Genomic DNA, 57,671 nt, shown 5'->3' on the forward strand with positions numbered 1-57,671 from the left:
CCGAGGGATACACCAGGGCGACCCCGATCCACCGCGGTGCGGCGGTCCACCAGGTCGCACCCGCGGCCGGCGGTGTGCGGCAGACCCATCCCCTCCGACCGCGGACCGCCGGCCCACAGCCGGCGCAGCCCGGCAGCCGCACCCGCGCCAGCCCGGCAGCGCACCCGCGCCAGCCCGGTGCGGCACGGCCCACCCAGCCCACCGGCTGACGCCAGGCAGACCTCACCGCGCCAGCTGCCGGACGGCCGATCCAGGAGCGGTGCACCGCGGCGGCCGGAGGTTCGGCCCCGGCCGGGGTGCCGGCGGTGCCCCGGCCCATTCGTTGGTCACGGGCCCCGCCGGTCGGCGGGCGGGCGGGGTCAGAGGAGCTCGCGGAGGGCCTCCACCAGCAGCCAGGCGCCGAACAGGACGAACAGGGTGGCCGCGCCGTACTTGATGGCGCGTTCCGGGAGGCGCTTGCCGAGCAGGCGGCCGAGCAGGATGGCGAGGGCGTCGGCGGCGACCATGCCGATGGTGGAGCCCAGCCAGGTGCCGAACCAGCCGTGCTGGGTGGCGAGGGTGATGGTGGCGAGCATGGTCTTGTCGCCCAGCTCGGCGAGGAAGAAGGCGACGCCGACGGCGACGATGGCGGAGCGGGTGGTGGGCTGGGCGGCCTTGTCGCGTTCGGCGTCGGTGAGGGTGTCGCCGCGCAGGGTCCAGGCGCCGAAGGCGAAGAACGCCAGGGCGGCGACGAGGGAGATCCAGCCGGTGGGGAGGGCGGCGCCGAGGCCGTAGCCGACGGCGACGGACACGAGGTGCACGACGGCGGTGGCGACGGTGATGCCGATGAGGACCGGCATGGTCTTGAACCTGGTCGCGAACGTCAAAGCCATCAGCTGGGACTTGTCGCCGAGCTCGGCGACGAAGATGACGCCGAAGCTGATGGCGAGGGCAGCGAGGAAACCGCTCATGTGGTGCAGACAACCTTCCCGGGACGGTGCCGGGAGGAGGGCACGGACGACCTCGACCCGGCTTGTTCAGCCTGAGTCGAAGGTCTCGTCCGCCCCATGAACGCCGACCTGGGCGGTCGGTGCCATCCGGCCGTGAGGGGCCGGGACGGGGCCGCGTGGCCGGGGACGCGAGCGCCCCAGTATGTCGACCACGCAGTTGAGGGACTACTCCCCTTCGCGCACCCTCACCCTACCCGATCGCCCCCGGGATCACCTGGCGCAACGGCCGCAGGTGCCGAAGATCTCAAGGGTGTGGCTCACGTCGGTGAAGCCGTGCTCCTCGCCGATGCGGTCGGCCCAGCGCTCCACGGCGGGGCCGAGGACCTCGACGGTGCGGCCGCAGCCGCGGCACACCAGGTGATGGTGGTGGCGGTCGCTGCAGCGGCGGTACCGGGTGTCGCTGCCGGGCACCTGCATGACGTCGATCTCGTTGGTCTCGGCGAGCAGCTGCAGTGTGCGGTACACGGTGGTGAGGCCGACGTTGGCGCCGCGTTCGCGGAGCATGACGTGCAACTCCTGCGCGCTGTGGAACCCGTCGACGTTGCTGAGCAGCGTCATCACGGCGTCGCGCTGGCGGGTGTTGCGCCTGGCGGGGTGCTGCTCCACGTCGTTCACGAGTCGAAGCCTAGGTCGTCCACCCGAAAAAGCTTAGCGTGGCCTCACCGGATCGGTGGCGGCGCGCACGGTACCGTGCCGTCGTGGACATCAGGCTCGAGGTCGACGACGAGGACTCCCTCCGGATGCTGTACCGGTGGCTGCGCGACGACGAGATCCGCCGCGCGGTGCCGGTGACCCTGACCCCGACGCCGCCGCGGCCGGGCGAGATGGGTGCCGCGTTCGAGGTCATCAACGCCGTGGTGAGCAACGGTATCGCGCTCGGCGGCCTGCTCGTCGCGGTGGCGGCGTGGCGCTCGTCGCTGCCACGGGCGCCGCGGGTGCGGATCCGGCACGGGGACACGGTGGTGGAGCTGGACGGCACCCCCGACGAGATCCGCCGCGTCGTCGACGCCCTCGACCCGCCCGCCGACCCGCAACCGCAACCGCAGCCGACCAGCCAGACCGACCCGCAGCCGCAGCCGCAGCCGCAGCCGACCAGCCAGACCGACCCGCAGCCGCAACCGCAGCCGCGCACCGACCCGCAGCCGCAGCCGCAGCCGACCAGCCAGACCGACCCGCAGCCGCGCACCGACCGGGAGTAGGACGGCAGGCGGTGCGCGCGTCCCGGCTCATCTCGCTGGTGCTGCTGCTGCAGGCCGGCGGCACCGTCACCGCCGCCGAGCTGGCCGAGGCCCTCGAGGTGTCGGAGCGCACCATCTACCGCGACATCCTCGCCCTGTCCGCCGCCGGTGTGCCCGTGTACGCCGAGCAGGGCCGCGCCGGCGGGTACCGGCTGCTGGACGGGTACCGGACGAAGCTCAACGGCCTCAGCCGGGCCGAGGCGGAGGCGCTGTTCCTGTCGGGGCTGCCGGGGCCGGTCCGGGACATGGGCCTCGGCGACGTGCTCGCCGTCGCCGAGCTGAAGGTCGCCGCGGCGCTGCCGGCCCCGATCCGCGACGCCGCCGGCCGGGCCCGGCAGCGGTTCCACCTCGACGTGCCCGGCTGGTTCGAGGATCCGGCGCAGCCGCCGCCGTGGCTGGCGGACCTGGCCCGCGCCGTCTGGGACGACCGGGTGGTGCGGCTGCGGTACGAGCGCCGCGAGGTCGTCACCCGCACCGTCGAGCCGTACGGCCTGGTGCTCAAGAACGGCGCCTGGTATCTCGTCGGGCGGGTCGGCGGTGACCTGCGCGTGTACCGGGTCGACCGGATCGTGGAGCTGACCGCGGACGGGACGGCGTTCACCCGGGACCCGGGGTTCGACCTGGCCGCGTTCTGGGCGGTCCGCGCCGACGAGTTCGTCCGGCGGGTCCTGGCGGAGCGGGTCACGATCCGGGTCACCCCGGCGGGGCTGCGGCTGCTGCGGTACGCGGTGGAGGCCCTGGCGGTGCGCGACGCCCTCGCCGGCTGGGAGGAGCGGCACCGCCCGGCCGACGAGCAGGGCCGGGTGGTGCTGGAGCTGCCGGTGGAGTCCGTCGGCGTCGCCTACACGCAGCTGCTGCGGCTCGGCCCGGAGGTCGAGGTGCTCGCCCCGCAGGAGCTGCGCGACCTGATGCGCGCCGCCGCCGACCGGATGACCGCGCTCTACCGGTAGCCGGTCGCGTCGGCGGGCCTGCCCGCCTCGTGCACCTCGCGGAAGTACCGGAACCAGTCGGGCCGGCTGCCGTCGAGGTCGGTGAACCCGTACACGCCGGACAGCTGCCCGCTGGACAGCGACTGGCCGTTCCACCGGGCGACGTCCGGGTCGGCGGCGAGCGCGGCGACGGCCCGCCCCACGTACGCCGGCGACTCCGAGATCACGAAGTGCGGCTCCTTCGCGGTCGCGTCGAGCCAGTTCGCCTCGGTGACGCCGTAGTGTTCGAGCATCATCTCCGAGCGCAGCCAGCCGGGTGTGATCGCGACCGCGGTCGCGCCGTGCGCCTTGAGCTCGTGCGCCTGCGCGAACGCCAGCCGCAGCACCGACGTCTTGGCCAGGTCGTAGAAGAACGACACCCGGTAGGTGTCGGCGTTGTACTCGGTGGTGCCGTCGGTGACCTCGACGACGAGCCCGCCGGGGCGGCGGATGAGCAGCGGCAGCGCGGCGTGGCTGGTGATGATGTGGGTGTCGACGGCGAGGCGCAGGATGTGCAGGCCGGTCTCCAGGGAGTCCTCCCACAGCGGCTTGTCCCAGGTGAACAGCCCCTCGGCGCCCCAGATGTCGTTGACGAGCACGTCGAGGCGGCCCTGCTCGGCGTCGATGCGGGCGACGAGGTCGCGCACCTGCTGCGGCACGAGGTGGTCGACCTGCACGGCGATGCCGACGCCGCCGGCCGCGGTGACCAGCTCCGCGGTCTCCTCGATCGTCTCCGGCCGGTTCATCTCCGACGGCTGCCGCCGGGTGGTGCGCCCGGTCGCATACACGGTGGCGCCGGCGGCGCCCAGCTGCACCGCGATCTGCCGGCCGGCGCCCCGGGTGGCCCCGGCGACCAGCGCGACCTTGCCTTTCAGTGGTGTGTTCATACCGGTGACGGTGCCAGGAAAACCTGACAACCGATGTCCGACTTTCTCAAAAGCTCAGCGGAGCTTGCCGTCGACGCGGGGCCGGCGTACCCCTTCCACGGCGACGCACAGGCCGTACACCTTCGCGTGGCCGGTCCAGCCGTTGACCCGGCCCCGGTTGTTGGAGATCTGCACCCGCGCCCCGGCGGTGTCGACGGCCGAGACCAGGTGCAGGTAGACCGTGCCGGCGACCCTGGCCAGGACGATGTCGCCGGCCTCGACCTTCGCCGGGTCGACCGGGCCGACCGTCACCAGCTGCCGGCTGCGGATCAGCGGCACCATCGACGAGCCGGTCGGCCGGAACTGGACCGTCGCGCCGCCGGCGACCCGCGCGGCGACCATGTCAAGCGCACCCATCGTGACGCAGAGCATGCACCCGGCGCGGCGGGGTGTCGAGCGAGAATGCACGGATGAGCGTCGAGATCCACGGTCCCGCCGTCCCCGGGTCCCTGGCGGCACCCCTGGCGGTCGCCGGCTGCGCGACCGCGGCGGTGGCCAGGTGCCTGGACGCCGCCGCCGACCTCGCCGAGGCCCGCACCGGCCGGCGGCCCGCGGTCGCCCTGGACACCGGGCACGTCGCCGCCGCGGTGCGGGCCGAGGCGCTGCTGCGCGACCCGGCCGGTGCGGGTGTCGGCGGGTTCGCCCCGCTGTCGCGGCTGTGGCCGGCCGCCGACGGCTGGGTCCGCACCCACGCCAACTACCCGTGGCACCGCGCCGCGCTCCTGGCCGCCCTCGGCACGGACGAGGCCGGTGTGGCCGCCGCGATCGAGGCCCGGCCCGCCGAGGAGGTCGAGCGGCTCGTGTACGGCGCGGGCGGCCTCGCCGTCGCCGCCCGCGAGCCGGGCCGCTGGCCCGACCCGGAGCCCGACGCGCCGCTGGTGTGCATGACGCCCCTGCCGGGCACCGCCCGCCCGCTGGCCGCGGCCGGGCCGCTGCCGGCGTCCGGGATCCGGGTGCTCGACCTGACCAGGGTCATCGCCGGCCCGGCCGGCACCCGGATGCTCGGCGCGCTCGGCGCCGACGTGCTGCGCGTGGACGACCCGGCCCGCCCGGAGCTGCCGATGCACGCCGTCGACGGGGTCGTCGGCAAGGCCAGCACCGTCCTGGACGCCGGCACCCCGGCCGGCCTGGACACCCTGCACCGGCTGCTCGCCGGCGCCGACGTGCTCGTCACCGGGTACCGCCCGGGCGCGCTGCGCCGGTTCGGACTCGACCCGGACCAGGTCGCCGACCGGCACCCCGGCACGGTCGTGGTGACGCTGTCGGCGTGGGGGACGACCGGTCCGTGGGGCGCCCGGCGCGGCTTCGACAGCCTGGTCCAGGTCGCGACCGGCATCGCCCGGCGCATGCGGGACGGCACCGGCCGGCCCGGCGCGCTGCCGTGCCAGCTGCTGGACCACGCGACCGGGTACCTCGCCGCCGCCGGGGCGCTCGCCGCGCTCGCCGGGCGGGCCCGCACCGGCGCCGCCGCCCACGTCGAGGTGTCGCTCGCCCGGACCGCCCGCTGGCTGCTGGACACCCCCGCCGACCCGGCGGCGCCGGACGACACGCCGGTCGCGCCGTACCTGGCGCCGCTCGGCAACGGCTGGACCGGTGTGCGCCCGCCGGGCACGCTCGACGGCGCGCCCCTCACCTGGCCGCACCTGCCGCCGTCCTACGGCACGGCGGCCGCCGCCTGGGGCTGAGCGGCCGACACCGCGATGTCCCGCATGGCGTGCAGCACCGCCGCCCCGTCGGCCGGCGACACGTGCGCGGCGTCGAGGTAGACGGTGAGCCGTACCGCGGCCGCGCCGTCGCAGGTGGCGTCGTCGACGTGCACGAACAGCGGCTCGAACGTCGGCGCGTCCTGCCGCCCCACCCACCGGAACCCGTCCGGCGCGTCGGCCGTGCCCGCGCCGCGCCGGTCGTTGAAGTAGCAGCCGAGCTCGATCGGGGCGCCCCGCTCCCGGCCGACCCGCTCGACGAGGTCCGCCATCTGCGCCTGGTGGAAGTAGGCGTACTTGTACGCCGTCAGCGCCGCCCGGCCGGCCCGGCCCAGCAGCTCGTCGAACGGCCCGTCGCCCACGTCGAGGCGGAACAGGCCGGCCTGCGCCAGGGTGCACACCACGTCGGCGAGGCCGGGCCGGAACCGGTTGCTGGTGACCGGCCGGATCACCACCGGGTCCACGCCGACGACCCGGCGCAGCGCCGCCGCGTACAGGGTCAGCAGCACGGTCGCGGACTCCACGCCGGCGCGGGCGCTGATCGCCTCCACCGCCGCCGGCAGCGCCGCCGAGGTGAGCTCGCCGTGCCAGTACCGCGGCGACATCCGCACCGGCGGCGGGGGGAACCTGACCGGTTCGACCTGCCGCACGATGCGCTCCCAGTGCCGCTGCGCGTGCTCGTTGTGCCGACGGCCGGCCGGTGAGCACTGCCACTCGGCCTGGGCGAGCGGCTGCAACCCGGTGACCGGCGCCGTCGCGCGGGCGGCGACCTCGGTCATCATCGTGACCGCCCCGGCGGCGTCGGTGACGAAGTGGCTGACCAGCAGCACCACGTGCGTGAGGACCGGCCCGCGGCGCACCACGGCGTAGCGCACCGGCCACTGCGTGGTGAAGTCCATCGGCGTGTCGCGCAGCTGCTCGTGTACGGCGGCGGCGACCGCGTCCGGGTCGTCCTGCCCGGCGTCGTGGACGTCGACGACGAGCTCGCCGGTCGCGTGCACGACCTGCTCCGGCCGGCCGTGCGGGCCGGACCTGAGCCGGGTGCGCATCGGCTGGTACCGCCCCATCAGGTACCGCACCTCGTCGGCGACGTCGTCGAGCGTGGTGCCGGCCGGCAGCGGCCGGACCCCGCCGAGCGGCAGCCAGGTGCCCTGCTTGACGATCGCCGACCAGTTCTCCAGCTGGCCCCACGACAGCTCGCCGCTGCCGGACCCGTCGCCCGCGAACCCCACGACCATCCGTTCCGGCGCAACAACCATCGCCGGTCCTCCTCGGTTTTGTACTTTCGGCGGCAAAGTTTTCACATCGTGCCGCAAGAAGTCCGCATCCACCATGGTGCATTGAGCCAATTGACATCGGGCCGGTGGGCGGGCGCACACGGTCGAGCCCGGCCTGGCGGGTGCGCCGGGCCGGGTTTCTCCGCCGGTTCGTGGGCTAGTTGGTGGGGCGGCGCAGGGTGGCGAGGATCGAGTCGCGGACCGCGGAGCGCCCCGCCTCCTGGGCGCCGAGCAGCGCCGCGTCGTCCTGCAGGGTGCTGGTGGCGATCGCGGTCTCCAGCGGCGCCGCCTCGGCCAGCGCGGTCGCGACCGCGGCGCCGAGGATCGGGCCGCCGGCCTGGCCGACCTCGCCGCCGATGACGACCAGCGGCGGGTCGAGCACGGCCACGACCGCGGACAGGCCGATGGCGATCCGGCCGGCGAGGGTGGTGACGAAGCTGCGGGCCGCGTCGTCCCGGTCCGCGGCACGGGCGACCGCGGCGGCCATGGTGCCGGCGGCGGTGCTCTCCCGCAGGCCGTACTCGGCGGCGAGGTCGAGCACGGCGCCGCCGCCGACGAGGTCCTGGAAGTCGACGCGGCCGGTGAACCCGCGGCCACCGGTGACGCCCGGCAGCATCATCGGCATGTACCCGATCTCGCCGGCGCCGCCGCGGGCGCCGCGCAGCAGGGTGCCGCCGAGGTCGATGGCCAGGCCCAGGCCGGCCTCGCCGAGCCACAGCAGCGCGAAGCTCTCCGCGTCGCGGCCGGCGCCGTGGGCGCGTTCGGCGACGGCGGCGAGGTTCACGTCGTTGTCCACGCCGACCGGCACGCCGAGGCGGCGGCGCAGGTCGTCGACGAGCCCGGGCCGCCCCCAGCCGGGGACCTCGACGTGGTGCAGCACGTCGGTGCGCGGGTCGTACGAGCCGGCGACGGCGATCTGCACCTGCGCGACCGGGTCGGGCGCGATCCGCGCCTCCTTGCACACGTCCTGCACGGCGTCGACGACGGCGGAGACCGGGTCGGTGCGGGTGAAGTCGACGGCGAGCTCCAGCCGCCCGCGGACGGTCCCGGCGAGGTCGGTCACCGCCGCGGACACCGCCGGCAGCCCCGAACCCGACGAGCCGAGCGGGTCGAAGGCCCGGTCCCGCACGGACAGCGCGACGGAGTACGCCGCGTCCGGGTTCACCGCGTACACCTCGGCGTTGGGGCCGGGTCCGGCGCTGACGTAGCCGACGACGGTGACCAGCTTCGCCTCCGTGAGCCGCCGCAGCGCCTCGGAGATCGTGGGCTTGGACAGGCCGGTCAGCTCCCGCAGGTCGCTGCGCGTAAGGGTGCCGCGTTCGAGGACATGACTCAGGGCCGCCGCGTCGTTCATGGCCCTGAGCAGCTTGGACGATCCGCCGAGGTGCGTCATGGTGGCTCGAACCGTATGGGCGCCCGTCGGCGGGTGTCAATCGCCAGGCACCGTCGGGTGGCCGTCACCGAGGCTCACGAAAGCGGCGAAAACCGTAGAAATGGAATGACGGGTGGATCCGGCGCCGGCCGACGCCGCCGGCGCGACGGTGCTGGCGGCGCAGGTGCCGTCCTGACCACATGGCAGACTGCCGCACCATGCTGCATTTCGTCTGGGGCGTCGATGTCCCCGGCACCGGACCGTTGCGCGAGAAGCTGGTCGAGGAGCACTGGTCGTACATGGACCGCTTCGTCGAGGAACTGACCGCCCGTGGCCCGACGTTGACCGCCGACCGCACCGAGGCGACGGGCAGCATCCACATCGTCGAGCTACCCGACGTCGCCACGGCGCGGGCGTTCGCGTTCGACGAGCCGAACTTCCGCGCCGGCGTCTACGATCCCGTGCTGCTGCTGCGGTACGAGGACACCCTCGGCGGCACCATGTGGCAGCACGCCACCGGCGCAGGCGACGGCTTCCTGCTCATCGGGCACGCGGCACCCGGCACCGTGCCGCCACCGGCCGGCCCTGCGGCGCCGGGCACGCTCGCCCGCGGTGAGCTGTACTCCCACGACGACGGCGGCTGGGTCGGCACCGCGGCGCTGGTCGAAGCCGCGCAGGTCCGCTTCGGCGACGTCCTGCCCGGCCGGTACGACGAGACCGAGATCCACCCGTGGTGCATGGGCGGACGCCGGTAGCCGACTCCCAACCCTGCGGTCCGGGCCGCGGACGTGTACGGTGCCGCTCGATTGATTCATCTGGTTCGTCGCGATGGGAGCGCGGGTGCCATGCACATCAACGACTTTTTGAGCGCGATCCCGATCGGTCTGCTCATCGGTGTCCTGGGCCGGCTGGTCCTGCCGGGCCGCCAGTCGATCGGGCTGTTCATCACGTTCCTCATCGGCGTCGGCGCGGCCCTGCTCGGCACGCTCGTCGCCGAGCTGGTCAACGTCGACGACAAGGCCCTGGTGAAGGTCTGGAAGATCGAGTGGAGCTGGTGGGAGCTGGCGATCCAGGTCCTGTTCGCCACGATCGGCATCGGGCTGGCCAACATGCTGACGTACACCAGGCTCGCCTCCGGCAACCCGAAGCCCCGCAAGCGCACGACCCGCCGCCGGAAGAAGAAGTCCGAGGACTGACGCCCGCCCCCGCTGGCGTTGTCGATGCCTGTCCCGCGAGGGACGTTGGATGCATGGACAGACCAGTGGTCGTCGGCGTCGACGGTTCAGTGGCGAGTCTCGGTGCGGTGCGGTGGGCCGCCGACGAGGCCGCCCGGCACAACCGGCCGCTGCGGATCGTGCATGCGATGAGCTGGGAGGGCCCCGCCGACAGCCAGGGCGTGGTCCTCGACGCGGCCGCCGACGCGCGGGGCTGGCAGCCGGGCATCTCCGTGGAGACGGTCACGGTGGGCGGCCCCGCCGCGCGGGTGCTGCAGGAGCAGTCCCGCGCCGCGAGCCTGGTGGCGATCGGCGGCAGACCCCACGAGGGCGGCCTGCTCAACTCGTCGGTCGGCGCCCACCTGGCCGCGTACGCCCACTGCCCCGTCCTCGTCGTCAACCGCGGCGAACGCTGGCTGACCGAGGACCGGCGCCCCCTGGACCGCTGGCCCGGCCCGCCCGCCGCGGACCGCGCCGGCCCCGGCGCCGACCCGTTCACGGCCCAGCCGGGCACCGCCCCGGTCGTGGTCGGCGTCGACGGCTCCCAGTCGAGCTGGCGGGCCCTCGAGTTCGCCTACGACGAGGCCCGCTCGCGCGACGTCCCCCTGGTCGCCGTGCACGCCGGCCACGACCGCCCGCACACCACCGTGTACGCCGACCTGGCCCCGTGGCTGCGCCGCCACCGCGACGTCGACGCCAGGTTCGCCGGCATGGACGAGCCGGTGCTGGAGGCTCTGACGGCAGCGGCGGACACCGCCCTGCTGCTGGTCGTCGGCGCGCACCGGGTCTGCTGGTTCGAGCAACCCCGGCCGAACCCGCGTACCCAGCTGATCGTGCACCACGCGGCGAGCCCGGTCCTGGTGACCCGCAGCGTCTGACCCGCGGCGGCTGACCGGCGGCGTCCGAGGGATGGTCAGCTGGCGCTCGTCTCGCGGGCCGACTGGAACACGTCCGCCGCCGCCAGTTCGCTGATCACCGCGTTCAGCTCGTCGATCTGCTCGTCGGTGTTCGCGGCCGTGACCTGCACCCGGAACCCCACCTGGTCGCGTGGCACGCCCGGATACGGCGCGAGGGTCACGAACAGCCCGCGCCGCCACAGCAGCTCCGACACCTCGACGAGGTCGCGGTCCAGGGCGATCGGCAGCTCGATGATCGGGGTGTCGTCGGTGTTCGGGGTGAAGATGCCGAGGCCGCGGACGTGCTGCAGCACGCGGGTCGACATCCGGTGCAGGTCGGCGCGCAGCTTGTCGCCGCGCTCGGCGTTGACGTCGAAGCCGGCCAGGACCGTGGCGAGGGACGCGGTCGGTGACGGGCCCGAGTACAGGTACGGGGCGGCGGCGGACTTGAGGCGGTTCTTCAGCACGGTCGGCACCGCGAGGAAGGCCAGCAGCGACGAGTACGCCTTGGAGAACCCGCCGACGAGCACGACGTCGTCGTAGGACTCGCCGAAGTACCGCACGATGCTGTTGCCGCGGGTGCCGTACGGCGAGGTCTCGTCCGACGCGCGCTCGCCGATGACGCCGAAGCCGTGCGCGTCGTCGACGTACAGGATCGCCCCGTGCGCCCGGCACAGGTCCAGGTACGTGGCGATGCGCGGGATGTTGCCGGTCATGCTGTTGACGCCGTCCATGCAGACCAGGACCGGGCCGGGCAGGTCGGTGGCGAGCAGCGAGGCCAGCTCGTCGATCGTCTTGAACCGTTTCACTGTGGCACCCAGACCACGGGCGTGCACGCAGCCGTCCCAGATGGTCTTGTGCGCGCGGCTGTCGACGAGCAGCGTGCCCTGCTGCGCGAGGACCGGGATGACCGACAGGTGGATCTGCGTGATCGTGGGCAGCACGAGGGTGTCGGGGGTGCCGAGCAGGTCGGCGAGGCGTTCCTCGATCTGCGGGTACAGCGCCGGGTTGCCCAGCATCCGCGACCAGCTGGGGTGGGTGCCCCAGCGGCGCAGCTCGCCCTCGACGGCGTCGATGATCTGCGGCTCGAGGTCGAAGCCGAGGTAGTTGCACGACGCCCAGTCGGTGAGCCAGTGCTCGCCGACGCGGATCCTGCGGCCGTCGATCTCGTCGATGACGGCGTCGTAGTAGCGGGTGCTGGCGCGCAGGTGGGCGATGCCGCTGTAGCGCGGGTCGTCGTCGACAGCAGCGGCGAGGTGGTTGAGCACAAATCCTCCGTGGGCCCTATGGTCAGGCCGCCGTCCGACTTCCCCGTTGAAGCCCCGACGCTTCCTCCAACAACCATTGACTCGCGTCACCGTAGCTCAACGGCCTGGAGAACAAGTACCCCTGCCCCAAATGGCAGCCCATCGTCACCAGCAGGTCACGCTCAGCCTCGGTTTCGATGCCTTCGGCCACGATCTGCAGCTGCAGGATCGCGGCGAGCTGCACGATCATGTCGACGACGGCGTGCTGCTCGGCGGAGGACGCGATGGTGTCGATGAAGCTCTTGTCGAGCTTGAGCACGTCGACGGGGAGGCGGCGCAGGTACGACAGCGACGAGAACCCGGTGCCGAAGTCGTCGATGGCGATGCGGACGCCGGCCTCGCGCAGCTCGGCGAGCTCGGCGGCGACCTCGCCGTCGTCGTGCAGCAGCAGGCTCTCGGTCATCTCCAGCAGCAGGCTCGCCGGCGGCAGGCCCATCCGGTCGATCTCCTGCAGCACCCAGCGGGCGAAGCCCTGCTCCCGGCCGCGGAACTGGCGGGCGGAGACGTTGACCGACACGTACACGTCCTCGCCGGGGTGCAGCAGGCGCCACTGCGCGGCGGCCTCGACCGCGTTGCGCAGCACCCACGCACCGAGCGGCACGATGAGGCCGCTCTCCTCGGCGACGGAGATGAACTCGGCCGGGGGCACCATGCCGCGGGTCGGGTGGTTCCACCGCACGAGGGCCTCGAAGCCGTGGGTGCGGCGGTCGCCGATGGCGACGATCGGCTGGAAGTGCAGCAGGAACGCGCCGTCGGCGATGGCCCGGTCCAGGTCGGCGCGCAGCTTGTGCCGCTCGACGACGGCGCTGTGCAGCGACGACTCGTAGCGCCGCCAGCGGTCCTTGCCGGCGTCCTTGGCGACGTACACGGCGAGGTCGGCGTGGCGCAGCAGGTCCTGGGCGTCGGCGGCCTCGGCGGTCGTGGCCACCCCGATGCTGGCGGTGGCGGTGACGTCGCCGTGCGGCAGCTCGAACGGGGCGGCGAAGCTCGCGAGGACCTTCTCCGCGACGCGTTCGACGTCGGCGGCGGTGCCGGCGCGGCGGACCAGCGCGGCGAACTCGTCGCCGCCGAGGCGGGCGACGGTGCCGGCCGCGCCGTAGGAGCCGTCGACGGAGCGCAGCGCCTCGGTGAGCCGCTTGCCGACCGCGACGAGCAGCGCGTCGCCGGCGCTGTGGCCGAGGGTGTCGTTGACGACCTTGAAGTCGTCGAGCTCCATGATGAGCACGCCGACCGTCGCGCCGTTCTCGGCGCCGGAGCTGACCGCCTCCTGCACCCGCCCGAGGAACACCTCGCGGTTCGGCAGGCCGGTCAGGGCGTCGAAGGTGGCGCGCTGGTACAGCTCCGCCTGCAGCCGGCTGCGTTCGGTGACGTCGCGGAGGGTGACGACGATGCCGCCGACGGTCGGCTCGCCGCGCAGGTCGCGGAAGGTGGCCTCGACCAGGGCGGGCCGGCCGTCGGCACCGACCACGCGCAGGTCGTCGCCGGGGCGGTCGACGCCGCGGGTGCGCAGCTCGTGCAGGCGGCGGTCGACCTCGACGAGGCTCTCCTTCGCGAACGCCATCGGCAGCGGGGTGCCGTCGAGCTCGTCGCTGCCGAACAGGGCCCGCGCCGACGGGCTGGCGTAGCGGATCTGGTCGTGGTCGCCGACGATGAGGATGACGTCGGCGGTCTCCAGCACGAGGGTGCGGAAGTACGCCTCGCTGTTGCGCCGGCCGATCTCCTCGCCGAGGGCGATGCGTTCCAGGGCGAGGGCGGCCTGGGTGGCGAGGATCTGCGCGGCCTCCTGCACGCCGACGAGCGTCACCTCGTCCGAGGCGATGTAGAGCGCCCGTCCCGACTCGCGGCCCTCGACCGGCGCCAGGGGGCAGCAGAGGGTGACCTCGAAGTCACCGAGCTCCTCGGCGAGCGCCGGGGCGAGGCTGCGCGTGTACGGCATCGACACGGCCCCGTCGCCGGCCGGGGCGAGCACGACCCGGTGCGGCCGGCCGAGGGGCAGCAGCTCGGCGATCGCGGTGCGCGCCGTCGCCGTGACGCCGGCCTCGTCGGTCGCCATGAGCAGCGCCGCACCGGCCCGGCGCAGCCGGCGCTCGCGCTGCACGGTGCGCCGCTGCACGTTGACGGCCCGGCCGAGGCGCAGCAGCACCATGCCGGACAGCAGCGCCGAGGAGGCGGCGATGACGGTGGCGTCGTGGACCTCGCCGGTGCGCATCTCGAAGTACAGCACGCACGGCGCGATGAACAGGGCCAGCCCGAGCAGCAGCAGCCGGCCGAAGTGCTCCTCGCCGGCGCGGTGCACCTTGGGCTCGGTGAGGTCGCGCATGGACGGGTGCAGCGCCGCGACGCCCCACAGCACGTAGAACGCGGCCCATCCGAGGTCGACCGGGCCGCCGGTCTCCCAGACGCCGTTGAGCTGCTTGAGCCCGTAGCCGACGTCGGCGCTGAGCAGGCCGATCCCGCCGGCGGCCAGCAGCAGCAGGGCCGGGCTGCGCCGCACGGTGCTGATGAGCCGCGCGCCGACGGCGAGCACGACGATGTCGGCCAGGGGATAGGCGATGGAGATGCTCTTCTCCAGCACCGACAGGGCCGGGTCCTCGACGTAGGGCCGGATGAGGAAGATGTACGACAGCAGCCCGAGCCCGGCGGTGACGGTGACCGCGTCGTACAGGCCGTTCGGGTCGCGCCGGGCCACCCCGATGTGGATCAGGCCGATGAGCGCGGCCGCGATCAGCACGTACACGGCCAGGTAGAAGCCGTCGGCGACGGACGGGAAGCCCTGCCGGTCCAGCACGCGGGTGAGCACGTCGGCGATGAGGTCGCCGGTGATGAACGAGGCGACGGCGCCGGCGAGCAGGAACCAGGGTGCGCGGCGGCGGGGCCGGTTGATGCGCACGCCGGTGACGATGGCCGCGACGCTGAGCCCGCCGATCGCCGACCACAGGACCAGGTGCAGGGAGGGCAGCGCGAAATTGGCCGCCACGAGGGCAGCCATGATCACGCAGTAGCCGGCCAGCACCCTACGCGGCGACACGCATCCCTCCCGACCGTCACGGTGGCGGCCCCGACGCTACCCAGTGACACCCGTAAACGCCCCATCGGCACGGGGCCGGTCCCATTTAGGCTTTTTGGCGAGGGGAGCCATCGGCCTGCCCTCACCGTAGATTGTTTGCTGCCGAATGAGGAATACCTTGCAAGCAGGTGCCATGTGGCGCCGACCAGGGTTTTTGCGGCATTCGAGGGCTATGTGGAGTTTGCCGTACCCAGCCCTGTCGATCTTGGGTACCGGCTGCGGTCGCGCCATCTACGGTGCGCAATCGTTCACGAATTCATTCACTTCATTCGGCAAAAGGTAACTTTCACGCCATCTCGGCGCATCACCGCTGGTCGCCGCCGCGACCGGCGCCGGTGCGTGGACCGGTGGACGGCGCCCGCCGTACGGTCGGCCTTCCCGTGACCCCCGGAAGGACCAGCACCGTGCTCCGATCGCTTCGAAAGTGGCAGACGGCGGTCGCCGCGCTCGCCGCCGTCACCGCCGGCACCGCCGGGCTGTGGCTGGCCGGCGGCGGCTCGGCCAGCGCCGGCACCATCAGCGGCACGTTCTACCGTGACCCCGACTCGCAGGTGGTGCGCTGGCTCGCGGCCAACCCCGGCGACTCGCGCGCCGCCCTGATCCGCGACCGCATCGGCGTGCAGCCGCAGTCGCGCTGGTTCACCAACCCCAACACCGCCGCCACCACCAGCGGGGTGCAGTCCTACGTCGGCGCCGCCAACGCCGCCGGACAGATCCCCGTCGTCGTCGCCTACGCCATCCCCAACCGCGACTGCGGCGGCGCCTCCGCCGGCGGGACGACGAACCTGACCGAGTACGCGGCGTGGGTGCGCGCGTTCGCCGCCGGGCTGGGCAACCGCACCGCCGTGGTGGTGCTCGAGCCGGACTCCCTGGCGCTGCAGACCTGCCTGGACAGCGCCGGCGTGGCCGCCCGCGCCAACGCACTGGCCAACGCGGTCACCACCATCAAGCAGGCGAACCCGCAGGCGAAGGTGTACCTCGACGCCGGCCACTCCGCCTGGAACTCCGCCGGCGAGCAGGCCAACCGGCTCGTCGCCGCGGGCGTGCGCAACGCCGACGGCTTCTACAGCAACGTGTCGAACTTCCGCACCACCTCGGACGAGATCGCGTACGGCCGCAACGTCCTCAACGCGATCGGCGCCGGGAACCTGCACCAGATCATCGACACCAGCCGCAACGGCCGCGGCCCGAACGGCAGCCAGTGGTGCGACCCGTCCGGCCGCGGTGTCGGCGTCGCCCCGACCACCAACACCGGCGAGGCGACCGTCGACGCGTTCGTCTGGGTCAAGCTCCCCGGTGAGGCCGACGGGTGCGCCGCCGCGGCCGGGCAGTTCGTGCCGGACCTGGCGTACCAGCTGGCGCTGAACGGGGTCGTGTCGTCCCCGCCGCCGTCCTCGCCCTCGGCGTCGCAGTCGCAGTCGCCGTCGGCGTCCGCGTCGCCGTCGAAGTCGCCGTCCTCGTCGCCGTCCTCGTCGCCGTCGGCGCCGACCGGCACCGGGTGCTCGGTGGCGTACCGGGTCGACAGCCAGTGGAACAACGGCTTCACCGCGACCGTGACGATCACCAACCGCGGCCCGGCCGCCGTCAACGGCTGGACGCTCACCTTCACGTTCCCCGGTGACCAGCGCATCAGCAACGCCTGGAACGCCACCGCGACGCAGAGCGGGACGTCGGTCTCGGTCCGTGACGGCGGCTGGAACGGCAGCATCCCCGTCGGGGGCACCGCCAGCTTCGGCTTCCAGGCCGGCTACTCGGGCACGAACGCCGCCGCCACCGGCTTCAAGCTCAACGGCACCACCTGCTCCTGACCGGCCGGCGGGGCCGGGGTCGTCGGCGGCCCCGGCCCCGCCCCGGCGGCAGCGACGTCGTGGCCGGAGGGCGTCACCGGCGCCCCCGGCCACGCCGCTGCCGCCCGCCGGACCGTCAGCGGCGTCCGGCGGCCACCAGCGGCACCAGCGCGAGGGCGCCGGTGAGGGCGGCCACGAGCAGCACTCCCCCGGCCGCCCACGCCCCGAACAACGCCAGCGCCGACAGCTCCGTGGCCAGGGCCGCCACCGACGTGACGGTGGCCCGCGACGCGCCGTCGACCACCCGCTGCAGCCGGGCGTCGACGAGGACCAGGACGTAGCGGTAGCCGCCGTAGAAGACCGCCACGAGCACGATCCCGGCCGGCACCCGCAGCACCCCGGCCGCAGCGAGCGCCGTGGCGGCGGCGCCGAGCAGTGCCGACTGCAGCGCCGGCGGCGGTGTTGCGGTGTACGCGACCAGCCCGGCCCCCGCCGCGCCGCCCAGCGTGACGACGAGGACCAGCACCGGGTTCAGCCCGGTCGGCACGCCCCAGCCGGCGGCGAGGAGCGAGAAGTACTCGTCGACCGCGTCGAGCCCCGCGATCGCCGCCAGGGCGAGGACCGCGACCCGCACCGCCGGCACGCGGGCCGCCTGCCCGACCCCGTCCCGCAGCGTGGCGAGATACCCCCGCGGCCCGTCGTCCTCCGGGGTGCCGTCCGGCACCGCCACGGTGCCCGGCGCGGGCGTGGCGGGTGGGCGCAGGCGCAGGGCGAGGGCGGCGGCGCACAGGCAGACGGCGACGCTGACCCAGCCGACCAGGGCGTAGCCGCCGGCGGGGAACAGCAGCGCCGCCGCGCCGGCCGCGGGCACCTGGGCGAGGAGGCCGGCGGCGGCGACCCGGCCGGCGACGCGGGCGTACCGGTCCTGCGCCCCGGCGGCGGCGAGGCCGTCGTAGAGCAGCGCCTCCAGGGCACCGCTGGACAGGGCGCCGCCGACGCCCCAGACGACGAAGCCGGCGGCGAACACCCATCCGCCGGGCGCCACCGTCCACAGGGCGAACGCGGCCGCCTGCAGCAGTCCGGCCGCGACGAGCGCGCCGCGGCGCGACCACCGGTCGGCGAGCGCGCCGGTGGGCACCTCGGCGAGGATCCCGGTGCCCGACCACAGGGCGAACAGCAGCGAGATCTGCCCGTCGCCGAGCCCGGTGTCGGTGAACAGCAGCGCGTACAGCGAATACAGCGGCAGGGCGTCGGACAGCAGCGCCCAGCCGACCGCGCGCCGCGCGAACCGGCCGGCGGGATCGGTGGTGCGTCAACCGAACGGCATGCCCGGCACGCTACCGCGCACCCGCCGCGGCGGCGCGCGGTTTTCCCACCGCCGGCACACCGCCCGGCCGGCACGTCACGGCGCGGCGCACCGTCCGGCGGGCGGAGCGTTCAGCCGGTCAGGGACCGGGCGAACGCGTCGGCGATCGGGCCCGTGACGTCCTGGCCGGCGCCCTCGACGTACACGCAGAACGCGACGTCGCCCTGGACCCGCACCGACATCCCGGGCACCGTCAGCGGGCCGGTGACCGCCGGGCCCTCCACGGCCGGTGGACCCGGTGACGGCTCGATGACCAGCACCGGCTGGCGCCAGCGCCCCCTGGCGACGGCAGCGGCGGCGGCCGCGTACACCAGCGGGGACCCGACCACGCCCGACGGCGTGACCCGGCCGGTGAACATGTCGGCGCCGAGCCTCCACTGGGCCCCGAAGCCGGCGGCGGCGCCGTCGACGCCGAGCGGCGGGCTCGGCACCTCGGCGAGGAACGCGAGGTTGTACCCGGCGGCGTCGGGACCGTTCGCGGCGGCGAGGACGGCGCCGTCGCCGACCCGGACCGCGACCAGCGCCGAACGGCTCGCCGTGGCCGCCAGGGCCGTCTCCGCCGCCTGCTGCGTCCTCACCTCGACGGTGGTGCGCACCTTCGCCCCGTCGACCGCCGGCGCGGTGTACAGCACCTGCTCCTTGGCCAGGACCTCGAGCCGCGGCGTGCCGCGCAGGGCGGTGTCGTACCGGCGCTGCAGCCCGGTGAGCCCGGTGACGTCGCCGGGGCGCAGGGTCCCGCCGCTGGCGTCGATGAGCTCCTTCGTCGCCGGGCCGGACGTGCCGAGCAGGGCCCGGCCGAACGTGCGGGTCAGCGGCAGCGACAGGGTCCCGGCTCTGGTGGTGACCCCGTCGGTGGCGGCGAGGTCCCGCTCGATCTCGGCGTAGTCGCGTTTGCGCAGGGTGACGAGATCGACGAACGCGTCGGGCTTGGCCGCCCGGATCCGCGCCGGCAGCGCCGACACGTCGACCGGCACCCGCACCGAGCGGAACACCACGTCGAGCCGCTGCACCAGGGCGTCGACGTCGCGCACGAGGCGGGGCTCGACCCCCACGTACACGACGGGGACCTCGGACACGATCGGCGTGCCGTCGGCGGCCAGGACCAGCCCGCGCGTGGCGGGCGTGGCGCGCAGCGTCATCCGCGCACCGTCCGGCAGGTCCGGGTGCACGACGGCGGGGCCCAGGTAGACCGCCCAGCGCCCGTCGATGCGGCGGGCCTCCAGGGTCGTCTCGTACGCCCAGTGCCGCCCGTCCGGCAGCGTCCAGTCGACACCGGCGGTGGCCTTGGCGTCGTTCTTGCGCACGGTCGCGGCACCGTGCCGGGCCACCACCGGGCGGCGGGCGGCGAGGTCGCCCTCGGTGTCGGCGAGCAGCCGCCGGGCCGCGTCGGCGGGCAGCGGCTGCCCCGCGGGCGTGCGCAGCTCGACGCCGGTGAAGTCGGCGCGCTGCCAGCCGGCGACGAACGCCGCGAACGGGTCCTCGGCGGGCGGGTCGCCGGTGCATCCGGCGGTCGCCAGCAGCAGGGCGGCGACCAGCGCCCGTCTCACGTGTCGCAGCATCCGTGCCATCCCCCGGTCCTCAGTGCACTCCTGTGGAACCGTATCGCCGGGCGGCGGGGTTGTTCCCGGTGGCTGTGACCCGCGCCACAGCCACCGGGGGACGGCGGGTCAGGCGGTCAGGCGGGACACCGAACGCATCTTGTTCATCGCGTCGAGAGCGGCCACCTTGTACGACTCGGCGAGCGTCGGGTAGTTGAACACCGCGTCGACGAGGTAGTCGACGGTGCCGCCGCAGCCCATCACGGTCTGTCCGATGTGGACCAGCTCGGTGGCGCCGGTGCCGAAGACGTGCACGCCGAGGATGCTGCGGTCCTCCGGCGACACGATGATCTTCAGCATGCCGTACGAGTCGCCGATGATCTGGCCGCGGGCGAGCTCCCGGTACCGGGAGATGCCGACCTCGAACGGGATGTTGCTGTCGGTGAGGTCGTCCTCGGTGCGGCCCACGAAACTGATCTCGGGGATGGTGTAGATCCCGATCGGCTGCAGCAGCTGCATGCCGCGCACCGGCTCGTCGCAGGCGTGGTGGGCGGCGAGGCGGCCCTGCTCCATGGACGTGGAGGCCAGCGCCGGGAAGCCGATGATGTCGCCGACGGCGTAGATGTGCGGCACCTCGGTCTGGAAGTGCTCGTCGACGGTGATCCGGCCGCGCTTGTCGGCCTCCAGACCGGCCTTGTCCAGGCCGAGCTGGTCGGCGGCGCCCTGCCGGCCGGCGGAGTACATGACGGCGTCCGCGGCGATCCGCTTGCCGCTGGCCAGCACGGCGACGGCGGTGCGGCCGTGCCGCTCGACGGAGGCGACGGACTCGCGGAAGCGGAACGACACCGACAGGTCCCGCAGGTGGTACTTGAGCGCCTCGACGATCTCCAGGTCGCAGAAGTCGAGCATCCGGTCGCGGCGCTCCACGACGGTGACCTTGGTGCCGAGGGCGGCGAACATGGAGGCGTACTCGATGCCGATGACGCCGGCGCCGACGACGACCATCGACGCCGGGATCTTGTCGATGTTGAGGATGCCGTCGGAGTCGATGATCGTGGTGTCGTCGAAGTCGACGCTGTCGGGGCGGGCCGGGCGGGTGCCGGCCGCGAGGATGATCTTCTCGGCGGACACGAGGGTGGAGTGGCCGTGCTCGTCGTTCACGGCGAGGGTGTGCGGGTCGACGAACCGGCCCGTGCCCTGCAGCAGCTTCACCCGGTTGCGGGCCAGCTGGCTGCGGATGACCTCGATCTCCCGGCCGATCACGTGCTGGGTCCGCGCGCCCAGGTCGCCGACGGTGATGTCGTCCTTGACGCGGTAGCTCTGCCCGTACATCTCCCGCTGGCTGAGACCGGTCAGGTAGAGCACCGCCTCGCGCAGGGTCTTGCTCGGGATGGTGCCCGTGTTGATGCAGACACCGCCGATCATGTGGCGCCGCTCGACGATGGCGACGCGGCGGTCGAGCTTCGCGGCCGCGATCGCCGCCTTCTGCCCGCCGGGGCCGGAACCGAGCACGAGGACATCGAAGTCGTACATGAACCACAGTGTCCAGTGCCGGATCAAGCCCGTCCAGACGATCGGGGCTATGGTCGTCCGCGTGAAACGACTTCTTCAAGGTCTGGCCGCGCGGCTCGGCGCCCGCCGGGCGCCCGCGCCCCCACCGCAGCCGGCGCCGCCGCCGGCGCGCCCGCAGCCGCCGCAGCAGCGGGCGACGCTGCACAAGCCCGGGCCGCCGCCGAGGCACGTCAGCGACAAGCTGCTGCAGTACGCCCCGCAGCTGGACGGCGCCGCCGATCCTGGCGAGGTCGTGTGGACCTGGGTGCAGTACGAGGACGACCCGAGCCAGGGCAAGGACCGGCCGGTCCTCGTCGTCGGCCGCAAGGGCACGTCGCTGGTCGGGCTGATGCTGTCCAGCCAGAGCGAGCGCGACGGGCAGCGCAACTGGTTCGCCCTCGGTCCCGGTTCGTGGGACCGTGACCAGCGGCCCAGCTGGGTGCGGCTCGACCGGGTCCTGACGGTGGAGGAGCACGGCATCCGGCGGGAGGGCGCGGTGCTGGACCGGGAACGGTTCGACCGCATCGCCGAGCGGCTGCGCAGCGCGTACGGCTGGGACTGACGACCCGCACCGGCGCCGAGGCCCCGCACCGGCCCGGCCCGGCCCGGTGGCCGGTCAGCGTGGCAGCGGCGCCCGGCCCAGGCCCTTGACGCTGCCGCGCAGCGTGTCGTGCCGGCCGGCCGGGTCGTCCACCTCGGTCACCAGGCACAGCCCGCTGTCACCGTCGAACCAGCGCACCCGCAGGTCGCCGCGCCGCGCCAGCTCGTCCCCGGTGAGCGACAGGTACCCGGCGGCCACGGCGGGACAGCCCGCCGCCGGGTCCGCGCCCTCGGGCAGCAGGCCGGCGACCTCCGCGGCGTGGTGCTCGTCGCAGCGGCCGTACCGCAGCGTGTCCTCGTCGTCGAGGTCGGTCACCAGGCAGGTGACCGCGAGCCGGCCGTCGCGCATGCCGTTCTTCAGGCTGCCGGTGCCGCTGGTCGTCCGGCCGGCCGTGTCCAGGGCCTCCGCCAGCGCGCACCACCGCCCGCCCCGCCGCTGGTCGGCCGCGCTGAGCAGGGCGTACACGACGCGGGAGGCGCGCCGGGCGCCGCCGAGGAACGCGTCGGCGCGCTCCTGGCACCGCCGCTGCGCGTCATCGGCGCGCAGCAGCGCGATGACCTCCCAGTCGTGCGGCCGCCCGCAGTCGACGGGGGCCAGGTGCTCGCCGAACTCCGGGATGCCCTGGACGGACGGCAGCGCCGCGAAGCAGCCCGGATCGCCCTCGCCGGATCCCGACGAGCGGGACATGCTGTGCCACAGCAGGACACCGGCGAGCACGAGCAGCCCGGCGATGTAGATCACGGCTCTGCGGGGCATGACCGTGGACCGTAGCGGAGACGGCCGGCGCGGACGACCCCTTTACGGCTGGGGCTGGAAGACCGGCAGCATCCTGGCCAGTTCCTCGCGCATGAGTGCCGCCGCGTCGTCGAAGCGCTCCACGACGGTGGCGGTCTCACCGGTGCCGTCGCTGCCGACGAACCGCCACGAGCCGTCCGTCGACGAGGCGAGCGTCGCCCGGGCCGGGGTGGTGCCGCGGGCGACGTCCTGCGCGGTGGAGGCGTTGAACGTGGCGACGGCGGGCCGGTGCCGGTGCAGGAACCGGTCGGCGACCGCCAGCAGCGGCTCACGCACGTCGACGTCGGCGCCGATCGGGGTGATGTCGTAGCAGCGGTACGCCCGCGCCGCGACCAGGAACCGGGTCATCTCCGCCTCGAACAGCAGCGCCCCGTCGGCGTGGTCCTCCGCGGTGAGCGCGACCTGGATGAACGCGCGCGGGTGGTGCAGCCCGGCGGCGACCGCGGCCACCGCCGGCGCCATCTCCAGCTTCTGCCCGTCGACGGGGGCGGCGAGGTGGCGCAGCAGCAGCGACCCGAGGCCGGCGCTGAGCACCGCGTCGGCCCGGTCGGCGTCGGTGAGCCCGAGCAGCCGGGGCGCCTCCCCCGCCGGTCCGCCGCTGGCCAGCAGGAACGACAGCTCGGCGGCGGTCATGCTGAGGTGTTCGGTGGTCCCGTCCATGGCGTCCATCCCGTCGCGCGTCGTGCCGTCGTCGTGGTGCTCAACGCCGGGCGGCCGATCGCGTCACGCGTTCAGGCGCGGCTGGCCTTTTTCGACCTGTCGCTCGACGGCTGCCCGTGCTGGCCGGTCTGCCCGGGCTGCCCTGGTTGGCCGGTCTGCCCGGGCTGGCCGGGCTGCCCGGGCTGGCCCGTTTGCCCGGGCTGGCCGGGCTGCGCGGGCTGCCCGGGCGCGGACGGGGTCAGCCCGCAGAAGCGCTCGATCCGGTCCTGGCCGCCCGCGGCGGCGGCGAGGGCCTGCAGGTCCGCCGGGTCCATCGGATCGCGGTGCGGGTCGTCGCGGACCTTCTCCCACTCCTTGCACAGGCGTTTCACGTCCGCCGCGGTGGTGGGGGCGGGGGCGGTCGACGGCTGCCGCACCGCCACGGTCGGCGACCCGGCACGCACCGTCTGCCCCGGCTGCGGTTCCTTGCCCGTCGGGTCGCGCTGGTCGCCGGCGGGGCCGGGGACCTGGTCGATCCAGTCGTGCGCGGCCCGCTGCAGCGGCTCGGGCAGCCGGCCGGCACCCGCGGCGACCCCGGTGCCGGCGACGGCCGCGGCGGCGAACGCGGCGGCGAGGATCCCGACCCGGGCGCGGGCCGGCCGCGACCGCCGCGAGGTGACACCGGCGGCACCGCCGGCACCCTCGGCGGCGAGGCCGGCACGCTCAGCGGCGAGGCCGGCACCCTCGGCGGCGGCGCCGGCGTCCATCCGGGCGCCCGCGCGGGAGGCGTCGGCCCGGGCGGCGTCGGCCCGCGCCTTCGCCCGGGCGGTGGCCTCGTCGAGGTACGCCTGGCGGAACGCGGCGACCGCGGCCCGCTCCCCCGCCAGCTCGTCGGGGCGGGCCGGGCCGGCCGCCGCCCGCAGCAGGGCGGCGACCGGGGAGTCGCCGGCGCCGCCGTCCAGCAGCCGCTGCGCCTCCGCCCTGGCCTGGGCCCGGCGCCGCCACCAGCCGCGCATCAGGCCCCCTCCAGGTGCGGGTGGGGCAGGTCGGCGCCGGTCGGGCCGACCGCGACCCGGCGGGAGCGGACCTGCGGGTGCGCGGCGAGGCGGCGCAACCCCCGCATCGCGGCGATGCGGACCGCGCCGGGGCGCTTGCCGAGTACCTCGGCGGTGCCGGCGACGTCGAGGCCCGCCACGACCCGCAGCAGCACCGCCTCGGCCTGGTCGGGCGGCAGCTCGCCGATGAGCCGCAGCGCCCACTCGGTGCCGGCGTGCTCGAGGACCTCCGCGGCGGCGTCCGGCGCGGGCCGGCCCGGCTCGACCTGGTCGCGGCTCTCCTCGCGGCGGCGCCACGCCCGCCGGACGTCGTCGATCGCGCGGTGCCGGGCCACGCGGAACAGCCATACCCGGAACGCCGTGGCATCCCCGGCGAAGCGGGGCAGATCCCGCACGACCTGGAGCCACGTCTCGGACGCGACATCCTCCGCCGCGTCGCCGCACACGGCGTGCAGGTACCGTAGGAGGGCCGGCTGCAGGGCGCGCCACAGCACGGCGAAACCGGTCTCGTCACCACCGGCCGCGGCCCGCAACGGCGCGGCGAGGTCGGCGTCACGCACCGGCGTCACCGACCGGGTGTAACGCGCGGTGAGCGCGGGCCGCCCCTTGAGGGACGAGCACCATCCGCGCACCGAGGGGGACCACCGTTGACGCACCGACTGCAGGAGCGGACATGACCGACGCCATCGCGACCGGCACGGTCGACGGCTGTGTCGTGGTCACGCCCACCGGCGCTCTCGACGTCGCCACGTCGCCGGCGTTGCACACCTGGGTGCACCGCTGTCTGGACGAGGGCGCGACGCGGCTGGTGCTGGACCTGTCGGAGGTGGAGTTCATCGACTCCACAGCATTGCGGGTCCTCGTGTCCGTGCACAAGCGGTTGCGGGAAACCGAATCGGGTGGATTCGCCGTGGTGTGCCCGCATGCTCGGATCCGGCGGATCTTCGACCTGACGGCACTGGACCGGGTCCTCACCCTGACCGACACCGTCGACGAGGCAGTGATCGCCCTCAAGGCGCCCTGACCAGCGCCGACCCACCCGGTCGCGGCCGCCGTCCGGCGCCCTGACCAGCACCGGCCCGCCGGGTCGCGGCGCCGGCGCGGCGTCGTGACCCGGGCCGGTCCGCCGCTTGTCACCGGCCACCCACCCCGGCCTCGGACGGCACCGGCCGGGGGTGGCGGATGCCCGGGTGGCCGGGCGGCAGGCTCCGGCGCAGCACCCACCAGCTCGCCGCCAGGCACGCCGCGACCAGCGGCCAGGTCAGCACCATCTGTGCCGTGCCCAGCCACACCACCAGACCCGCCCACCACAGCGGCACGAAGATCAGCAGGCGGACGAGGTACTGCGCGACCCACACCCAGCTCGCCGCCTGGTACGCCCGCAGCAGCCCGGGATCCCGGCGCCACCTGGTCCGCTGGCCCAGCACGGTGCCGGCGACCACGCCCAGCAACGGCCACCGCACCAGGACGCTGCCGGCCCAGGCGAGCGCGCTCGCGGCGTTGGTCAGCAGCCGCACCAGGAAGAAGTCCTCGGCCCGGCCGGTGCGCAGCGCGACGATCGCGCCGAGGCACACCAGCAGCAGGCTGACCGTGGTCGCGGCCGGCGCCCTGCCCTGCCGCAGCCGCCACGCCGCGACGGCCGCACCGGCGAGCACGGCGGTCCCGGCGCCGAGCGCGATCGACCGGCCGCCGGCGAGCCAGCCCGCGGTGAACCCGACCACGGGCACGACACTGTCCAGCGCGGCCCGGCGCCCGCCGAGCAGCTCGGCGAGTGACTCGTCCCCGTCGCGCACCGTCCACGCCCTCCAGCCACCGTCCGCGCCCACCGGACCCCGGCAGCCCAGGTTAGCCTGCCCACCGGCACCGCCGCCGCACGCCGGGTCCGGCCGCGGCGCACCGGCCGCGGGGCGCGGGTCACGACCGGGGCAGGGTGTCGGGGTCGATGAGCGCCTCGGCATCCTCGCCGACGATGTCCTGGCGCAGCTGGTCGAGCCGGCCCAGCAGGCTGACGGAGTCCAGGACCGCGACCGCGCTCGGGAACACCGTGTGCACGTCCTCGACGGCGGCGGTCAGCGCCTCCCGCAGCGCCGTGTCGTCCGGCCGGGCGCCGTCGATCCGGTCGCTGAGCAGCACCGCAAGGGCCCGCAGCAGCGCCGTCAGGGTCGCCCGCTCCAGCGCCGGCACCGGCCCGGGCCGGTCGTACAGCCGGTCGGCCGCCAGCGACACGGACCGCACCTGCAGCGTGACCCGCACCAGGAACACCTGGTCGTCGCGCAGCGCCGCGACCCGCTGCCGGTGCCGGCCGGCGCCCACGTTGAACCTGACCGTCTCCTCGGCCCCGGCGAGCTCCGCGGCGGCGGTCGCGCTGAGCTCGGTCAGCTCCCGCGCCTCGGCGATCCAGTCGTGCCGCTGCGCCAGCGCCGCCATGACCGGCTCACCGGCGCGCCGCTCCAGCTCGTCGGCCATGTCCAGCAGGATCGTCACGCTCGCCGCCGCCCACGTCTCCAGTGCCTCGCGCACCCGCCGCAGCCGCGGGCGTTCCGGCACGACCACGGCGACGACCAGCCCGACGACGCTGCCGATGGCGACGTCGGCGAAGCGCCACTGGCCGTACCCCTTGGCGACCGGGGCCAGCACGAGCACCGCGATCATCGCGATGGTGAGCTGGTTGCGCGCCAGCGGCGTGTTGGTGACCTGCCGCGCGACGACCAGCGCGGCGAGCGCGCCGAGCGCCAGCGACCACCAGGTGAGCCCGAGCAGCCGCACCCAGCCGATCGCCAGGACCGTGCCGACCAGGTTCGCGAACAGCAGCTGCAGGCCGGTGGCCAGGGAGCCGTAGACGCTGGCCTGCAGCGTCAGGATCGCCACGATCGGCGCGAACAGCACCGCCACGTTGTCCCCGAGCTGCCTCGCCAGGACCCACGCCACGGTCGCCGCGACGGTGGTCTTCACGACGGTCAGCCAGCTCGGCCGGCTCTTCGGCACGCTCCCCAGCAGCGCCCCGAGCGGCTCGGTGACCAGTGCCCCGGATCTCGACACGGATCTCGGCAGCGGCTTCGGCAGTGGCTTCAACCAGGGCTTCAACCAGGGCTTGGGCGGGGCAGGATCCACGTCGCCCAACGCTACCGCCACACCCGATAGGGTCGCAGGCGTGCGCAGCTACGACCACCCGAACCTGTTCAACTTCCGCGACCTCGGCGGCTACCGGGGGCGCGGCGGCCGCACGGTGCGCTGGCGGCGGCTGTTCCGCTCCGACTCGCTGAGCCGCATCGACCCGGCCGACGCGGCGTCGTTCACCGCGCTCGGCGTGCGCACCGTCATCGACCTGCGCCGCCCCCGCGAGGTCGCCCGCGACGGCCGGGTGCCCGAGTTCGCCGGGCTCACGTACCACCACCTGCACCCGGAGCACGCCGAGTGGGAGGACACAGGCGACCACGACGAGCCCAGCGACGCGCGCTGGCTGGCCAACCGCTACCTGGACATCGCCACCTCGGGCGCCGCCGCGGTGGTCGCCGCGGTCGGGGTCATCGCCGAGGCCGACAACGCGCCGGTGGTCGTGCACTGCGTCGCCGGCAAGGACCGCACCGGGGTCGTGGCGGCCCTCACGCTCGCCGCGCTCGGCGTCGCCGAGCAGGACATCGCCGAGGACTACGCGCTGACCGGCGCGGCGACCGGCCGCGCCATGGCGCACCTGCGCCGCAGCGACCCGCACCTGGCGGCGATGCCGGAGCGGTACCTGGCCTGCCCCGCCGAGGCGATGCTGCTGTTCCTGCGCGACCTGGACCACCGGCACGGCTCCGTGCGCGGCTACCTGCTGGAGCACGGCCTGACCGGCGCGCACCTGGCGGCGCTGGAGGCGCACCTGCTGCAGGACCCGGCCTGAGGCCGCGCGCCGCGCCCCACCGGGGCTGACCAGGCCCGCCGGCCGGGACGTGGCCTGTATCCGACACCTGCGTGAGGGCCTCCGGCCGCTACCGTAAGGGACATGATCGGCTCCACCGGATCGCCGGCCTCCGGGGCGTCCCCCGCCCCCGCGGTGCCGGCGCCTGACGCCCCCCGCACCGGCACCGCCCGCGCCGCCGCCCCCGCGGTGCCCGACGTGGTCCGCGCCGGCGGCTGGTCGGCGCCGGAGGCGTTGCGCGCCGAAGGGGCCCAGCGCCGCGCCGGCACCCCCGTCAAGGCCCTCACCGAGCTGCGGCCCGCCACCGGCCGCGACCCCGTCGCCGTCACCGCCGCGTCCAACGCCGGACGGGTCGCGCAGCTCGTGCCGATCCGCATCGGCCGGATGATCAGCTCACCGTTCGCGTTCCTGCGCGGCTCCGCCGCCGTGATGGCCGCCGACCTCGCCGCCAACACCGCCGACACCGGCCTGCACGGCTACGTCTGCGGCGACGCGCACGCCGCCAACTTCGGCTTCTACGCCTCCCCGGAACGCCGCCTCGTCATGGACGTCAACGACTTCGACGAGACCGTCGTCGGCCCCTGGGACTGGGACCTCAAACGGCTCACCGCCAGCATCGTGAGCGCCGGCCGCGAGGCGGGCCTGCCCGACGACGAGTGCCGCGACGCCGCCCGCGACTGCGCCACCGGCTACCGCACCGCCCTCGCCGAGCTCGCCGACATGCCGCTGCTGGACGCGTACTACCTCACCACGGACCACTCGACGCTGGAGCACTTCGGCATCGGCGACCTCGTCGACACCTTCGACCGGGTCCGCAAGAAGGCGAAGAAGAACACCAGCCGCCGCGTGGCGCAGAAGTTCACCCAGCGCCTCGACCACGACGCGTGGCGCTTCACCCCGGACCCGCCGATCCTGGTCCCGCTCGAGTCGGCCGAGGCGTACCCGGTCATCGAGTCCCTCGACGGCTACGCCGCCACCCTCGACGAGGAGATCCGCGCCCTGTTCGGCCGCTACGCCGTCGTCGACGTGGCGCACCGCATCGTCGGCCTCGGCAGCGTCGGCTACCGCTCGTACGTGGTGCTGCTGCACGGCAACGGCGACGAGGCCCTCGTGCTGCAGGTCAAGCAGGCTCGCGCCTCCGCCCTCGCCCCCTACCTGCCGCCGGTGCCCGACCAGCACGCCGGCGAACGCGTCGTGCGCGGCCAGCGCTGGATGCAGACGGTCAGCGACGTCCTGCTCGGCTGGACCAGCATCGACGGGCAGCCGTACCTGGTCCGCCAGTTCCGCGACATGAAGGGCAGCATCGACCCGACCACCCTGCGCGCCGGCCAGCTCGACGACTACGCCCGCGTCTGCGGTGTCGTCCTGGCCCGCGCCCACGCCCAGTCCATCGACCCCCGCACCCTGTCCGGCTACTGCGGCGCCCCCGACACCGCCGACGGCGACGAGTTCGACGCGGCGTTCGCCACGTTCGCGGTCGCCTACGCCGACCAGACCGAGGCCGACCACGCCGCCCTCGTCGCCGCCGTCAGCGCCGGCACACTGCCCGCGGTGACCGGCGTCTGAGCGGTCCGCCGGCGCGCGCCGCCCGCGCCGGGCCGGCCGCTTCCTGGAAAGGCTCTTGTGATGGTGCACCGCTGCTGACACACTGCCCGAGCGCGCGTTCGCGGGGGAGGCAGAAACGTGGTGCGTTTCAACGTGGTGGCCGTGCCGGCCCTGCGGCTGGTGGCGGCCGCCGGCTGCGCGCCGGCGCCGGAGGGCGGCGACCGCGACCTCGTCGACGACCGGGCGATGCCGGCCGCGGCGAAGGTGCCGCAGCCGCAGGCCGGTGACTGCTGGAGCACCGACGCCACCGAGGTGTCCGACGTCGTCGCCGCGCCGGGGCGGGTGGTGCGGGCGCCCTGCGAGCACACGCACAGCCGGCCGACGACGAGACCATGCAGGCGGCGTACGACGACGCCGGCTGGGACAAGCTCCGCGGCTTCACCGGCAGCCCCACCAGCGTGCTGGACAAGGCCGACGTCCGGTACGGGTACTGGATGGCGGGCGGCGAGGACGAGTAGCGGTCGGGCCTGCGCACGGCCCGCTGCCGCGTGATGCTGACGAAGAGGATCACCAGGTCATTGAAGAGCAACGGAAGCGCGGCGATCTGAGATGCGGGCACGGATGACGGCGGTGCTGGCCCTGCTGCTGGTGACGGCGGCCGGCTGTGCGCAGACCCCCAAGGGCGTGGACAAGGACCTCGTCGACGACTGGGCGATGATGGCCGCGGCGAAGGTGCCGGAGCCGAAGCCCGGCGACTGCTGGACGACGCAGTCCAGCCAGATCCGCGACATCGCCGCCACGCCGGTCTCGGTGGTGCAGACGGCGTGCGAGATGTCCCACGTCACCGAGACCGCGTACGTCGGGCAGTTCACCGGGTCGCTCGCCGACGCGGACCGCGCCCCGTCCGCCGACGCGATGGCCGAGACGTACCAGGACTGCGACAAGCAGGTCACCACGTTCCTCGGCGGGGCATGGCAGGACTCGCGGCTGCGGATGGTCGTGTACCCGCCGACGACCACCCAGTGGCGCGGCGGCGCCCGGTTCTACCGCTGCGACGTGGCGGCGCTGCGCACCGAACGCGGCATCCTCGACCCGCGCACGCAGACGCTCAAGGGCGCCCTGCAGTCCGGCGGCGAGCTGATGCTCGGCTGCGGCACGCAGGTCGAGATCGGCGGCAACTGGACCGACGTGGACCCGGCGGCGTGCACCGCCCCGCACGACACCGAGTTCGTCGGTGTCGTGACGGCGGCCAGCAGCGTCTACCCGACGGACGCGAAGGCCCGCTCGACGGCGTGGGGCGACCGGTGCCTGAACAAGATCCGCTCGTACACGTCGATGCCGGACAGCGCCCTGGCCAAGGCGAAGGCCGGGTACGGCTACTGGCAGATCGCCCTGAGCCAGGACGAGTGGAAGGCCGGCAACCACAGCGCCCGCTGCTACGTCACGCTGCCGAAGAAGATCACCCGGTCGCTGAAGGGCGCCGGCAACATCACCATCTGAGCGCCCGGCCGGCGGCGCGGACGAGCGTCGCCGGCCGCCCACCGGCGGGTGGCTGCCGTCCGGCGGCACCGGCCGATACGTCAAACTGATCAGCATGGCGACCGGCCGGGTGACCCTGCTCGACGTCGCGCACCGCGCCGGTGTGTCCCGCACGACCGCCTCGTTCGTGCTGACCGGCCGCCGGGACATGCGCATCTCCGCCGACGCCCAGCAGCGGGTGCTGCGCGCCGCCCGCGAGTTGGACTACCGGCCCAACCTGACCGCGCGCGGCCTGCGGACCCGGGTCACCCAGACGATCGGCCTGGTGTCGGACACGACCGCCGGCGACGCCTTCGCCGGTGAGATCATCCGCGGCGGCACCGCGGCCGCGCTGACCCGCCAGCACCTGCTGTTCATCGGTGAGACCGAGGGCGACCCGGCCACGCAGCAGCGCCTGATCCGGGACATGCTCGACCGCGGCGTCGACGGGTTTCTCTATGCCGCCGCGCACACCCGGCGGATCCAGGTCCCGGCCGCGCTGCGCGGCCACCCGGTGGTGCTGGTCAACTGCGTGACCGACGAGGCCGGCGCGACCAGCGTCGTGCCGGACGAGCTGGCCGCGGGCCGGGCCGCCGCGGCGGCGCTGCTGGCCGCCGGCCACCGCGACGGCATCCACGTCGTCGGGGAGTCCGCGCCGCACGGGTACGCCGCCCGGCACCGCCGCACCGGCGTCGAGGAGACCCTGGCCGCCGCCGGCACCCGCGTCGCCGGCACGATCGAGTCGGCGTGGTGGCCGGAGCCCGCGTACGAGGCGGTGCACCGGTTCCTCGCCGCCGGCGGCCGCGCCACGGCGCTGATCTGCCTCAACGACCGCCTCGCGATGGGTGCCTACCAGGCCGCGGCGGAGGCGGGGCTGCGCGTCCCGCGGGACCTGTCCGTGGTCGCGTTCGACGACTCGGGCCTGGCGTCGTGGCTGCGGCCGCAGCTGACGTCGCTGGCGTTGCCGCACGTCGAGCTGGGCCGCCGCGCGGTCGAGCTGCTGCTGGACCCGGACCGGCCGGCGGGCGCGCACCTGGTCGACATGCCGCTGCGCGCCCGGGCGTCGATCGCCCCACCGCCCGGCACGTGAGCCCGCCGGCCGCGCCGGCGCGCCGACGGGTCCGCGCGCGGACGGGTGTCCACGCACGGGCCGACACCGCCGGGCCGGTGGCCGGTCAGCGGGGCACGGCGGCGGGCTGGGCGGCGCCCGCGGTCACGTCACCGGTGGTGCCGGCGGTGAGGGCGCGGGACAGTGCCAGCGCCGCGGCGCGGCCGGCGCGGTTGGCGCCGACGGTGCTGGCGGACGGGCCGTACCCGATCAGGTGGACGAGGGGCTCGCGCACGGTGGCGGTGCCGTCGAGGCGGATGCCGCCGCCCGGCTCGCGCAGGCGCAGCGGCGCGAGGTGGGTGAGCGCGGCCCGGAAGCCGGTGGCCCAGATGATCGCGTCGGCGGGTTCGACGGTGCCGTCCCACACGGCGCCGGCCGGGACGAGCCGGTCGAACATGGGGCGGCGGTCCAGGGCGCCCTTGGCGAGCGCCGCGCGGACGAGGCTGGTGTAGCCGAGGCCGGTGACGCTGACGACGCTGCGCGGGGGCAGGCCGGCGGTGACGCGTTCGGTGACCCGGGCGATGACGGCGCGGCCGTGGTCCTCGGTGAACTCGCCGTCATGGAAGACCGGCGGGCGGCGGGTCACCCAGCGGGTCGACGCGGCGACGCCGGCCAGCTCCGACAGCACGTGCACGGCCGAGTTGCCGCCGCCGACGACGATGACGCGCAGCCCGGCGAAGTCGTCCGGGCCGCGGTACGCGGCGTAGTGCAGCTGCCGTCCGGCGAAGTCCGCGGCGCCCGGGTACACCGGGATGTAGGGCCTGGTCCAGGTGCCGGTCGCGTTGATGACCGCCCGCGCCCGCCAGACCCCGTCGTCGGTGTCGAGGACGAACCCGGGATGCCCGCGGCGCACGGCGTGGACCCGCACGGGCCGGCGGACCGGCAGGGCGAAGCGCTGCTCGTACCGTGCGAAATAGGACGGCACGACCGTCGCGGCGCGGCCTGACGCGGGCGGCTCGAACGGCATCCCGGGCAGGTCGAAGATGCGGTGCAGGTCCGTCACGCCCAGCGACGGCGCCCGGTGCCGCCAGGCGCCGCCGGGGGCGTCGTCGGCGTCGAGGACCACGAAGTCGAGGCCGAGCCGGCGCAGGTGGTAGGCGGCCGACAGGCCCGCCTGCCCGGCGCCGATCACCACGATGCCCACACCGGAGTCCGCGTCCACGACGGGGGAAACCCCACCGTGGACGCGGATCTTCCCGCGGGTGAGCGAGCTAACGGGTCACTTGGCCTTGCCCTTGGTGAGGCCCCACGCGGTGGTGTTCAGGGTGTCCTCGATGCCGGCGAGGCCCTCGTCGGGGAAGAACTCGTCGTCGCCGAAGTCGTAGTCGACGTCGTCGGCGGTGCCACCGACGTTGTCCGGCCCGACCCCGAAGAGGCCGGGGAAGGCACCGCCGGCGTCCATGAGGTTCGGGGTGTCGTTGAGCGGGTCGGTGTGGAAGTTGCCGTACAGGTGGCCGCCCTCGTGGGAGATGACGTTGGCCAGCGCCCGGCCGACAAACTTGATCTTGTCGCTGGCCGGGGTGATGTACGTGTTGAGCGACGCCGCGCCGCTCGGGTCGCTGAGCACGTCGAGCAGGACGATCGCGCTGTCCTCGGTGGCGTAGTTGCCCGGGTCGATGAACTGGGCGATGCCGATCGTGTCGATGCCCGACTCGGCGATCGTGCCGCCGACGACGATGCGGTGCACGTTCGGCTGGCCGAACGGGTCGGCGTGGTCGCGGCTGTTGAGGATCCGCAGCCCGACGCGCGGGTTGGTGCCGCGCTCCTTCAGGTCGTTGAGGAGGTTCTCCTTGACCCCGGCGATGACCTCGTTGATCACCTTGTTCTCGTCGGCGGCGGTCAGGCCCCACTTGCCGAGGAACCCGGCGAGCGGCGACAGGGTGCGCACCCCGGGGCCGCCGAAGATCGCGGTGTTGATCCGGGCGCCGTCGAAGTCGAGGTACAGGGTCTGCACGGTGCCGTTGTCCTGCGCCTCGGGGCCGGGACGGTACGCCTCGACGGTGATGTCGTACAGGCCCGCGGCGCCGCCCACCTCGACGGTGAACCGGCCGCTGGTCGCGGCGACCTGCGACACGACCGCGTTGCCGCCGCCGGGCAGCGGCGAGGACGGCGCGTAGATGAAGCTCGCGTCCTGCTCGGAGCCGAACACGACCCGCCCGGACGGGTCGCGGACGGTGAGCCGGGTGCCGACGCCGGTCACCGACGCGCCGAGGACGTCCCCGGCGAGCAGGTCCACGGCGTAGAAGTCGCGGTCGGGGAAGGACAGGGTGGCGTTGAGCAGGTACGGGCCCTCGCTGCCGGAGCCGAGGCCGCTGCCGGAGTCGAACGGGTCGGCGGGGAACACGGTGCCGGTGCCGAACCCGGAGATCAGCAGGTAGTAGGTGCCGGACGTGGTGAACGTGAAGTCGAGCAGGCTGTCCAGGCCCGGCCCGCCGTCGTCGTCGGTGCCGACGAGGACGCCGGTCGCGTCGTACAGGCCGATGACGGTGTCCAGCGGCCCGCTCGGCGTGTCGGTGCCGGCGATCAGCTGCTGGCCCGCGCTCGCGGTGATCTTGATGAAGTCGAAGTCGCCGGTGTCGTCGCCGGCGCTGCCGTGCGGCCCGTCACCGATCTCGCCGCTGGTGGCGACGCCCTTGCGGCCGGCGCCGAGCAGCACGTCGGAGGCGATCGGGATGGCGCCGTTGTCCTCCGCGGGCGCGGCGACCGTCGAGGTGCTCACCGTCTCCGGGGACAGCTGCCCCAGCACGCGCGCCCGGTTGTTGAGCTTCTTGCCGGTGCCGAAGCCCTTGACCAGCTCGGCGGTGGCGTGGCTGTCGTTGGAGCCGAACGTGCCGCGCGGCTCGGCCTCGTCGTGCAGCAGCGGCGAGGTCGCCGCCGCCGTCAGCGAGTGCTTCTTCAGGTCGGCCCGGGCGGCCGCCTGGGTCTTGGCCACCTCGGACCAGTAGTACTTGTCGACCTTGCTCTGGTCCCGCAGCAGCGCGGTGTACGGGTTGACGGCGTGCTGCGGCGCCTTCAGCGTCGACTGCTGCTTCGGTACGACCTGGATGCCGGCGGCGAGCTGGCGTTTGATGCCGTCGCTGAGCTCCTTGGACGGTGCCGCCGCGGCGGGGCTCTGTGGCAACGCCACCAGAGCCGCCCCGACCAATCCGGCGACAGCGAAACTCGCGAGCCTTTTCCTCACGTGGCCTCCCCATTGAGTCAGGCGTTTCGTGCACGCTATGGCCTGCAAGGTCGTCTACACCAGGTCTGATGTCTGTCAATACAAGATTTAACAGACTGAACGATCAACGCCTATGTGAATCGACCGCGCCGCGGCACCCGCCGGGCTCACCTAGAGTGTCGGTGTGCCGAACGCCGCCAGCCCCACGCAACGCACGTTCACCGCCGCCGGCCTGACCGCCCTGCTGCGCGAGCGGTCCGGGCTCACCGCCGTCCACTGTGGACCGCTGAGCGGGGGCACGTTCGCCGCGGTCTGGCGGGCGACCCTGGACGACGGCCGCGACGTCGTGGTGAAGGTGGGGCCGCCGGCCGGGGTGCCGCTGCTGCGGTACGAACGCGGCGTCATCGCGGCCGAGGCGCGCTACTACCGCACGGTCGCCGCCGCGACGCCCCTGGTGCCGGTCCCGCCGGTGCTGCACGCCGACGACGACGTGGTGGTCGTCGGGCTGCTGCCCGGCCGGCCGCTGACCGAGCTGACCGGTCCCGGCCACGAGGACGCCGCCGCCGCGGTCCGCGAGCAGCTCGGCGTGGCGCTGCGGCACCTGCACACGGCGACCGCCGGGCAGTGCGGGCACTTCGGGTACAGCGGCGACGGCCGGGCGTCGGGGCCGACCTGGCGGGCCGCGTTCACCGCGATGACCGCCGACCTGCTCGCCGACGCCGACGACTGGGGCGTGCCGCTGCCGGTCCCCGCCGGCGAGGTGCTCGCCACGATCGACCGGCACGCCGACGCCCTCGACGAGGTGGAGCGCCCGGCGCTGGTGCACTTCGACCTGTGGGACGGCAACGTGCTGTGCGAGGGCGGCCGCCTCACCGGCCTCGTCGACGGCGAGCGGTACTTCTGGGGCGACCCGCTCTACGACTTCGTCTCCCCCGCCATCGGCCGGCGCATGGAGGAGCTGCCGGACCACCCGGTGCTGCGCGGCTACCACGGCCGGCCCGGCCCGCACGGGTTCACCGGCACGCAGCGCCGCCGGCTGATGCTGTACCGGCTGCAGCTGGCGATCCTGATGCTCGCCGAGATGCCCAGCCGCGGCATCGTCGGCGACGAGGCCCGGCAGCGCCACGACTGGCTCGTCCCGCTGCTGCTCGCCGACCACCGGGATCTGGGCCGGTCCGCCACGATGTGATGTGCGTGTCCGCCACGATGTGATATAGAGGTTGTTACATACCGTAAGGATGTCGATGGGCAGACGGCAGATCCTGAGCACCGCGGTGTACGGGGCGCTGATCGCGGCGCTCGGTGCCGTCGTGTTCGCCGCGCCCCGCCTCGACGCCGTGGCCTGGGCCGGGATCGGCCTGTGCGCCGCCGCCGCGATCGGCCTGGGCATCCGGCGGGTCCGGCCGCGGCGCCCCGCACCGTGGTGGGCCCTGGCCGCCGCGATCGTGGCGATGACGGCCGGCGACGTCCTGTACGGGCTGACCGACGCCGGCACCGACCCGCCGGCCCTGGCCGACGTGTGCTACCTGGCGATGTTCCCGTGCGTGGCGGCGGCGCTCATCGGCCTGACCCGCGCCTCGTCCACCCTGGACGGCCGCACCGGCCTGCTGGACCTGCTCGCCGTCGGCGGCGCCGCGCTGCTCGCCGCGTGGGTGTTCATCGTCGGCCCGCGCCTCGACGGCGCGGTGAGCGCGACCGGGTGGTCGGTCCAGGCCGCCTACACCCTCGGTGACGTGATCGTCCTCGTGGTCACCGTCCGGCTGGTCCGGGCGGCGCCCCGCAACCCGTCCGCGGTGCTGCTGGCGGCCGGCGCCGCCGGGATGCTCGTCGCCGACGTGGCCTACGGCGCCGCCGAGGCGCGCGGCGGGCTCACCCCCGGCGGCCCCGCCGACCTCGGCTACCTCCTGCTGTACGGGGCGTGGGGCGCGGCGGCGCTGCTGCCGTCGATGGCGGCGCTGACCGACCCGGCGGCGCCCCAGCCCGGCGACGCGCCGGTGCGCGGGCTGGGCATGGTGCCGCTGTTCACCGCGGTCGCGGTCGCGCCCGTCGTGCTGCTCGCCCAGGCGATGACCGGCCCCGTCCACGACGGCCCGGTGATCGCCGTCGCGTTCGGCATCAGCCTCGCGCTGCTGGTCACCCGGCTCAGCGACGCCGTCGGGCGGCACGCCGAGGCGCTGCGCCGCGAGCGGACCCTGCGCCACGCCGGCACCGTCCTGGTCAGCGTCACCGACGCCCGGACGGTCGCCGTCGCCGTGCGCACCGCCGTGCGGGAGCTGCTGCCCGCCGACACCCCGCACGTCATCGTGGTCGACTCCAGCCTCACCGACCTGCTGCCGCTCAACGAGCTGTCCACGCCGCGGATCGTGCCCGTGCACCAGGTGCCGCCGCTGTGGCGGGAACGCCTCGGCGAGTTCGGGTACGCCCTGGTCTGCCCCCTGGACGCGGCGGTGCTCTACCTCGCCGCCGAACGCCGCGACCTGCGCACCGTCCAGGACGCGGTCACGGTCCTGGCCGGGCAGGCCGCGCTCGCGCTGGCCCGCATCGCGCTCACCGAGGCCGCCAGCCGCCGCGACAGCGACAACTACCTGCGGGCCGTCGCCGAGCACACCAACGACGTCGTGCTCGTCCTCGACGACGACGAGCGCATCCGGTACACCAGCCCGTCGGTCACCGACCTGCTCGGGATCTGGCCGACGCCCTTCGCGACGCTGCGCGAGATCGTCTCCCCCGCCGACCGCGACCAGGTCGACGCGACCCTCGGCGTGGCCCTCACCGGCGGCCGCGACGGCACCCGCGACACGTGGAGCCTGCGCCGCCCCGACGGCACCCGGGTCCTCGTCGAGGTGAGCTTCCGCGACCTGCGCGACGACCGCCTCGTGCGGGGCATGGTCATCACCATGCGCGACGTCACCGAGCAGCGCCGCCACGAGCTCCACCTGCTGCGCCGCCACTGGGAGGACACCCCTGGCGCGGCGAACCGGGACAATTCAGCGCGCAAGTACCACTGAGCGCGGTCTTCGGCTGCGGCTTCCGGCGGGGCTGAGAGGTGTCACAGGATCGTCTTGGTCGGTCGATGGCACTGCGTGCCATGCTGAAGCGTGGCTACCACTGAAGCGGTCCCTGTCGCGCGGCGCCGGTCGCTGCTGCGCCCCTTGCTGTTCGGGTTGACGCTGGTCACCGTCCTGACCCTGCTGTTCGGCGTCCCGTGGTGGTCGCTGGTGCAGTCGGGCAACGCATGGCCCGTCCCGGTGCGTGTCGCCGGCACCGCACTGTTCGCGGTGGGTCTCGTCGGGTTCCCGGTGCTGATGATGCTCGGCCACGGCCGCCGGCACCTCGACTGGGCGTCCCGCGTCGCCGACACGACCCTCGGCGTCGTGTGGCAGCTGTTCGTGTGGGCGGTCGCCGGCGACGTGCTGCGCCTCGCCCTGCTCGCCGGCGGTGTCGACGACCCGCTGCGCTCCAGGGTCGTCGCCGGCTTCACCGGCGTCGTCGCCGTGGGCCTGCTGCTGTGGGGGTACGTCGAGGCGATGCGCGTGCCCCGCGTCCGCCGCGTCGAGGTCGCGATCCCCCGCCTCGGCCCCGGCCTGGACGGGCTGAAGGTCGTGCTGCTCACCGACACCCACTACGGCCCGATCGACCGGGTCCGCTGGTCGAAGGGCGTCACCGACGTCGTCAACCGCCTCGACGCCGACATCGTCGCCCACACCGGCGACATCGCCGACGGCACCGTCGCCCAGCGCACCGACCAGGCCGCCCCGCTCGGCGACGTGCGGGCCCGCTACGCCAGGGTGTACGTGACCGGCAACCACGAGTACTACGGCGAGGCCGAGGGCTGGCTGCAGCGCATGGGCGAGCTCGGCTGGGACGCCCTGCACAACCGCCACCTCGTCGTCGAACGCGGCGGCGACCGCCTCGTCGTGGCCGGCGTCGACGACCGCACCGCCGCCGGCACCGGCCTGCAGGGCCACCGCGCCGACCACGCCACCGCCCTCGCCGGCGCCGACCCCGACCTGCCGGTCCTGCTGCTGGCCCACCAGCCGAAGCAGATCACCGACGCCGTCGAGCACGGCATCGACCTGCAACTGTCCGGCCACACCCACGGCGGCCAGATGTGGCCGTTCCACTACCTGGTCCGCCTCGACCAGCCCGTCGTGCAGGGCCTGACCCGCCACGGCGAGCGCACCCAGCTGTACACCAGCCGCGGCACCGGCTTCTGGGGCCCGCCGTTCCGCATCTTCGCCCCGAGCGAGATCACCGAGCTGACCCTGCGCAGCGCCTGACCCGTCGCGGCCGCCGCCCCGGCGGCGGCCCGGCGTGGCCGTTCGTCCCCGGCGGTGCGCGTGACCGATCCCCCCGGCGCCGAGGACGGCCGCCGTCCTCGCGCCGGGCGGCCTGACCGTTCCCTGCGGCTGGTTTCGTCCGCGAGGTCCGAGTTCCGGGACCAGCGGAATCTTGCCGCTCTCGATGTAGGTGGGTGACACCGTGGAACGGCTCGGCGAGCCGGAAGCACAACAGCGGTTCGCGTGTGATGTCGACCCGGTCGGCATCGAGGATGCGCTCGCCGTTGCGAGGGGGTTCTCTTGGACGGACCTGCCGATCAACGGGCTGCGGCACCCTCGGACAGCAGGGCTCTGCGGGTGGTACCTGTGGTCATCGGAGGTGTTTCCGCGGGCCGAGGACGCATTCGAGGTGAGGGTGACCGGTACACGGTCCACTCTGACCGCTACTCATGGACCTGCACCGCGCCCGCGCTCAGCCGGCGCCACTCCTCAGCGGTGTCCGGGTCGACGTCGCGCATCTCGATCCGGCCCGACCAGCCGTGCTTGGCGAACAGGTCGAACGGGACCCGCGGGTACACCCGCGGGCTCGCGAGCATCAGGGCCACCTGGTAGACGGCGTTGGTCGCCGCCAGGGCGAAGACCACGGGCAGGAACTCGTGCAGGACGCCGGCCCGACCTGTGACACCGAGGGCTATGCAGGCCAGGACCAGCACCAGCATCGCCACCCTCAGCGCGACGGCGCCCACGACGAACAGGTGCACAGGGCGCAGGCGGCGGGTCTGCTCGGCGGTGAGCGGCACCCGGACGCGCACGATCCGCAGGCCGGCGAAGCCGAGGACGTTCAGCGCGACCGGGGCGGCGTGCGCGGAACCGTCGAGGATCGAGCGGGACGGCAGCGGGAGATCACAGGACTTCACATCCCACGAAACCTTCACGCCGTCATGGTGGTCCCGTCCGTCAAGCACTTCGCCCTCAGACGCGTCCAGTTGCAGGGGAATCGGCTCGGCGCCGCACGCCGGCGGTCATCCCCCTGCGCGTTTACCCGTGGTGCGTTCACTGATCCGGCAAGATCAGACGCGCTTGCGGAGCAGGTCAAACTTGGCTCGGGATCAGGGGACCACGGTGACGGGCCATTTGCCGGCCTTCACGAGGCGGACGGCCAGCGAGCCGACGAACCGGTGGCCGAGGCGGGACGAGGCGCCCACGACGACCGCGTCGGCGCGCAGCTGGGTCGCCACGCGGATGATCTCAGAATACGGGTCGCCACGGGTGGCGACGAACTCGGCGCGGATGCCGGCGTGGACGGCGCCCGCTTCGACCTGGCGGCGCATGTCCTCGGTGGCTTCGGTGATGGCCTGTTCGACGGCGGCGGCAGCGCCCGCGACGAAGAGGCTGGCGGTGGGGGCGCCGGCGACGTAGACCACGACGAGGCGGGCACCCTGGCGGCGGGCGAGGCCCGCGGCGTAGGCGCCGGCCCGCAGGGACGTGTCTGAGCCGTCGACGCCGACGACGATGACCTTCGGCCCGTCCGTGCCCAGTTCGAAGACCACGGCAACAGCATGCCGCAGCCCCCGGCGGATCCGCATCCGGGGGCCGCGGCACGGCGAGCGGCGTCAGACCGACGGAACAGGAGCCTCCGGGCGGTAGATGAACCGGTCGGTGATGCCGAACCGCAGGCCGAACGCCAGGACCAGGGTCACCAGGTTCGCCACCAGTTCGTCGACACCCGCCCACGAGACCAGCACGGCCAGCAGCGGCAGCCGGACCGCGAGGTCGAGGTTGTTGAGCATGACGAACCTGGTGAACCGGCCCGCCCAGTGCCGGCCGCGGCGGCTGCGGAACACGACCAGGTCGACCAGGACGAAGTTCCAGCAGATGGCGACCTCGGTCGCGGCGACGGCGGCCGGCAGGTAGTGCAGGTGCCAGTGGTCGACGAGCAGCCACATGACGGCGAGGTTGGGCAGGACGCCGGAGGCGCCGACGGCGCCGAACCCCGCCAGCCGCATGACCCCACGGAAGCCGGCCGGCCGCAGCAACGCCTTCACGCGTGCACCCTCCGGACGATGATCTCGCCGAAGCGGGCCACCTCGGTGGAGGAGACCACGCCCTGGCGCAGGGTGGGCAGGTCGGCGAGGGTGCTGACCGCCTGGTCGGCCATGACGATGTAGTCGATGCTGGCCGCGCCCGCCGGCAGGACGTCGCGCATGACCGCCGGGTCCGTGTCGACCTTCCACAGCCAGACGGGGTTGGTGAACCCGGCCAGCTTCAGGTCCATCCAGATGTAGTCGTCGGTGACGACGACCGCGTCGCGGCCGATGTTGTCGATGACCCAGCGGGTCGCCGCGCGGGAGTTCGCGCTGCCGTCGACGGTCGCCTGGTCGCGCAGGGTGGTGACCCAGCCGGGCAGGACGAGCAGCGCCGCCAGTACGGACGCGACCGCGAGCGACGGCAGGCGCACCCTGGAGGACAGCCGCGCCCACAGCCAGTCGCCGCTGCCGGCGATGAGCAGCGCGGCGAAGGGCAGCAGGGCGATGACGTAGGCGAACGGCAGGTACCCGCCGCGGCACATCATGGCGACCTGGATGAGCAGCGCCAGCCCGATGGGGCGCAGGTGGCGCACGGCCAGGGCCGCCGGGATGAGCGCGGCGCCGCCCAGCAGCAGCCACGGGTCGAGGTCGGTCCAGGAGCGGGCGAGGCTGAACGTACCGGACGACGGGTCGAGGAGGCTGCCGCTGCCGGAGCGGCCGAACACCTGCCACCACAGCGCCCAGCCCAGGCTGACGTGCCCCTCGCCGGGCAGCAGCTCGTTCTTCAGCAGCGCGAAGACCGGGTACGAGGCGACGAGCACGCCGAACGCGACGAAGAACACGCCGAGGTTCCAGACCCTGGTGCGCCGGTCGGTGTGCTGGACGAGGAGCCAGACCAGCGCCGGCAGCAGGATGACGATGGTCTCCTTGCACAGCGCGGCGGAGGCGAACCAGATCGCGCTCCACAGCGCGGCGCCGACGCTGCGCCGCGGTGAGGCGGCCGCGGCGAGGGCGGCGAGGATGAACATGGTGGCGAGGTTGTCCAGGAACACCATGCGGTGGAAGAACACCGCGAGCGGGCTGACGGCGAAGAGGAACACCGCGACGCCGGACCAGGCCCGGTTGAGCCGCAGCCGCCGGGCGAGCAGGAACAGCAGGGCGCAGCTGACCAGCGCCGCGATGAGCATGACCTCCCGGCCGACCATGACGGCGCTGGGTGCCCGGTCGAAGCCGTCGGTGAGGCCTGCGTAGCCGGCGATGATCGCCCAGCCGAGGAACGGGTGGTCGTACCAGTAGGTGTAGTGGGACAGGCCGCCGTGGTCGAGCATCGCCCAGGCCTGGTTGACGTAGGTGCCCTCGTCGTCGTTGATCCGGCCGGGCCAGCCGTGCAGGTTCCAGCCGTTGACGAGCCCGGCGAGCAGCAGCAGCGGGGTGAGCACCGCCAGGCTCTTGCGGTGCACGGCCCAGCGGGAGGGTTTCGGCGGGTCGGCGACGGGTGCGCGGACCGGGCTGCGTTCGATCTCCAGTACCGCGGTCATGCGGGCGTACCCTCCAGGGCGAGCGGACGGTGGTGGCCGCCGTGGGCGGTCTTGTGCCAGGTGGTATTGCCGTCGACGTGCTGCCACACGGCCCAGAACGCGGCGCCCATGAGCACCCACTGGTAGACCGGGGCGCCGGCGAGCAGGAACGCGTAGTGCCGCCACAGGACCTTCTGCCGGTACGCCCTGGCGAACTCGCGCAACCCGACGACCTGGGTGGCGAGGGTGATGAGGATCGGCACGAACGGCGCGTACATCAGCATCGCGACGAACACGGGCACCTTCAGCCAGAAGATCGTGGCGATCGACAGCGGCAGCAGCAGGGCGGAGAACGCCTGCAGGAACGGGGTGGCGAGGATGTAGCCGGCGAGGACCCGCTGGCGCAGCGTGGGCAGCGTCGCCCAGCGGCCCTCGAGCAGGATGCTGAGGAAGCCCTGGTTCCAGCGGACCCGCTGCCAGAACAGCGATCCGGAGCGGCGGCTGCCGATGGTCTGCGGCACCTCCTCGCGGGTGGCGAGCTCCGGTTCGTACGCGGCGACGACGCGGGCGCCGTACCGGGTGCACAGCAGCACCCCGAGCGCGCAGTCCTCGGTCAGGTTGTCGGGCCAGCCGCCGGCCTGCTCCAGCAGCTGCCGGCGGATGAACACGGTGTTGCCGCCCAGCGGCACGAACCCGGTCCGCACCTGGTAGAACATGCGGCTGGTGAACCAGAAGAAGTACTCCATCACGTTGTGGACCTTGAACCAGTCGCGGACGCGGCTGCCGAGCGTCATCAGCTGCACGCCGCCCTGCACGACGTCGGCGTCGGTGCGGCCGAACAGGGTGTTGACCCGGGTCAGCAGCTGCGGCGCGACGTCGTCCTCGGCGTCCACGACCCCGATGACGGTGCCGGTCGCGACCTCGAGCGCGGCGTTGAGCTGCCGCGGCTTGTTGGACTTGGCATAGGCGCGCACGACGGTGCGGACCCGGCCGTGCGGGTCGTAGTTCGCCTGGACCCGCTGGACCTCGGCGATGGTGGCGTCGTCGCCGTCGCACAGCGACACGAGGATCTCGTAGTCGTCGTGGTCCTGCTGCAGCAGGTGCCGCAGGGTGCCGGCGATGACGAACTCCTCGTTGAGGGCCGGCACGATGATGCTGAAGCGTTCCCGGATCTCGTCGGGCACGGCCGCGGGCCAGCGCATCTGTTCGACGGCCTCGGGGGTGCGCCAGCCGTACAGCCGCCAGCGGACCTCCAGGGCGCCGACGACGGTGTTGTACAGGGCGACCGCGGTGACGAGCAGGGCGAGGACGGCGGCGCCGGACAGCGGCGACACGGTGAGCGCGGCGGTGACCGCGGCGAGGGTGCCCAGTAGCGCGGCCCACCGCACCGCCGGGGCGCCGAGCCAGGTCGCGAGGCGCAGCCACGGCAGCTGCCGCAGGTACAGCAGGCCCTGGCGCAGGTCGCCCTTGCTGGCGCCGGCGAGCCGCTGACCGAAGTCCAGGGGCAGCTCGGTGCGGCGCAGCCGCGGGTACCGGGCGAGGATCTCCAGCAGGATCTTGAACCCGCGGGAGCGCAGCCGGTCGGGGTCGACCGTGTCGAGCCGGACCCCGAAGTAGCCGGTCATCGGGTCGGTGACGCCGCGCAGCGCGACCGGGAACGCGACCCGGGCGAGGATCGTGGAGCCGGTCGACACGATGCGGCGCAACGGCCCGTCGAGCCCGCCGCTGCTGCCGCCTTCCCGGTACCGGCTGGCCATGACCAGGTCGTGCTGGTCGAGCGCGGCGAGCATCGCCGGGGCGAGCTCCGGCGGGTGCTGCAGGTCGGCGTCCATGACGAGGACCTTCGCGGCGCGGGCGCGCCGGAACCCGTCGACGACGGCGCCGGCGAGGCCGCCGGTGCGCTGGCCGCCGCTGCGGTGGAACACGCGGACGCGCAGGTCGTCACGTTCGAGGCGGGCCGCGGCGACGGCGATCGCGTCGACGGTGTGCTCGTTGTCGCTGTCGTCGACGAACAGCAGCTCGACGCCGGTCAGTACCGCGGACAACCGCTCGATCAAGGGACCGACGTTGTCCTCCTCGTGGCGGCAGGGGATGACGATCGTGGCCGTGGGGGTCACGTGCTTCTCCTTCAGCGATCTCACAACCGGATGACCGAACAGCGCGCCAGTGCGCCGCCGCCGCTGTCGAAGTACTCGACGGTGAAGGTGTGCTCGCCTTCAGCCAGGGCGGTTTCGTACGTGTACGTGGTCGGCGGGTGGTCGGACCATCCGTCGATCACCACGGCTCCGTCGATCGAGACGCGGATGCCGTCGTCACTGGTGGCGGTGATGCGGTACGTGCCGCCGGGCAGGTGGTCGGTCCTGGTCCAGCGGGCGGAGAACCCGTCGGCGGGCACGCCGTCGGCCGGGGCCTGCAGGCCCCAGTCGTGGTCGACGGCGAGGTCCTGCCGGGTCAGCACGGGAATTCCGGTGGCGGTCGGATCGGCGTAGAAGGAGGCCGTCCACGGGGTCGGTGGCGGCGGGTCGGCGGTCTTGTCGTAGCTGAGCCGGGCGATCGCGCCGGCGGCCCGCTCGTAGTACTCCACGACGATGACGTGGGCGCCCTCGGCGAGGTTGCGCTGCACGACGAACGTCGACGGCGGCTGGTCGCGCCACTCGTCGAGGACGAGCACCCCGTCGACCCAGAGCCGGGCGCCGTCGTCGGCGAGGAGCTTGAACGTGTAGACGCCGGCGGCGAGGGTGTCGGTGCGGGTCCAGCGGGCCGAGAACCCGTCGGCGGGCACGCCGGGGCCGGGTGCGCCGAGGCCCCAGTCGAAGTCGACGGCGGTGTCCTGGCGCAGTATCGCGGGCGGGCCGGCGAGGTCGGTGCCGCGGTAGTAGGCGCCGTCCCAGCCGGGTGGGGAGGTGAGGTCGCCGACGCGGCGGTACCCGAACTGCAGCCGGGCGCCGGCGGCGTTCTCGTAGTACTCGACGCGGATCGTGTGCGGGCCGCCGGACAGCAGCCGGTCGGCGGTGAACTCCTCGTTCTGCTCCTGCCACTTCGCCAGGACCAGCTGGTCGTCGACGTAGACGCGGACCCCGTCGTCGGCGGCGCCGCTGAACCGGTACAGGCCCGACGGCAGCACGTCGGTGCGGGTGTAGACGGCGACGAAGTGGTCCACGCCGATGCCGTCGCCGGGGCCGCCGTCGCCGTACCGGTGGTCGATGGCGGGTTCGGCGCGCACGAGGTCCGGGACGCGGGCCGGGATCGACGGCTGGGAGCCGGCGCCGGGCGTGTTCCAGTAGGTGGCGGTGTACGCCGGTGCCGGCGGCAGGTCGCCGGCGCGGTCCCAGGTGAGCCGGGCGAGGGCGCCGGCGGCGTTCTCGTAGTACTCCATGACGATCGTGTGCGCGCCGCCGCCCAGGGCCAGCCGGGCGGTGTACGTGGTGACGCCCTGGTCGCCCCAGTGGTCGATGACCAGCTGGCCGTCGACCCAGAGCCGGACCCCGTCGTCGGAGGTGGTGGTGAAGTCGTAGTAGCCGGCGGTCAGGGTCAGCGGCCGGGTGTACCGGGCGACGAAGTGGTCGGCGTCGATCACGGGGTCCGGGGAGCCGAGGACCCAGTCGTGGTCGACGGCCGGCTCGTCGCGGGTCAGCTGCGGGCGGGTCGCCGGGATCGTCGGTGCGGTGCCGGCGCCGGGGGTGTTCCAGTACTCGGCGGTGAACGTGTCACGGGGCTGGTCCGGGGTCGTCTCCCAGGTCAGCTTGGCGCTGGCGTCCACGACGTTGTCGTAGAACTCCAGGCGGACCTTGTGGGCTCCGGCGGCGAGGTCGGCGACGTGGTCGTACGCGGTCGGGCCCTGGTCGTGCCACTGGTCGATGACGAGCTCGTCGTCGAGGTACAGGCGGGCGCCGTCGTCGGAGGCGACGGTGAAGCGGTACCGGCCGGCGGCGAAGAACTGCGTCTTGGACCAGCGGGCGGAGAAGTGGTCGGCGTCGACGCCGGGGCCGGGCGGCTGCACCGACCAGATGAAGTCGACCTTCGGGTCCTGCCGGGTGAGGGCGGGCGGGCCGGCCAGGTCCGGGTTGTTGAAGTACTCGCCGAGGAACGGCGCCGACGGGGCGTAGGTCGCGGTCCACGTCGCGGTCGAGTCCATGGCAGTGGCCGGGGTGGTGATGAAGTGGCGGATGGCGCCGCCGTCGGACCAGCCGGTGAAGTGGTAGACGGTGCCGTCGGCGGCGACCGCGGTCGGCGGCGCGGCGATCTCGCGCTGGAAGCCGACGACGCCGTGGACGGTGTCCGGGGACGGGACCGGCACGCCGTCGAGGGTCAGGCCGAGGCCGGGCGGGCTGGTGGTGAACGTCATCAGCGACGTGCGCGGGTAGATGAACACCGACTTCGAGCTGGTCAGGCCGTTGCGGTCGGTGACGTGCACGGCGATCTCGAACCAGGTGTCGGCGGACGCCTCGCCGGTGACCGGGATGGTGAACGTGCCGACCCGGCCGGTCAGCGGTCCGAGGAACGGATGGACGTGCGTGTTGTGGTGCAGGAAGATCTCGGTCTTGATGTCGCCGTCGCTGACGTCGTAGCCGGCGGCGTCGGTGCCGAACGCGTTGTAGGTGACGGTGTCGCCGGAGTCGTACCGGGCGCCGTCGGCGGGTGCGGCGACCCGGACGGCCGGTGGGGTGCCGACCTGCACGACGATCGGCCTGGACGTGACCGTGTGCTGCCCGTCGGAGACGCGCAGGGTCACCGGGTAGACGCCGACCGACGGGTAGGTCTTCGCCGGGTTCGGGGCGGTGCTGGTGGTGCCGTCGCCGAGGTCCCAGACGTAGGTGAGGTCGTCGCCGTCCGGGTCGGCGGTACCGGCGCTGCTGAAGTGCACGGTGAGCGGCTGCTGCCCGCCGGTCGAGTCCGAGGACGCCCGCACCGTGGGGGCGTTGCCGGCGAGGCTGTAGGAGATCCGGTACAGCTGGCCCGGGAAGTAGGTGATGTAGTACAGCGAGCCGTCGGGGGCGACCTTCAGGTCCACGACGCTGCCGGCGTCCGGGTCGAAGTCCACGACCTGGGTGATCTGGCCGGCGTCGTCGAGCAGTGCCCGCTTGATGAAGCCGCGGGAGTAGTCGCCGAAGAACATGCTGCCCTGGTACTCGGCGGGGAACTGGCCGCCGTGGTAGACGGGCCCGGCGGTGACCGCGCCGCTGCCGCCGTCGTGGTTGTACGCGTGCAGCGGCTCGCGGTAGCCGGCGCAGGTGGTGGTGCAGCGGCCCTCGTTGACCGGCCAGCCGTAGTTGCCGCCCTTGACGATGAGGTTGAGCTCTTCCCACGTGTAGTCACCGACGTCGCCGCCGTAGAGGCGGCCGGTGGCGCTGTCGAACTGGAACCGCCATGGGTTGCGGAATCCGTATGCCCAGATCGCGCCGAGTTTTCCGGGCTGCCCGGCGAACGGGTTGTCGGGCGGAATGGTGCCGTCCGGGTTGATGCGCAGAATTTTGCCGTGCGGGTTGCTCAGATCCTGCGCGTTCGGTGGATAGCCGTTGTCGCCGACGGCGAAGTAGAGCTTTCCGTCGGGGCCGAACCTGATGCTTCCACCGACGTGCAGCAACTGCGACGGCGATTGTGTCTGAAATATGGTGTACGGGCCGTCGGTGCCGATGTCGCCGGACGCGTCGAAACGCACCAGGTGATTCAGCAGGTCGTGCCCGGTGTAATAGAAGTAGACGTAGTGGTTCGCCACACCGAACGCCGGGTCGAACGCGACACCGATGAGCCCGCGGTCGCCGGAGGCCTCCGATGGCAGGTCAGCGAAGGGTTCCGGGAGCAGCCGGCCGTCCTTGAAGATCTTGATCTTGCCGCTGCGCTCGAGGATGAATATGCGCCCGTCCGGGGCGATCTCGAATCCGGAAGGGCCGTCCAGACCTGCGCCGAGGACCAGTTGCGTGGCGAATCCCGCAGGGGTCGCGGCGACCGCCGGCGACACCGGTCCGACCAGCGACGCCACCAGTGTCAGCACGGCGGCAAAAGCCAGGTACCTGCGCAACGTCCCACCCCACACTCGTCCCTCGGTGTGCATCCTCGGGTCGCCATGTGATGCGGGAATAGCAATTTCGCTTCGGCATTGTTTCGGCCTCGGCGGTCATTTCACGGACGAACGGCGGTGCGAATTCCGTGTTCTGCGGGAAACACGATCGAGGTCAGACGGTGACCGGTGCCGCGACCGGTAGCGACGCGTAACCGCGCAGTACCCGGGTGCGCCGCCGCCGTGGGGTGCCGTCGATGACCAGGCCGGGATGCCGGTCGAACAGCGCCTTCAGGCCGATCTCGCCCTCCAGGCGGGCCAGGGCCGCGCCGAGGCAGTAGTGCACGCCGCCGGAGAACGACAGGTGGTCGCGGGCGTTGGGCCGGGTCACGTCGAAGCGCCCCGGGTCGTCGAAGACCGCCGGGTCCCGATTGGCGCCGCCGAGCATCGGCACGACCACGTGCCCCGGCTGCAGGCGCACCCCGGCGATCTCGACCGGCCGCTGGCAGACCCTGGCCGTGTTCTGCACCGGCGAGTCGTACCGCAGCATCTCCTCCACCGCGCCCCGCCACCGGCCCGGGTCGTCCCGCAGCTTGCCGAGCTCGTCGGGGTGCGTCATGAGCAGCGCGGCGCCGGTGCCGAGCAGGTTCACCGTCGTCTCGAACCCGGCGGCGAGCAGCAGCCCCGCGGTCGCCAGGAGCTCGTCGTCGGTGAGCTGCTCGCCCTCCAGGTGCACCAGCTGGCTGAGCAGGTCGTCGCCGGGCCGCGCGCGCAACCGCTCGAAGTGCCCCCGCATCCAGGCGTTGCTGCGCCGGATGCCGATCTCGGTGCGCCGGTACTGCCGGAACGTCAGCCCCAGGTCCAGCGTCGGCGCCGCCATCGTCCCCCAGTCCAGGAACTGCCGCCGCATCGCCATCGGCACGCCGAGGATGTCGGCGATGACTGTGACCGGCAGCAGCGCCGCGTACCGCTCCACCAGGTCGAACCGCGGCCCGAGGTCGCTGAGCAGCTCCTGCGCCGTCTGCTCGATCTTCGGTCGCAGCCCCTCGATCGCCCGGGCGGTGAAGACCTTCGCCACCAGCCGCCGGTACCGGGTGTGGTCCGGCGGGTCGGTGACGAGCATCGACGGCGGGTCGACCGGCCCGATCGGCGTGGTGCGCCGGCCCAGCCGCCACAGCAGCGCCACCGGCGCCGGCAGCCGGCGGTCGCTGAACCCGACGCCGAAGGCGTCGCTGCGCAGCACCGCCGACGCCACGTCGTGCCGGGCCGTCGCCCACATCAGGCTGCCCCGCACGAGCGGGCCCTGCTCCCGGATCCGGTCGTAGAACGGGTACGGGTCGGCCCGCACCTCAGGATCGACGAAGTACCGCGCCTGGATGTCGCCCTTACGGGCGGCCGCGCTGATCCCGAGCCGCGCGAACCCGTGCTTGGTAGCCCACCGCACCACCGTCCCACTCATGGTACTAGACAGTACCGTGCTGAACTCGCTGCGCGGGTTCCCACCCGCGGCCCCCATGCTCGCTGCGCTCGCACCGCCATGCGCTGCCGCGCGGCAGCTTCCCGCGCATGCGCGCGCTATCCCGGTGGTCGCCCCTCCGCAGCCGGAGTCCATCAACCCGGTGAATCCCTGCCGCCAGGGCAACAGCAACGCACCGGGTTGCAGCGATCCACCGCGGGATGCGCGGCGACCTCGGAGGCCGTGGCCGGGAACGGGGCACGGCCTCCGAGGTCGGTGGCGGAGGCTGAGGGGGTCAGCCGGTGGCGCGGGGGCGGGTGGTGACGGCGGACAGCGGGCTGGCGACGTCCTCCAGGGACTTGCCCTCGGCGTCGACGCCGAGGACGGCCTCGACCACGCCGCCGATGATCATCACGGCGGCGCCGATGAGGTAGCCGATGAAGAGCTTGCCGGGGTCCTCGCCCTCGCCGATCAGCCAGCCGTAGAAGATCGGGCCGATCGCGCCGAAGCACTGGGCGATGGCGAAGAACACCGCGATCGCCTGGGCCCGGACCTCGAGCGGGAAGATCTCGCTGACGGTCAGGTACGCCGAGCTGGCGCCGGCCGAGGCGAAGAAGAAGATGACGCACCACGCGAGGGTCTGCGTGAACGCGTTGAGCATGCCCGCGTCGAACATCCAGGCCGAGATCGCCAGGAGCACGCCGGACAGGATGTACGTGCCGGAGATCATCTTGCGCCGGCCGACGGTGTCGAAGAGGTGGCCGAGCAGCAGGGGGCCGGCCAGGTTGCCGAGGGCGAACGCGATCAGGTAGATCGGGGTCTTCTCGGCGTCGACGTCGTAGAACTTCGACAGCACCAGCGTGTACGTGAAGAAGATCGCGTTGTACAGGAACGACTGCGTGATCATCAGGGTCGCCGACAGGGCGGAGCGGGACGGGTACCGCTGGAACAGCACCTTGATCAGTGACAGGTACCCGTGGGACGCGGACGGGCGGACCTCGATCGCGGCGTTCTCGTCGACCGGGGCGAGGGTCTGCCCGGACCGCTCGACGTCGCGCTCGATCGACGCGATGCTCTCCTCGGCCTCCTGCTCGCGGCCGTGCATGATGAGCCAGCGGGGGCTCTCCGGCAGGTGCCGGCGCAGGTTCCAGATGGCCAGACCGATGATCGGGCCGATGAGGAAGCCCAGCCGCCAGCTGATGTTCAGCGAGATGTGGTTGAGCAGGATGTACGTGCCCAGGGTGCCGATGATGGCGCCGCCCCAGTAGGTGCCGTTGACGCCGATGTCGACGCGGCCGCGGTACCTCGCCGGCATCATCTCGTCGATCGCCGAGTTGATCGCCGCGTACTCCCCGCCGATGCCGGCGCCGGCGATGAATCTCGTCAGGTAGAGGAAGATCAGGCTCAGCGTGCTGTTACCCCAGGTCAGCGCCGTCAGGGCGTTGCCGGCGAGGTAGACGCCGAGGGTGACCACGAACAGGTTCTTGCGGCCCAGGGCGTCGGAGAGCCGGCCGAAGAACAGGGCGCCGAAGACCTCGCCCAGCAGGTACACGGTGGCGATCGCGCCGACCTGCGTGCTGCTGAGGCCGAGCGTCTCCTGCTTGTTGAGCACCGCACCGACGGCGCTCGCGATGGTGATCTCCAGGCCGTCGAGGACCCAGGCGGTGCCCAGCGCCAACACCATTCTGGTGTGGAACGGGGCCCAGGTCAGCCGGTCGATCCGGGCGGGGATGAGGCTGCGGATGATGCCGCCGGTCGGCGCCGGGGCGGACTGCGTGTCGGACAAGGTGCACCTCCCAGGATTCCCTCCTCGCCCCGTGCCCTCATCGGTGAGCCTCAAAACGCGACTCTTGACGCGCCAGCGTGAATCGACCACCCTGAGTGTCGAGAGAGCGCTCTCTCTGCCTGTTGTGACCGTCGCCCGCCAGCACCGGCCACCCGCCCTCCCGGTGCATCGACGTGGTGCGGCGGCGGTCCGCCATGCCCTGTCGGACCCCCGCCATCCAGGGAGAACCCATGTCAGGAACCCGGGGCCGGCGCATCGCCGGCCTCCTCGTCGCCGCGCTCGTCGCCGGCTACGCCGCGTTCACCGTCACCGCCGCCAGCGCCGCCAGCTCCCTGCTGTCGCAGGGCCGCCCCACCACCGCGTCGTCGACGGAGAACGCCGCGTCCGGCGCCGCCCTCGCCACCGACGGCAACACCGGCACCCGCTGGTCCAGCGCGTTCAGCGACCCCCAGTGGATCCAGGTCGACCTCGGCCAGACCGCCGCCGTCGACCAGGTGGTGCTCAACTGGGAGGCCGCCTACGCCCGCGCGTTCACCATCCAGCTGTCCACCGACGGCAGCACCTGGACCACCGTGTACTCCACCACGACCGGCGCCGGTGGCGTGCAGACCCTCGCCGTGTCCGGCAGCGGCCGGTACGTGCGGATGAACGGCACCGCCCGCGGCACCGCGTACGGCTACTCGCTGTGGGAGTTCCAGGTGTACGGCACGACCGGCGGGACCGGCTGTGGCACCGCGAACGCCGCACAGGGCCGCCCGGCCACCGCGTCGTCGACGGAGAACGCCGCCTCCCCCGCGTCCGCCGCCTTCGACGGCAACACCGGCACCCGCTGGTCCAGCGCGTTCAGCGACCCGCAGTGGGTGCAGGTCGACCTGGGCGCGACCGTCACCGTCTGCCAGGTCGTGCTGACCTGGGAGGCCGCGTACGCCCGGTCGTTCTCGATCCAGGTCTCCGGCAACGGCAGCACCTGGACGTCGATCTACAACACCACCGCCGGCACCGGCGGCGTGCAGACCCTCACCGTGTCCGGCAGCGGCCGGTACGTGCGGATGTACGGCACCGCCCGGGCCACCGCCTACGGCTACTCGCTGTGGGAGTTCGCGGTGCGCACCACCGGCGGGCCCGCCTCGCCGCCCACGTCGCAGCCGCCGACGTCGCAGCCCCCGTCGTCGTTCTGGGGCGACACGTCCACCATCCCGAACCCCACCAACGTCGTCATGGTGAAGGTGCTCAACCGCACCAACGGGCAGTACCCCGACAGCCAGGTCTACTGGAGCTTCAACGGCCAGACGCACAGCATCGCCGAGCAGCCGTACCTGGACATGCCCGCGAACTCCGCCGGCCGCATGTACTTCTACCTCGGCAGCCCGAACAGCCAGTACTACGACTTCATCGAGTTCACCGTCGGGGCGTCGGTGTTCAACGGCAACACCACCCGCGTCGACGCGTTCGGCCTGAAGCTGGCGATGCGGCTGCACGCCCGCGACGGCTACGACGTGCAGGTCGGTGAGGACCAGGCGACGTTCGCGGAGAGCCGGGCGGCGACGTTCCAGCGGTTCATCGACGAGGTGCCGGCGCAGTTCGACGTGCTCGCCCAGGCGCAGGCGCCGTACCGGATCATCGCGCCGGGCAGCGACCCGTCGTTCCGGGCCGGCGGGGCCAACGCGAACTACTTCACTGCGTACGCCGCGCAGTACGGCATCAACGCCGCGACGTCGGACGTGTTCGGCTGCGCCGGGGTCCTGGCGAACGACCCGGCCAACTGCGCCGCGCTCAACCGGCACGTGCGGCAGCTGCCGCAGTCGCAGTGGTCGACGCCGAGCCTGTACTACCAGGCCGCGCCGGCGAACTACTACGCGAAGTTCTGGCACGACCACGCCATCGACAAGCTGTCGTACGGCTTCCCCTACGACGACTACGCCAACCAGTCGTCGTTCGTCTCGCACGGCAGCCCGCAGTGGCTGCTGGTCGCCGTGGGCTGGTAGCACCACCGGAGACCTGGTGGCACCGGAAAACAGAACGGGCACCCCTGCGAACAGGGGTGCCCGTCACCGTTGGAGCGTCAGGCGCTGCCGCCCGGCTGGACGACGCCGTTCACCGTGAGGGTGTACGGCGCGTACTGCTGGACCTGCTCCGTCGGCTCGTCGTACGCGACGACCGCGACGACCTTCGGGAACAGCGACAGCAGCGCCAGCTGGATCCAGTTCAGCGAGATGGTGTTCTTCCCGGTGAACTCGAACTGCCAGGCGAGGTTGTGCGCCTCGTCGATGCCGACGAGCTTGACGTGCCAGTTGTTGACCTCGACCGGGTTGATCTCCGTCGGCGAGTCGAACGGGGCCAGGCTGGACCCGTCGCTCAGCGTGGTGCCGCCGAGGGTGATGTCGTCGATGAGCAGGCCGCCCTCGTTGACACCGCCGTCGCTGACGTAGCGGAAGCCCAGCAGGATCGACTTGCCCGCGTACGCGGACAGGTCGAAGCTGTGCGCCTCGAAGCCGGCCGTCGTGCCGTTCAGGCCGGGCCCGAGCGGCGCGTCGACGGTCTTGTCACCGGGGATCGCGGTGTAGGTCGTGCCACCGTCGGTGGAGACCACGACGTAGCCGTAGTCGTACCCGAGCTCGGCGCCGTACTTCGCCTGGAAGGTCAGCGTCGCGTTGGAGGCGGGGACCGTCACCGGGAGGACCGCGGTGGCGTCGGTGTTGTTCGCGTTGCCCGAGAACAGCACGGAGTTGCCCGGCCGGTCGGGGTCGTTGTTCACCAGCGTCCAGGCCAGCGGCAGCGCCGGCAGCTGGGCGGCGCCCGTGAACTTCAAGGACCGCAGGTCCCTGCCCTTGATGGCCGTGCCGTTCTTCTGCAGCAGCACGTAGTCGGCGCCGTTCGGGGCCGCTCCGGGCACGCTGTAGCTCTGCGTGTTCGCGAGGTTCACCGAGGAGCGGACGCTCTTCGACGTGACCTTCTTCTTGTCCGCGCCGAGCATGACGCTGTACCGCGAGTCGTCGAGGAGCTTGTCCAGCAGCACCGACGACTGGTAGTCGTGCAGCACCGTGTACACGTCCTTGGCGCCCTCGGCCTTCACCGCGGCGTCGAGGCTCACGAGCCCCTGCAGGTCGCCGTCGCGGTGCAGCCGCTCGATGATGTCCTGACCGTAGTGGTCGTAGAGGTAGAGCATCAGCTGGTACGCGTTGCCGTAGTCGGCGAGCACACCGGCACCGTTGCCGCCCTCGCCCCAGAGGTTGAGCGAGTTCTGGGAGCCACCGCAGTCACGCGGGTTGGGGTTGTAGGGGGTCTGCACCGGGCCGTAACCCTGGAAGCAGTACAGGTGGCTGTCGCCGCCCTTGTCGTAGACCGTCTTCGTGCCGTCGACGTACCCGGTGAGCGTCTGGGCGAAGTCGGACAGACCCTCGTTCATCCAGGTGCTCTCGTTCGGGTCCACGTAGGACAGCAGCAGGTGCTGCCACTCGTGCGCGAACGTGCCCTCGTAGAGGGTCGGGCGCGCCGGGCGGCTGGTGCACACGTCGCTGCTCGGCGCGTCGACGGGGTTGGCACCGGTGCGGTGCTCCCAGTCGAACGCGTCGATCGTCATGACGTTACGGTCGAACAGCTCGTTGAACTGCGAGGAGAAGAAGCCTGCGATGTAGGTCGTCGCGGCCGGGAACGTGTAGTAGTTGTCGTCCCGGACGTTGTCGACCAGCGTCACCGTCTTCTCGCCGCCGCCGGTGTACACGCCGCCGTTGCCGTTGGCGTCCGGGCCGAGCAGCGCGTTGCTGCCGTCCCGGTTCGGCGGCGTGCTGAAGGCCGCGGTCTCCTTCGGGTACATGTTGGTGTCGAACTCGTGGATGAAGTTCGCCACCTGAGCGTCGGTGACCGTGGTCGTGTTCGGCACCGCGTTGCGGCAGTCGCCCGCCGGGAACGAGGTGTCGACCGCGACCCAGACCTCGATGTGCTCACCGACGCCCCGCAGGACGTAGTCCTTGCGGTACAGCCGGCCTTGGTAGTCGTCCGAACCCAGCCACTGACGGACCGTGCCGACGGCCGGGGTCTCCCCCGCGGCCAGCGCTCGTCGCTGCGCCGGCTTGGCCATCTTCGACGTGTCGACCAGCTTGCCGTCCAACGTGAAGTTCGTGCGGGTCATGTGCCGCGTGTCGGACGTCTTGCTCGCACTGGACGCCGCAGGCGCCTGGACCGGGGCCGCCGACGCCGGGGAACCCGGCAGGGCGACGAGCACCGGCGCGGCGAGGACGACGACCGCGGTCGTGACCAGGCGTTTTCGCACCATGAAGCCTCCTCAAGTCGGCCTGCCGCACCGGGCGGGGTGACCGCGACCGGAACCGGGCAGACCGAACCCGTGATGATATTGACAACGCACACTATCGCCGGGGAATCCATCGGCAACGCTCGCATCGAAGTGCGAGGGTGTCGACGAGGGACCACCGCGCGATTCAGTGCGATCAATGTACTGATTCGCCCGTCCGCGGGCGCGGCATACCGTGGACCGGGTGATCGACCTGGACACCGCGCCGGCGCCGGCGCCGCACCGGCCACCCCGCCGGCGGGCGCCGTGGTGGGCGGTGCCGCTGGTCCTGGCCGCGGTCGTGCCCGCCACCGCGCCGCCGCCCGCGCCGATGGCCCCGGTGACCGGGCTGCCGCCGGGCACGATGCGCCTGGCCGGCGCCGGCGACGCGTTCTACGTGCTGCGCGGCAACGGCACCCTCGCCTGGAACGTGACCGCGTACGACTGGACCGGCGCCGAACGCTGGCGCCGCCCGTTGCCCGGCCCGGACCCCGACCTCATGATCGCCCCCGGCGGCGGCGCGGTCCTCGTCGTGCGCCAGCCGTGCGACCGGCAGCACCCGCCGTCCGTGGACCGGCTCGACCCGGCCACCGGCCGGACGCTGTGGACGGCGCCCGGCGCGGTGCACGCCGTCACCGCCGCCGGCGACCTGCTGCTGGCCGAGGGCCCGGGCTGCGGCGCCCGCCGGCGGGTGACGGCCCTGACCCTGGCCAACGCCGCGGACGGCGCCGCACGGTGGACGGTCCGGTTCCCGGACGGCCGGACCGTCGCCGCCGGGCCGGACTGGTTCGTCGCGAC

Annotated in this window: 47 protein-coding genes and 1 pseudogene (1 of these 48 cut by a window edge); 20 read left to right on the forward strand and 28 right to left on the reverse strand. The window is 73.5% G+C overall.

The window, feature by feature from the left end; all coding sequences use genetic code 11:
- Positions 1–359: 359 nt before the first annotated feature.
- The gene (locus OP18_RS11995) at positions 360–950 is read right to left on the reverse strand and encodes a TMEM165/GDT1 family protein (protein WP_033358851.1); all 591 of its coding nucleotides are present in this window, start codon (positions 948–950) and stop codon (positions 360–362) included.
- Between the two features lie 249 nt (positions 951–1,199).
- Positions 1,200–1,604, reverse strand: coding sequence for a Fur family transcriptional regulator (locus OP18_RS12000; RefSeq protein WP_033358852.1), 405 nt, complete (start codon positions 1,602–1,604; stop codon positions 1,200–1,202).
- 83 nt (positions 1,605–1,687) lie between these two features.
- Here OP18_RS12000 and OP18_RS59585 point away from each other — a divergent pair, with 83 nt between their 5' ends.
- The gene (locus OP18_RS59585; protein WP_063745490.1) at positions 1,688–2,188 is read left to right on the forward strand and encodes an effector-associated constant component EACC1; all 501 of its coding nucleotides are present in this window, start codon (positions 1,688–1,690) and stop codon (positions 2,186–2,188) included.
- 11 nt (positions 2,189–2,199) lie between these two features.
- Entirely contained in the window at positions 2,200–3,177 is a 978-nt protein-coding gene (locus OP18_RS12010) for a helix-turn-helix transcriptional regulator (RefSeq protein WP_033358853.1), read from the forward strand.
- On the opposite strand, the gene OP18_RS12015 is transcribed toward OP18_RS12010, so the two are convergent.
- Together OP18_RS12015 and OP18_RS12020 are read right to left on the reverse strand one after the other, a co-directional pair.
- Positions 3,168–4,082, reverse strand: coding sequence for an SDR family oxidoreductase (locus tag OP18_RS12015; RefSeq protein ID WP_033358854.1), 915 nt, complete (start codon positions 4,080–4,082; stop codon positions 3,168–3,170). The genes OP18_RS12010 and OP18_RS12015 overlap by 10 nt on opposite strands.
- A gap of 54 nt (positions 4,083–4,136) precedes the next feature.
- Positions 4,137–4,478, reverse strand: coding sequence for a hypothetical protein (locus tag OP18_RS12020; protein ID WP_033358965.1), 342 nt, complete (start codon positions 4,476–4,478; stop codon positions 4,137–4,139).
- Between the two features lie 53 nt (positions 4,479–4,531).
- On the opposite strand from OP18_RS12020, the gene OP18_RS12025 reads away from it, so the two are divergent.
- Positions 4,532–5,806, forward strand: a complete 1,275-nt coding sequence (locus OP18_RS12025) for a CoA transferase (protein WP_052386572.1) — start codon at positions 4,532–4,534, stop codon at positions 5,804–5,806.
- Here the strand turns inward: OP18_RS12025 and OP18_RS12030 are convergent.
- On the reverse strand, positions 5,776–7,083 hold the full coding sequence (locus OP18_RS12030) for a condensation domain-containing protein (RefSeq protein ID WP_081970659.1): 1,308 nt from the start codon (positions 7,081–7,083) through the stop codon (positions 5,776–5,778). The genes OP18_RS12025 and OP18_RS12030 overlap by 31 nt on opposite strands.
- A 175-nt stretch (positions 7,084–7,258) precedes the next feature.
- Positions 7,259–8,494 carry an ROK family transcriptional regulator gene (locus OP18_RS12035; RefSeq protein WP_033358857.1) on the reverse strand — a complete coding sequence of 412 codons (1,236 nt, stop codon included), beginning with the start codon at positions 8,492–8,494 and terminating at the stop codon, positions 7,259–7,261.
- 197 nt (positions 8,495–8,691) lie between these two features.
- On the opposite strand from OP18_RS12035, the gene OP18_RS12040 reads away from it, so the two are divergent.
- The 3 genes from OP18_RS12040 (at position 8,692) to OP18_RS12050 (ending at position 10,565) form a co-directional block, all read left to right on the forward strand.
- Positions 8,692–9,228 carry a YciI family protein gene (locus OP18_RS12040; RefSeq protein WP_033358966.1) on the forward strand — a complete coding sequence of 179 codons (537 nt, stop codon included), beginning with the start codon at positions 8,692–8,694 and terminating at the stop codon, positions 9,226–9,228.
- A gap of 90 nt (positions 9,229–9,318) precedes the next feature.
- Complete coding sequence (locus OP18_RS12045; RefSeq protein WP_063745491.1) at positions 9,319–9,669, forward strand: hypothetical protein; 351 nt, start codon at positions 9,319–9,321, stop codon at positions 9,667–9,669.
- 53 nt (positions 9,670–9,722) lie between these two features.
- Positions 9,723–10,565, forward strand: coding sequence for a universal stress protein (locus OP18_RS12050; RefSeq protein WP_081970660.1), 843 nt, complete (start codon positions 9,723–9,725; stop codon positions 10,563–10,565).
- Positions 10,566–10,600: 35 nt separating this feature from the next.
- Here OP18_RS12050 and OP18_RS12055 read toward each other — a convergent pair whose 3' ends face one another.
- Positions 10,601–11,851: an aminotransferase class I/II-fold pyridoxal phosphate-dependent enzyme gene (locus OP18_RS12055; protein ID WP_081970661.1), complete on the reverse strand. Its 1,251-nt coding sequence runs from the start codon at positions 11,849–11,851 to the stop codon at positions 10,601–10,603.
- Between the two features lie 22 nt (positions 11,852–11,873).
- Positions 11,874–14,918, reverse strand: a complete 3,045-nt coding sequence (locus tag OP18_RS12060; protein WP_156089454.1) for an EAL domain-containing protein — start codon at positions 14,916–14,918, stop codon at positions 11,874–11,876.
- A gap of 443 nt (positions 14,919–15,361) precedes the next feature.
- Between OP18_RS12060 and OP18_RS12065 the strand changes: the two genes are divergently transcribed.
- Positions 15,362–16,765 carry a glycoside hydrolase family 6 protein gene (locus OP18_RS12065; RefSeq protein ID WP_033358859.1) on the forward strand — a complete coding sequence of 468 codons (1,404 nt, stop codon included), beginning with the start codon at positions 15,362–15,364 and terminating at the stop codon, positions 16,763–16,765.
- 115 nt (positions 16,766–16,880) lie between these two features.
- Here the strand turns inward: OP18_RS12065 and OP18_RS12070 are convergent, their stop codons facing one another.
- The 3 genes from OP18_RS12070 to sthA form a co-directional block, all read right to left on the reverse strand.
- Positions 16,881–18,005, reverse strand: a complete 1,125-nt coding sequence (locus OP18_RS12070; protein ID WP_033358860.1) for an MFS transporter — start codon at positions 18,003–18,005, stop codon at positions 16,881–16,883.
- A gap of 176 nt (positions 18,006–18,181) precedes the next feature.
- Positions 18,182–19,657, reverse strand: coding sequence for an NTF2-like N-terminal transpeptidase domain-containing protein (locus tag OP18_RS52320; RefSeq protein ID WP_162189779.1), 1,476 nt, complete (start codon positions 19,655–19,657; stop codon positions 18,182–18,184).
- A gap of 120 nt (positions 19,658–19,777) precedes the next feature.
- Complete coding sequence (sthA, locus tag OP18_RS12080; RefSeq protein ID WP_033358971.1) at positions 19,778–21,181, reverse strand: Si-specific NAD(P)(+) transhydrogenase; 1,404 nt, start codon at positions 21,179–21,181, stop codon at positions 19,778–19,780.
- A 61-nt stretch (positions 21,182–21,242) separates the two neighbouring features.
- Between sthA and OP18_RS12085 the strand changes: the two genes are divergently transcribed.
- Complete coding sequence (locus OP18_RS12085; RefSeq protein WP_245635349.1) at positions 21,243–21,761, forward strand: type II toxin-antitoxin system PemK/MazF family toxin; 519 nt, start codon at positions 21,243–21,245, stop codon at positions 21,759–21,761.
- A gap of 54 nt (positions 21,762–21,815) precedes the next feature.
- On the opposite strand, the gene OP18_RS12090 is transcribed toward OP18_RS12085, so the two are convergent.
- From OP18_RS12090 to OP18_RS12105, 4 genes are all read right to left on the reverse strand, one after another.
- Positions 21,816–22,556, reverse strand: coding sequence for a hypothetical protein (locus OP18_RS12090; RefSeq protein WP_156089455.1), 741 nt, complete (start codon positions 22,554–22,556; stop codon positions 21,816–21,818).
- Positions 22,557–22,598: 42 nt separating this feature from the next.
- Complete coding sequence (locus OP18_RS12095) at positions 22,599–23,255, reverse strand: hypothetical protein (RefSeq protein ID WP_156089456.1); 657 nt, start codon at positions 23,253–23,255, stop codon at positions 22,599–22,601.
- Between the two features lie 71 nt (positions 23,256–23,326).
- Entirely contained in the window at positions 23,327–24,250 is a 924-nt protein-coding gene (locus OP18_RS59590) for a hypothetical protein (RefSeq protein ID WP_052386575.1), read from the reverse strand.
- A complete protein-coding gene (locus tag OP18_RS12105) occupies positions 24,250–24,858 on the reverse strand; it encodes an RNA polymerase sigma factor (RefSeq protein ID WP_052386606.1) in 609 nt (202 codons plus the stop codon). Before OP18_RS12105 ends, OP18_RS59590 begins: the two co-directional genes overlap by 1 nt.
- Before the next feature lie 104 nt (positions 24,859–24,962).
- Between OP18_RS12105 and OP18_RS12110 the strand changes: the two genes are divergently transcribed.
- A complete protein-coding gene (locus OP18_RS12110; protein ID WP_033358864.1) occupies positions 24,963–25,313 on the forward strand; it encodes an STAS domain-containing protein in 351 nt (116 codons plus the stop codon).
- 109 nt (positions 25,314–25,422) lie between these two features.
- Here the strand turns inward: OP18_RS12110 and OP18_RS12115 are convergent, their stop codons facing one another.
- Together OP18_RS12115 and OP18_RS12120 are read right to left on the reverse strand one after the other, a co-directional pair.
- Positions 25,423–26,082, reverse strand: coding sequence for a DUF3159 domain-containing protein (locus OP18_RS12115; RefSeq protein ID WP_052386576.1), 660 nt, complete (start codon positions 26,080–26,082; stop codon positions 25,423–25,425).
- Positions 26,083–26,203: 121 nt separating this feature from the next.
- Positions 26,204–27,400: an FUSC family protein gene (locus OP18_RS12120; protein ID WP_162189780.1), complete on the reverse strand. Its 1,197-nt coding sequence runs from the start codon at positions 27,398–27,400 to the stop codon at positions 26,204–26,206.
- Positions 27,401–27,440: 40 nt separating this feature from the next.
- On the opposite strand from OP18_RS12120, the gene OP18_RS12125 reads away from it, so the two are divergent.
- The 5 genes from OP18_RS12125 (at position 27,441) to OP18_RS12140 (ending at position 32,343) form a co-directional block, all read left to right on the forward strand.
- Positions 27,441–28,172, forward strand: a complete 732-nt coding sequence (locus tag OP18_RS12125; RefSeq protein WP_033358866.1) for a tyrosine-protein phosphatase — start codon at positions 27,441–27,443, stop codon at positions 28,170–28,172.
- Between the two features lie 102 nt (positions 28,173–28,274).
- Positions 28,275–29,756 carry a DUF2252 domain-containing protein gene (locus OP18_RS12130; RefSeq protein ID WP_081970665.1) on the forward strand — a complete coding sequence of 494 codons (1,482 nt, stop codon included), beginning with the start codon at positions 28,275–28,277 and terminating at the stop codon, positions 29,754–29,756.
- 371 nt (positions 29,757–30,127) lie between these two features.
- Positions 30,128–30,253: a hypothetical protein gene (locus tag OP18_RS61805; protein ID WP_260709527.1), complete on the forward strand. Its 126-nt coding sequence runs from the start codon at positions 30,128–30,130 to the stop codon at positions 30,251–30,253.
- Positions 30,254–30,356: 103 nt separating this feature from the next.
- Entirely contained in the window at positions 30,357–31,235 is an 879-nt protein-coding gene (locus tag OP18_RS12135) for a septum formation family protein (protein ID WP_033358867.1), read from the forward strand.
- A gap of 94 nt (positions 31,236–31,329) precedes the next feature.
- Positions 31,330–32,343, forward strand: coding sequence for a LacI family DNA-binding transcriptional regulator (locus OP18_RS12140; RefSeq protein ID WP_033358868.1), 1,014 nt, complete (start codon positions 31,330–31,332; stop codon positions 32,341–32,343).
- A gap of 85 nt (positions 32,344–32,428) precedes the next feature.
- Here the strand turns inward: OP18_RS12140 and OP18_RS12145 are convergent, their stop codons facing one another.
- Together OP18_RS12145 and OP18_RS12150 are read right to left on the reverse strand one after the other, a co-directional pair.
- The gene (locus OP18_RS12145) at positions 32,429–33,523 is read right to left on the reverse strand and encodes an FAD-dependent oxidoreductase (RefSeq protein WP_033358869.1); all 1,095 of its coding nucleotides are present in this window, start codon (positions 33,521–33,523) and stop codon (positions 32,429–32,431) included.
- A 57-nt stretch (positions 33,524–33,580) separates the two neighbouring features.
- Positions 33,581–35,488 (reverse strand): PPC domain-containing protein, encoded by a 1,908-nt coding sequence (locus OP18_RS12150; protein WP_033358870.1) that lies wholly within the window; start codon positions 35,486–35,488, stop codon positions 33,581–33,583.
- 217 nt (positions 35,489–35,705) lie between these two features.
- On the opposite strand from OP18_RS12150, the gene OP18_RS12155 reads away from it, so the two are divergent.
- From OP18_RS12155 to OP18_RS62520, 4 genes and pseudogenes are all read left to right on the forward strand, one after another.
- The gene (locus tag OP18_RS12155) at positions 35,706–36,710 is read left to right on the forward strand and encodes a phosphotransferase family protein (protein WP_033358871.1); all 1,005 of its coding nucleotides are present in this window, start codon (positions 35,706–35,708) and stop codon (positions 36,708–36,710) included.
- Positions 36,711–36,765: 55 nt separating this feature from the next.
- Positions 36,766–38,529: a PAS domain S-box protein gene (locus OP18_RS12160; protein ID WP_052386578.1), complete on the forward strand. Its 1,764-nt coding sequence runs from the start codon at positions 36,766–36,768 to the stop codon at positions 38,527–38,529.
- Between the two features lie 90 nt (positions 38,530–38,619).
- Positions 38,620–39,801, forward strand: a complete 1,182-nt coding sequence (locus OP18_RS12165) for a metallophosphoesterase (protein WP_033358872.1) — start codon at positions 38,620–38,622, stop codon at positions 39,799–39,801.
- A 202-nt stretch (positions 39,802–40,003) separates the two neighbouring features.
- A pseudogene (locus OP18_RS62520) lies at positions 40,004–40,198 on the forward strand (immunity protein Imm33 domain-containing protein); the annotation flags it as partial.
- Positions 40,199–40,244: 46 nt separating this feature from the next.
- Here OP18_RS62520 and OP18_RS12170 read toward each other — a convergent pair.
- The 8 genes from OP18_RS12170 to OP18_RS12205 all read right to left on the reverse strand — a co-directional run bounded on the left by OP18_RS12170 (position 40,245) and on the right by OP18_RS12205 (position 52,585).
- Positions 40,245–40,736 carry a hypothetical protein gene (locus OP18_RS12170; protein WP_156089457.1) on the reverse strand — a complete coding sequence of 164 codons (492 nt, stop codon included), beginning with the start codon at positions 40,734–40,736 and terminating at the stop codon, positions 40,245–40,247.
- 174 nt (positions 40,737–40,910) lie between these two features.
- The gene (locus OP18_RS12175) at positions 40,911–41,351 is read right to left on the reverse strand and encodes a universal stress protein (RefSeq protein ID WP_245635350.1); all 441 of its coding nucleotides are present in this window, start codon (positions 41,349–41,351) and stop codon (positions 40,911–40,913) included.
- A 63-nt stretch (positions 41,352–41,414) separates the two neighbouring features.
- Positions 41,415–41,846 (reverse strand): GtrA family protein, encoded by a 432-nt coding sequence (locus OP18_RS12180; protein WP_052386580.1) that lies wholly within the window; start codon positions 41,844–41,846, stop codon positions 41,415–41,417.
- Positions 41,843–43,366 (reverse strand): glycosyltransferase family 39 protein, encoded by a 1,524-nt coding sequence (locus OP18_RS12185; protein ID WP_052386581.1) that lies wholly within the window; start codon positions 43,364–43,366, stop codon positions 41,843–41,845. Before OP18_RS12185 ends, OP18_RS12180 begins: the two co-directional genes overlap by 4 nt.
- Positions 43,363–45,462 carry a glycosyltransferase family 2 protein gene (locus OP18_RS55005; protein WP_156089458.1) on the reverse strand — a complete coding sequence of 700 codons (2,100 nt, stop codon included), beginning with the start codon at positions 45,460–45,462 and terminating at the stop codon, positions 43,363–43,365. Before OP18_RS55005 ends, OP18_RS12185 begins: the two co-directional genes overlap by 4 nt.
- A gap of 20 nt (positions 45,463–45,482) precedes the next feature.
- Positions 45,483–49,364, reverse strand: coding sequence for a PA14 domain-containing protein (locus OP18_RS52335; RefSeq protein ID WP_162189781.1), 3,882 nt, complete (start codon positions 49,362–49,364; stop codon positions 45,483–45,485).
- Between the two features lie 154 nt (positions 49,365–49,518).
- Complete coding sequence (locus tag OP18_RS12200; RefSeq protein ID WP_033358874.1) at positions 49,519–50,802, reverse strand: cytochrome P450; 1,284 nt, start codon at positions 50,800–50,802, stop codon at positions 49,519–49,521.
- Positions 50,803–51,094: 292 nt separating this feature from the next.
- Positions 51,095–52,585, reverse strand: coding sequence for an MFS transporter (locus OP18_RS12205; protein WP_245635351.1), 1,491 nt, complete (start codon positions 52,583–52,585; stop codon positions 51,095–51,097).
- Between the two features lie 230 nt (positions 52,586–52,815).
- Between OP18_RS12205 and OP18_RS12210 the strand changes: the two genes are divergently transcribed.
- Positions 52,816–54,570, forward strand: coding sequence for a galactose-binding domain-containing protein (locus OP18_RS12210; protein ID WP_033358875.1), 1,755 nt, complete (start codon positions 52,816–52,818; stop codon positions 54,568–54,570).
- Between the two features lie 77 nt (positions 54,571–54,647).
- Here OP18_RS12210 and OP18_RS12215 read toward each other — a convergent pair whose 3' ends face one another.
- The gene (locus tag OP18_RS12215; RefSeq protein ID WP_052386584.1) at positions 54,648–56,858 is read right to left on the reverse strand and encodes a choice-of-anchor J domain-containing protein; all 2,211 of its coding nucleotides are present in this window, start codon (positions 56,856–56,858) and stop codon (positions 54,648–54,650) included.
- 220 nt (positions 56,859–57,078) lie between these two features.
- On the opposite strand from OP18_RS12215, the gene OP18_RS12220 reads away from it, so the two are divergent.
- A protein-coding gene (locus tag OP18_RS12220; protein WP_156089459.1) for a PQQ-binding-like beta-propeller repeat protein crosses the window boundary here: on the forward strand, positions 57,079–57,671 show its 5' end (the start). 613 nt of this gene lie beyond the right edge of the window; the window shows 593 of its 1,206 coding nt (coding positions 1–593); it begins with the start codon at positions 57,079–57,081; its stop codon lies beyond the right edge, outside the window.

The organism is Dactylosporangium aurantiacum, from assembly GCF_000716715.1.
Taxonomy (GTDB): domain Bacteria; phylum Actinomycetota; class Actinomycetes; order Mycobacteriales; family Micromonosporaceae; genus Dactylosporangium; species Dactylosporangium aurantiacum.

Coding starts and splice junctions, on each gene's coding strand:
- OP18_RS12140 (WP_033358868.1), top strand. CDS start 31,330: ATGGCGACCGGCCGGGTGACCCTGCTCGACGTCGCGCACCGCGCCGGT.
- OP18_RS12090 (WP_156089455.1), bottom strand. CDS start 22,556: ATGCCCCGCAGAGCCGTGATCTACATCGCCGGGCTGCTCGTGCTCGCC.
- OP18_RS12130 (WP_081970665.1), top strand. CDS start 28,275: ATGATCGGCTCCACCGGATCGCCGGCCTCCGGGGCGTCCCCCGCCCCC.
- OP18_RS12045 (WP_063745491.1), top strand. CDS start 9,319: ATGCACATCAACGACTTTTTGAGCGCGATCCCGATCGGTCTGCTCATC.
- OP18_RS12050 (WP_081970660.1), top strand. CDS start 9,723: ATGGACAGACCAGTGGTCGTCGGCGTCGACGGTTCAGTGGCGAGTCTC.
- OP18_RS12160 (WP_052386578.1), top strand. CDS start 36,766: ATGGGCAGACGGCAGATCCTGAGCACCGCGGTGTACGGGGCGCTGATC.
- OP18_RS12210 (WP_033358875.1), top strand. CDS start 52,816: ATGTCAGGAACCCGGGGCCGGCGCATCGCCGGCCTCCTCGTCGCCGCG.
- OP18_RS59590 (WP_052386575.1), bottom strand. CDS start 24,250: ATGCGCGGCTGGTGGCGGCGCCGGGCCCAGGCCAGGGCGGAGGCGCAG.
- OP18_RS12040 (WP_033358966.1), top strand. CDS start 8,692: ATGCTGCATTTCGTCTGGGGCGTCGATGTCCCCGGCACCGGACCGTTG.
- OP18_RS12015 (WP_033358854.1), bottom strand. CDS start 4,082: ATGAACACACCACTGAAAGGCAAGGTCGCGCTGGTCGCCGGGGCCACC.
- OP18_RS61805 (WP_260709527.1), top strand. CDS start 30,128: ATGCAGGCGGCGTACGACGACGCCGGCTGGGACAAGCTCCGCGGCTTC.
- OP18_RS12200 (WP_033358874.1), bottom strand. CDS start 50,802: ATGAGTGGGACGGTGGTGCGGTGGGCTACCAAGCACGGGTTCGCGCGG.
- OP18_RS11995 (WP_033358851.1), bottom strand. CDS start 950: ATGAGCGGTTTCCTCGCTGCCCTCGCCATCAGCTTCGGCGTCATCTTC.
- OP18_RS12185 (WP_052386581.1), bottom strand. CDS start 43,366: ATGACCGCGGTACTGGAGATCGAACGCAGCCCGGTCCGCGCACCCGTC.
- OP18_RS12095 (WP_156089456.1), bottom strand. CDS start 23,255: ATGGACGGGACCACCGAACACCTCAGCATGACCGCCGCCGAGCTGTCG.
- OP18_RS12030 (WP_081970659.1), bottom strand. CDS start 7,083: ATGGTTGTTGCGCCGGAACGGATGGTCGTGGGGTTCGCGGGCGACGGG.
- OP18_RS12035 (WP_033358857.1), bottom strand. CDS start 8,494: ATGACGCACCTCGGCGGATCGTCCAAGCTGCTCAGGGCCATGAACGAC.
- OP18_RS12025 (WP_052386572.1), top strand. CDS start 4,532: ATGAGCGTCGAGATCCACGGTCCCGCCGTCCCCGGGTCCCTGGCGGCA.
- OP18_RS12135 (WP_033358867.1), top strand. CDS start 30,357: ATGACGGCGGTGCTGGCCCTGCTGCTGGTGACGGCGGCCGGCTGTGCG.
- OP18_RS12020 (WP_033358965.1), bottom strand. CDS start 4,478: ATGGGTGCGCTTGACATGGTCGCCGCGCGGGTCGCCGGCGGCGCGACG.
- OP18_RS12215 (WP_052386584.1), bottom strand. CDS start 56,858: ATGGTGCGAAAACGCCTGGTCACGACCGCGGTCGTCGTCCTCGCCGCG.
- OP18_RS12110 (WP_033358864.1), top strand. CDS start 24,963: ATGACCGACGCCATCGCGACCGGCACGGTCGACGGCTGTGTCGTGGTC.
- sthA (WP_033358971.1), bottom strand. CDS start 21,181: ATGTACGACTTCGATGTCCTCGTGCTCGGTTCCGGCCCCGGCGGGCAG.